46 protein-coding genes and 1 pseudogene (2 of these 47 only partly in view) are annotated in these 57,671 nt (G+C 66.6%); 27 read left to right on the forward strand and 20 right to left on the reverse strand.

What is annotated here, in order from left to right; all coding sequences use genetic code 11:
• A protein-coding gene (locus tag EGT50_RS14745) for an acetyl-CoA C-acetyltransferase (protein WP_127955420.1) crosses the window boundary here: on the forward strand, positions 1-770 show its 3' portion. It extends 385 nt beyond the left edge of the window; the window shows 770 of its 1,155 coding nt (coding positions 386-1,155); its start codon lies off the left edge, out of view; it ends in the stop codon at positions 768-770.
• Between the two features lie 4 nt (positions 771-774).
• Here EGT50_RS14745 and EGT50_RS14750 read toward each other — a convergent pair whose 3' ends face one another.
• Positions 775-1,689 carry a bile acid:sodium symporter family protein gene (locus EGT50_RS14750; RefSeq protein WP_127955421.1) on the reverse strand — a complete coding sequence of 305 codons (915 nt, stop codon included), beginning with the start codon at positions 1,687-1,689 and terminating at the stop codon, positions 775-777.
• 213 nt (positions 1,690-1,902) lie between these two features.
• Between EGT50_RS14750 and EGT50_RS14755 the strand changes: the two genes are divergently transcribed.
• From EGT50_RS14755 to EGT50_RS14785, 6 genes and pseudogenes are all read left to right on the forward strand, one after another.
• Complete coding sequence (locus EGT50_RS14755; protein ID WP_127955422.1) at positions 1,903-2,187, forward strand: DUF2277 domain-containing protein; 285 nt, start codon at positions 1,903-1,905, stop codon at positions 2,185-2,187.
• Positions 2,188-2,194: 7 nt separating this feature from the next.
• Positions 2,195-2,389: pseudogene (locus EGT50_RS14760) on the forward strand (DapH/DapD/GlmU-related protein); the annotation flags it as partial.
• 426 nt (positions 2,390-2,815) lie between these two features.
• Positions 2,816-3,883, forward strand: coding sequence for a hypothetical protein (locus tag EGT50_RS14765; RefSeq protein WP_127955423.1), 1,068 nt, complete (start codon positions 2,816-2,818; stop codon positions 3,881-3,883).
• Positions 3,884-3,935: 52 nt separating this feature from the next.
• Complete coding sequence (locus EGT50_RS17285; RefSeq protein ID WP_235870769.1) at positions 3,936-5,360, forward strand: hypothetical protein; 1,425 nt, start codon at positions 3,936-3,938, stop codon at positions 5,358-5,360.
• Positions 5,360-6,133, forward strand: coding sequence for a hypothetical protein (locus EGT50_RS14780; protein WP_127955425.1), 774 nt, complete (start codon positions 5,360-5,362; stop codon positions 6,131-6,133). Before EGT50_RS17285 ends, EGT50_RS14780 begins: the two co-directional genes overlap by 1 nt.
• A 75-nt stretch (positions 6,134-6,208) precedes the next feature.
• Complete coding sequence (locus EGT50_RS14785; RefSeq protein WP_206615839.1) at positions 6,209-7,213, forward strand: acyl-CoA dehydrogenase family protein; 1,005 nt, start codon at positions 6,209-6,211, stop codon at positions 7,211-7,213.
• Between the two features lie 658 nt (positions 7,214-7,871).
• Here EGT50_RS14785 and EGT50_RS14795 read toward each other — a convergent pair.
• From EGT50_RS14795 to echA20, 5 genes are all read right to left on the reverse strand, one after another.
• Positions 7,872-8,210, reverse strand: a complete 339-nt coding sequence (locus tag EGT50_RS14795; protein WP_127955426.1) for a hypothetical protein — start codon at positions 8,208-8,210, stop codon at positions 7,872-7,874.
• Between the two features lie 430 nt (positions 8,211-8,640).
• Entirely contained in the window at positions 8,641-9,705 is a 1,065-nt protein-coding gene (locus tag EGT50_RS14800; RefSeq protein ID WP_127955427.1) for an NAD(P)H-dependent flavin oxidoreductase, read from the reverse strand.
• Positions 9,702-10,475: a cholesterol ring-cleaving hydrolase subunit IpdB gene (ipdB, locus tag EGT50_RS14805; protein WP_127955428.1), complete on the reverse strand. Its 774-nt coding sequence runs from the start codon at positions 10,473-10,475 to the stop codon at positions 9,702-9,704. The genes EGT50_RS14800 and ipdB overlap by 4 nt, the downstream gene beginning before the upstream one ends.
• The gene (gene ipdA, locus EGT50_RS14810; protein WP_127955429.1) at positions 10,472-11,356 is read right to left on the reverse strand and encodes a cholesterol ring-cleaving hydrolase subunit IpdA; all 885 of its coding nucleotides are present in this window, start codon (positions 11,354-11,356) and stop codon (positions 10,472-10,474) included. Before ipdA ends, ipdB begins: the two co-directional genes overlap by 4 nt.
• 14 nt (positions 11,357-11,370) lie before the next feature.
• Positions 11,371-12,132 carry a (7aS)-7a-methyl-1,5-dioxo-2,3,5,6,7,7a-hexahydro-1H-indene-carboxyl-CoA hydrolase gene (gene echA20, locus EGT50_RS14815; protein WP_127955430.1) on the reverse strand — a complete coding sequence of 254 codons (762 nt, stop codon included), beginning with the start codon at positions 12,130-12,132 and terminating at the stop codon, positions 11,371-11,373.
• A 96-nt stretch (positions 12,133-12,228) separates the two neighbouring features.
• Here echA20 and EGT50_RS14820 point away from each other — a divergent pair, with 96 nt between their 5' ends.
• Together EGT50_RS14820 and EGT50_RS14825 are read left to right on the forward strand one after the other, a co-directional pair.
• The gene (locus EGT50_RS14820) at positions 12,229-13,014 is read left to right on the forward strand and encodes an SDR family oxidoreductase (RefSeq protein WP_127955431.1); all 786 of its coding nucleotides are present in this window, start codon (positions 12,229-12,231) and stop codon (positions 13,012-13,014) included.
• Complete coding sequence (locus EGT50_RS14825; RefSeq protein WP_127955432.1) at positions 13,011-13,925, forward strand: SDR family oxidoreductase; 915 nt, start codon at positions 13,011-13,013, stop codon at positions 13,923-13,925. Before EGT50_RS14820 ends, EGT50_RS14825 begins: the two co-directional genes overlap by 4 nt.
• Positions 13,926-14,051: 126 nt before the next feature.
• On the opposite strand, the gene EGT50_RS14830 is transcribed toward EGT50_RS14825, so the two are convergent.
• Together EGT50_RS14830 and EGT50_RS14835 are read right to left on the reverse strand one after the other, a co-directional pair.
• Positions 14,052-14,723 carry a GNAT family N-acetyltransferase gene (locus tag EGT50_RS14830; protein ID WP_127955433.1) on the reverse strand — a complete coding sequence of 224 codons (672 nt, stop codon included), beginning with the start codon at positions 14,721-14,723 and terminating at the stop codon, positions 14,052-14,054.
• Between the two features lie 165 nt (positions 14,724-14,888).
• Positions 14,889-16,052, reverse strand: coding sequence for a steroid 3-ketoacyl-CoA thiolase (locus tag EGT50_RS14835; RefSeq protein WP_127955434.1), 1,164 nt, complete (start codon positions 16,050-16,052; stop codon positions 14,889-14,891).
• Positions 16,053-16,249: 197 nt separating this feature from the next.
• Between EGT50_RS14835 and EGT50_RS14840 the strand changes: the two genes are divergently transcribed.
• Positions 16,250-17,500 carry a cytochrome P450 gene (locus EGT50_RS14840; protein ID WP_127955435.1) on the forward strand — a complete coding sequence of 417 codons (1,251 nt, stop codon included), beginning with the start codon at positions 16,250-16,252 and terminating at the stop codon, positions 17,498-17,500.
• Between the two features lie 176 nt (positions 17,501-17,676).
• Here the strand turns inward: EGT50_RS14840 and EGT50_RS14845 are convergent, their stop codons facing one another.
• The 5 genes from EGT50_RS14845 to EGT50_RS14865 are packed head-to-tail and all read right to left on the reverse strand — an operon-like array spanning position 17,677 to position 22,248.
• The gene (locus EGT50_RS14845) at positions 17,677-18,108 is read right to left on the reverse strand and encodes a nuclear transport factor 2 family protein (RefSeq protein ID WP_127955436.1); all 432 of its coding nucleotides are present in this window, start codon (positions 18,106-18,108) and stop codon (positions 17,677-17,679) included.
• An 8-nt stretch (positions 18,109-18,116) separates the two neighbouring features.
• Positions 18,117-18,980, reverse strand: coding sequence for a TIGR03619 family F420-dependent LLM class oxidoreductase (locus tag EGT50_RS14850; protein WP_127955437.1), 864 nt, complete (start codon positions 18,978-18,980; stop codon positions 18,117-18,119).
• Between the two features lie 15 nt (positions 18,981-18,995).
• On the reverse strand, positions 18,996-20,189 hold the full coding sequence (locus tag EGT50_RS14855; RefSeq protein WP_127955438.1) for a thiolase domain-containing protein: 1,194 nt from the start codon (positions 20,187-20,189) through the stop codon (positions 18,996-18,998).
• Entirely contained in the window at positions 20,189-21,256 is a 1,068-nt protein-coding gene (locus EGT50_RS14860) for a thiolase domain-containing protein (RefSeq protein ID WP_127955439.1), read from the reverse strand. Before EGT50_RS14860 ends, EGT50_RS14855 begins: the two co-directional genes overlap by 1 nt.
• 14 nt (positions 21,257-21,270) lie before the next feature.
• The gene (locus EGT50_RS14865; RefSeq protein ID WP_127955440.1) at positions 21,271-22,248 is read right to left on the reverse strand and encodes a Zn-ribbon domain-containing OB-fold protein; all 978 of its coding nucleotides are present in this window, start codon (positions 22,246-22,248) and stop codon (positions 21,271-21,273) included.
• A 73-nt stretch (positions 22,249-22,321) separates the two neighbouring features.
• Between EGT50_RS14865 and EGT50_RS14870 the strand changes: the two genes are divergently transcribed.
• The gene (locus EGT50_RS14870) at positions 22,322-23,362 is read left to right on the forward strand and encodes an LLM class F420-dependent oxidoreductase (protein ID WP_127955441.1); all 1,041 of its coding nucleotides are present in this window, start codon (positions 22,322-22,324) and stop codon (positions 23,360-23,362) included.
• Between the two features lie 107 nt (positions 23,363-23,469).
• Here the strand turns inward: EGT50_RS14870 and EGT50_RS14875 are convergent, their stop codons facing one another.
• Positions 23,470-24,294, reverse strand: coding sequence for a crotonase/enoyl-CoA hydratase family protein (locus EGT50_RS14875; RefSeq protein WP_127955442.1), 825 nt, complete (start codon positions 24,292-24,294; stop codon positions 23,470-23,472).
• Positions 24,295-24,374: 80 nt separating this feature from the next.
• On the opposite strand from EGT50_RS14875, the gene EGT50_RS14880 reads away from it, so the two are divergent.
• Together EGT50_RS14880 and EGT50_RS14885 are read left to right on the forward strand one after the other, a co-directional pair.
• On the forward strand, positions 24,375-26,024 hold the full coding sequence (locus EGT50_RS14880) for an acyl-CoA synthetase (protein WP_127955443.1): 1,650 nt from the start codon (positions 24,375-24,377) through the stop codon (positions 26,022-26,024).
• Positions 26,024-27,139 carry an NAD(P)H-dependent flavin oxidoreductase gene (locus EGT50_RS14885; protein WP_127955444.1) on the forward strand — a complete coding sequence of 372 codons (1,116 nt, stop codon included), beginning with the start codon at positions 26,024-26,026 and terminating at the stop codon, positions 27,137-27,139. The genes EGT50_RS14880 and EGT50_RS14885 overlap by 1 nt, the downstream gene beginning before the upstream one ends.
• Positions 27,140-27,199: 60 nt before the next feature.
• On the opposite strand, the gene EGT50_RS14890 is transcribed toward EGT50_RS14885, so the two are convergent.
• The 3 genes from EGT50_RS14890 to EGT50_RS14900 form a co-directional block, all read right to left on the reverse strand.
• Entirely contained in the window at positions 27,200-28,831 is a 1,632-nt protein-coding gene (locus EGT50_RS14890) for a long-chain-fatty-acid--CoA ligase (protein ID WP_127955445.1), read from the reverse strand.
• A 75-nt stretch (positions 28,832-28,906) separates the two neighbouring features.
• Positions 28,907-30,028 carry an acyl-CoA dehydrogenase family protein gene (locus EGT50_RS14895; RefSeq protein ID WP_127955446.1) on the reverse strand — a complete coding sequence of 374 codons (1,122 nt, stop codon included), beginning with the start codon at positions 30,026-30,028 and terminating at the stop codon, positions 28,907-28,909.
• Between the two features lie 15 nt (positions 30,029-30,043).
• Complete coding sequence (locus EGT50_RS14900) at positions 30,044-31,225, reverse strand: acyl-CoA dehydrogenase family protein (protein WP_127955447.1); 1,182 nt, start codon at positions 31,223-31,225, stop codon at positions 30,044-30,046.
• 278 nt (positions 31,226-31,503) lie between these two features.
• Between EGT50_RS14900 and EGT50_RS14905 the strand changes: the two genes are divergently transcribed.
• The 12 genes from EGT50_RS14905 (at position 31,504) to EGT50_RS14960 (ending at position 43,461) form a co-directional block, all read left to right on the forward strand.
• Positions 31,504-31,692: a ferredoxin gene (locus EGT50_RS14905; protein ID WP_127945867.1), complete on the forward strand. Its 189-nt coding sequence runs from the start codon at positions 31,504-31,506 to the stop codon at positions 31,690-31,692.
• A gap of 115 nt (positions 31,693-31,807) precedes the next feature.
• Positions 31,808-32,722: a 3-oxoacyl-ACP reductase gene (locus EGT50_RS14910; RefSeq protein ID WP_127955448.1), complete on the forward strand. Its 915-nt coding sequence runs from the start codon at positions 31,808-31,810 to the stop codon at positions 32,720-32,722.
• 643 nt (positions 32,723-33,365) lie between these two features.
• A complete protein-coding gene (locus EGT50_RS14915; RefSeq protein WP_127955449.1) occupies positions 33,366-34,130 on the forward strand; it encodes an MlaE family ABC transporter permease in 765 nt (254 codons plus the stop codon).
• Positions 34,131-34,144: 14 nt separating this feature from the next.
• Positions 34,145-34,996 carry an MlaE family ABC transporter permease gene (locus EGT50_RS14920; RefSeq protein ID WP_127955450.1) on the forward strand — a complete coding sequence of 284 codons (852 nt, stop codon included), beginning with the start codon at positions 34,145-34,147 and terminating at the stop codon, positions 34,994-34,996.
• Between the two features lie 12 nt (positions 34,997-35,008).
• Positions 35,009-36,190 (forward strand): MCE family protein, encoded by a 1,182-nt coding sequence (locus tag EGT50_RS14925; RefSeq protein WP_127955451.1) that lies wholly within the window; start codon positions 35,009-35,011, stop codon positions 36,188-36,190.
• Positions 36,190-37,215, forward strand: a complete 1,026-nt coding sequence (locus tag EGT50_RS14930; RefSeq protein WP_127955452.1) for an MCE family protein — start codon at positions 36,190-36,192, stop codon at positions 37,213-37,215. Before EGT50_RS14925 ends, EGT50_RS14930 begins: the two co-directional genes overlap by 1 nt.
• Positions 37,212-38,264 carry an MCE family protein gene (locus EGT50_RS14935; RefSeq protein WP_127955453.1) on the forward strand — a complete coding sequence of 351 codons (1,053 nt, stop codon included), beginning with the start codon at positions 37,212-37,214 and terminating at the stop codon, positions 38,262-38,264. Before EGT50_RS14930 ends, EGT50_RS14935 begins: the two co-directional genes overlap by 4 nt.
• Positions 38,261-39,556, forward strand: a complete 1,296-nt coding sequence (locus EGT50_RS14940; RefSeq protein WP_127955454.1) for an MCE family protein — start codon at positions 38,261-38,263, stop codon at positions 39,554-39,556. Before EGT50_RS14935 ends, EGT50_RS14940 begins: the two co-directional genes overlap by 4 nt.
• A complete protein-coding gene (locus tag EGT50_RS14945) occupies positions 39,553-40,752 on the forward strand; it encodes an MCE family protein (protein WP_127955455.1) in 1,200 nt (399 codons plus the stop codon). Before EGT50_RS14940 ends, EGT50_RS14945 begins: the two co-directional genes overlap by 4 nt.
• Positions 40,749-42,161, forward strand: a complete 1,413-nt coding sequence (locus tag EGT50_RS14950) for an MCE family protein (RefSeq protein ID WP_127955456.1) — start codon at positions 40,749-40,751, stop codon at positions 42,159-42,161. The genes EGT50_RS14945 and EGT50_RS14950 overlap by 4 nt, the downstream gene beginning before the upstream one ends.
• Positions 42,128-42,973: a hypothetical protein gene (locus tag EGT50_RS14955; RefSeq protein ID WP_235870770.1), complete on the forward strand. Its 846-nt coding sequence runs from the start codon at positions 42,128-42,130 to the stop codon at positions 42,971-42,973. The genes EGT50_RS14950 and EGT50_RS14955 overlap by 34 nt, the downstream gene beginning before the upstream one ends.
• Positions 42,970-43,461, forward strand: coding sequence for a h domain protein (locus tag EGT50_RS14960; RefSeq protein WP_127955457.1), 492 nt, complete (start codon positions 42,970-42,972; stop codon positions 43,459-43,461). Before EGT50_RS14955 ends, EGT50_RS14960 begins: the two co-directional genes overlap by 4 nt.
• A 106-nt stretch (positions 43,462-43,567) precedes the next feature.
• Here EGT50_RS14960 and EGT50_RS14965 read toward each other — a convergent pair whose 3' ends face one another.
• The 3 genes from EGT50_RS14965 to EGT50_RS14970 all read right to left on the reverse strand — a co-directional run bounded on the left by EGT50_RS14965 (position 43,568) and on the right by EGT50_RS14970 (position 46,517).
• Positions 43,568-45,061, reverse strand: coding sequence for an alpha,alpha-trehalose-phosphate synthase (UDP-forming) (locus EGT50_RS14965; protein WP_127955458.1), 1,494 nt, complete (start codon positions 45,059-45,061; stop codon positions 43,568-43,570).
• 135 nt (positions 45,062-45,196) lie between these two features.
• Entirely contained in the window at positions 45,197-45,370 is a 174-nt protein-coding gene (locus tag EGT50_RS17080; protein WP_164873425.1) for a hypothetical protein, read from the reverse strand.
• 208 nt (positions 45,371-45,578) lie between these two features.
• Complete coding sequence (locus EGT50_RS14970) at positions 45,579-46,517, reverse strand: methionyl-tRNA formyltransferase (RefSeq protein WP_127955459.1); 939 nt, start codon at positions 46,515-46,517, stop codon at positions 45,579-45,581.
• A gap of 109 nt (positions 46,518-46,626) precedes the next feature.
• On the opposite strand from EGT50_RS14970, the gene EGT50_RS14975 reads away from it, so the two are divergent.
• Entirely contained in the window at positions 46,627-47,427 is an 801-nt protein-coding gene (locus EGT50_RS14975) for an alpha/beta fold hydrolase (protein WP_127955460.1), read from the forward strand.
• A gap of 133 nt (positions 47,428-47,560) precedes the next feature.
• Positions 47,561-57,671, forward strand: partial view of a non-ribosomal peptide synthase/polyketide synthase gene (locus EGT50_RS14980; protein ID WP_127955461.1) — the 5' portion only. 6,836 nt of this gene lie beyond the right edge of the window; the window shows 10,111 of its 16,947 coding nt (coding positions 1-10,111); its start codon is at positions 47,561-47,563; the stop codon falls past the right edge of the window.

Here is a 57,671-nt window from a genome sequence, read left to right on the forward strand (position 1 = left end):
TCGTCGGAAAGGAGTTCGGCTTCAGCACTCCGACCGCAGAGTCGAAGGGCTGGACGGAGCGTTACGGCGGCGAGGAGGTGTCGCAGTTCCGCGGCGCCGAGATGATCGCCGACAAGTGGGACATCAGCCGTCAGGAGCTCGAGAAGTGGGCGCTGAGGAGCCACGAGCGCGCCAAGACTGCGATCGCGGAGGGCCGCTTCGACAACGAGATCGTGCCGGTCGGTGACGTCACCACCGACGAGGGCCCGCGTGAGACGAGCCTCGAGAAGATGGCCGGCTTGAACGTGTTGGTCGAGGGCGGTCGCATGACTGCCGCCGTCGCCAGCCAAATCTCCGATGGCGCCAGCGCCCTGCTGCTCGCGTCGGAAGAGGCCGTGAAGAAGTACGGCTTGAAGCCACGCGCCCGCATCCATCACGTCAGCGCCCGTGGTGACGACCCGATCTTCATGCTGAGTGCGCCGATCCCGGCCACCCGGCACGCGCTCGAGAAGACGGGTCTCACCCTCGATGACATCGACCTGGTCGAGATCAACGAGGCCTTCGCTCCCGTCGTGCTCGCGTGGATCAAGGAGCTGGGAGCCGACCCTGCCAAGGTCAACGTCAACGGCGGCGCGATCGCCCTCGGTCATCCGCTCGGTGCGACCGGCACCAAATTGATGGCGACGCTGCTCAACGAGCTCGAGCGCACCAACGGTCGCTACGGCCTGCAGACGATCTGCGAGGGCGGCGGCACCGCGAACGTCACGATCATCGAGCGCATCCAGGGCTGACGAGCTAGCCCGCTTCCGTTGCCCTCTCGGCCCTGTCACGGGCCGGGAGGGCATCGGTCGTTTCGGCCCGTCCCCGGGTGATCAGCCATCCGACGGCAGCGGCGGCAGGGAACATGACCACTCCGTAGACGGCGCCGGGGATCGCCATGTCGACACTGTCGAGGACACTGATCGCGATCGCGATCGCGAGGGTGCTGTTGTGGATGCCGATCTCCATCGAACACGCGATGGACTGGCGCTTGTCGGCGCCCAGGAGCTTCGGAATCCAGTAGCCCACAGTCAGGCTCGCGAGGCAGAACAGTGTCGTGATCATGCCGACGTCGGCGAGGTAGCTACCGACGTTCTCACGCTCGGCCACGATGGTGCCGGCGATGACGAGCACCAGCACGAGCGCTGACGCGATCCGCACGGGGCGATCCATGCGATGGGCGAAGACGGCGCGCTTGGCCCGCACCAGCATTCCGATGACGACCGGAATGAGCACGATCGCGAACACCTGCAGAACCTTGGTGAACTGCATGCCCATCGATGTCCCGGTATCGGGCTCGAAGTAGCCGAGCGCGAAGTTCGTGACGATCGGAAGCGTCACGACCGCGATCACCGAGTTGACGGCGGTGAGCGAGATGTTCAGCGCGACGTCACCACGGTAGAGGTGGCTGAACAGGTTCGCCGTGGTGCCACCGGGCGAGGCGGCGAGCACCATCATGCCCACCGCGAGCAGTGGCGGCAGGTCGAACAGCAGCACCAGCCCGAACGCGACCGCGGGCAGGATCAGCAACTGGCATGCCAGCGCGATCGTGACGACGCGGGGATGCCGTGCGACGCGGACGAAGTCGGCGACCGTCAGTGAGAGGCCGAGTCCGAACATGATGATCGCGAGCGCGGCCGGTAGGGCCACGGTGGCCAGGGGTGAGTCCATGATTTTCGCCGTTCCTCGTGTACTGGTGTGTCGCGCACAGTAGCGACGAATTAGTGGCGGGAAGGCTGGAATGCCCGAATATCAACGGTGCGAGACGGATTCGGACATGCTGCAAGTGAGCATCGTCGGGTACCCGGGTCGTCAGCCGGACAGCCGGTGAGGTTGCCTTCGGAACGCTTCCGGACGGCGTCTCACGGGACTACCGTTCGAGGCATGTGCCGAAACATCACGGAGCTGCGCGGGCTCGAACCGGCAGCCACCACCGAGGAGATCGAAGCCGCTGCCCGGCAGTACGTGCGCAAGGTCAGCGGAATCCAGAAACTCTCGGACTCCAACCGGGCCGCCTTCGAGAAGGCCGTCGAGGAGGTTGCAGCGACGACGGCCGAACTGCTCGCAGCCCTGCCACCGCGCCGGCAGCCACCGAAGACCGTCCCGCCGCTGCGACGGCCCGAGGTACGAGAGCGGATCGCCGCACGCGGTACGGCCACGGCTTCCTGACAAAGGGCGACAGCGGTGGGAGACGGCTGCGCCGATCACCATCGGCGACAATGTCTGGATGGGCGGCGGCGTCACGGTCTGTCCAGGGGTGACAGTGGGCGACAACACCACGATCGGGGCAGGCAGCGTCGTGACGAAGGATGTTCCGGGGCACGTCTTCGCTGCAGGGAATCCATGCCGGGTGGTCAAACCGGTGCCATGAGGCGGATGCTGCCACACAAACTTTCACCTGATCGTCGGTAGGTGCGACCATTGGTGACGGGCTCTTACATGACGCGGTAGGAGATATCTACAGACATTCCGGCGACCGCGGACCAACGTAAGTCGGCTGCTACGGCGCCGTCGAGGGGTGCCTCGAGAGTGTCGGCCCGGCCCGTGTAGAGTTCCCGAAGCAAGGGTCTGACCTGGGGGCCTCGGGTCGACGGGGAAGACATCATCGAGACGGGGGCAGCGTTGTTGCCGATGGGGATTGGCGTGCGTTCAACTGCCCGCGTGAGCGGCGCTTCGTTCGTTCGCCGTATCGACCCCTGCTTCATCCCGGACCACCGAACGTCCCCCTTCTTCGGCGCGCTGCTCCAGGTCGGACCGATCGAGATTACGTCCAGAACGGCGAGGGGGAATTCCATAGATGGGTAAGCACCACAAGGAGCGCGTGGGAAAGGCTGCGCGCGTCGCGATCGTTCCATCCGCTGCGGCCGCCGTGATCGTGGCCGCGTCCGGCGCGGCACAGGCAGCGCCGAACCAACTGCCCTCGCAGGGTGGTGTCACATCCGCTCCCGAGACGCAGGGCGGCGTGACGTCAGCTCCGTCCACACAAGGCGGCGTCACCTCGGCGCCCGAGCAGCCTGAGCCCCTGTACTGGGTTGAACTGCCGGCCCAGTACCAGAACATCGAATATCAGCCGCTCGAAAACTACGACTACGAGACCAACACCTACGACGCGCCCGACGACTACCAGGTCGAACCCATCCAAATCCAGGAACTGCACCTGCCGACGCAAGTAGAGCCCACCGCGCCGATCATCGCTCCGCGCGACACGCTGCGTCTGGGCACTCACCATGCGCCGCAGCCCAACTGGGTCACCGACGGCGACCTCGCCCGTACCAACAACACCTCCGCCGTCATCGAGGCCGAGGTGTCGAACTTCTGGCGTTCGATCGGCGTCGAGACCAGTCGTGCCGACCGGGTCGCCGCCGCAGGGCTCGGAGGGGCTGCAGCCGGTGCGGTTGCATTCGGCACTGGGTTCGCCGCGATGGGTGCAGCGGTCGGCGGAGGCCCTATCAATCCCGTCGGCGCTGCCGCCGGTGCGGCGCTCTTGGGCATCCCCGCGGCTGTGGCGTTTGGCGCCGTGGGCGCTGCGGTCGGTACCGCCGTCGGCGCCGGCGATCTCGGCGAGCCGAAGGACATGTCGATCCCGGACATCGACAAGCCGGGAATCCAGGCCTGGACGGAGGAGACCCTCGCGCAGTGGGAGGCCACCCCTGGCCTCAACTTGGCTGCGGCGGCGGTGCGCGGCGTCGCCGCTTTGGCGCCCGAAGTCGACCGCCAGGCACGCGATTTGGTTGCGTCAGTGCCCGGCGGTGATCAGTTCCTCGAGGGTGTGGACGAGCGTCTGGAGACGTTCTACAGCGACTCGTCCCTTGGTCTCGCATCAAATATGATCAGCGACGCCGTCGGTACCGGCATCCAGGCATGAGACAGGTGGGGCGGACCCGGGCGCGGGTCCGCCCCACTCCGCAGGAGGACACATGGCGACGGACAACCGGATGGGTCACTCGCTGTTTCCGGACGTGACCGAGCACTACGAACGGCTTCCTGTCACAGGGGAATCCGCGCCACAGCAACCTCCAGCCGAACCGCCGGTCGACCGAGCTCCGGTCCCGGACGTCGAGTCGGCACCGGCTCCGGTTGTCGAGCCATCTCTGGCTCCGGAGATCGATCCGACCCCGGTTCCCGATGTCGAACCGGCCCAGGACGTGTCGCCGGGTGACGGCCCGGTCGGCGCCGTCAACCCCCAACCCGCACCAACCTCGGACCTGCCCCCCGACTTCGACCAGATGCCGACGTGGCTGGTCGCTCCAGAGTCACCGGCCCCCGCGCGCAAGGAGCGTAGGGCGCGCAAGGAGCGTAAGGCGCGCAAGGAGCGTAGGGCGCGCAAGGCGCCCCCGGAGCGCACGGCGCCCATGGTGCCCACGGCGCCCCCGGCGCCTCCGGAGCGTACGACGCCCACGGCGCCCCCGGTGCCCCCGGTGCCCCCGGTGCCCCCGGAGCGTACGACGCCCACGGCGCCCCCAGTGCCGACGCCCACGGCGCCCCCAGTGCCCCCGGCGCCTCCGGAGCGCGCTGCGCCCACGGTGCCCCAGGAGCGCACGGCGCCCACGGTGCCCCAGGAGCGCACGGCGCCCACGGCGCCCCCGACGCCCCCGACGCCCCCGACGCCCACGACGCCCAAGGAGTCCCCGGAGCCCACGGCGCCCGCGGCGCCCCCAGTGCCCCTGGCGCCCCCGGAGCGCACGGCGCCCTTGGCACCCACGGTGCCCTCGGAGCGCACGGCGCCCCCGGCGCCCACTGTGCCCTCGGAGCGCACGGCGCCCCCGGCGCCCACAGAGCCCATGGTGTCCACGGCGCCCCCGGAGCGCGCGGCGGAGAAGAGCACGTCCGACCGCAGGAAGCCCCTGTTGATCGGAGCGCTCGTGGTCTCGGTTCTCGCGATAGCCACGACAGCAACCCTCGCGCTGGGCGGGGATACCGACGGCACGCCGAATCCGGAAGGCGGCACGTCTGCGGCGCAGGCGGCGCCGGCGGCAGCCTCGGACTCTGCCTGGTGTGAGGAATCGGCATCCGGCGGCCGCAGCGTCGGCCGCGGTCCCGGCAACACTTCCGACGGCCCCGGCGTCATCCGGGCCTTCGACCACGCTTACTACGTCGAACGGGACGGCGCCCGGGTCGCGTCGCTCATGGTCGCCCCCAGCGCTGTTCCGGACATCCAGAAGTGGATCGACGATGTCCCACTCGGCACAGAGCACTGTGTCACTATCACGTCCACCCCGGACCCGAACGTGTATGCCGTTGAACTCGGCCTGCGAGGGGCAACTGAGGGCGTCATCCTGCAGCGGATCACCGTCGCCCCTTCGCCCGAGGGATACAAGATCGCGAAGGTGGAGGACGCGTAGTGAGCAATGTGGTCTCGCTGCGTCGGGTGCCGAACATGCCGGAGCCCGAGCGCGTGTCCGCGTTGGTCGTTGCCGGATCCGGTGGCGCCGCGACGACCACGACGGCCTATGGGCTTGCGACCGCACTGCGACTCGGAACCGGGCTGGAGGTTTCGGCGGTCGACTCCACGAGCGATGGCGGAAACCTGCTGTCCCGAACGGGATTCGAGGCCGTCGACCCGGTACGGTCGATTCGGCAGTTCGAGTCCCGTATGGCACTGACGTCGGCGGGCGCCGTGGTGGTCGGCAGCAGTGACGGGCAGCCCAGCGATCCGGCGATCGTCGACGAACTCCTCGCGGCCCGTCACAGCGCGCGCGTCCACGACGTCGGCACGGCTCTTCGTTCGACACGGCTGGCCCCGTTGATCCGGTCCGGCGCCGCTCTGGTGATGGTGGCGCCCGCGCGCTCCGAACCGCTGAGCCGCATGCGCGACGCCCTCGCGTGGGTGATGTCGGCGTACGGCCCGCAGGTGCTCGGCGAGGCGATCGTCGTCGTCTCGCATCAGCTGCCCGACGCGCCGGTCGACCTCGGTCCCATCCGAGACGCCCTGTCGCCGCGCGTTGCGGGGTTCGTCGAGGTTCCGTTCGACCCAGCCCTCGCCGAGCCGGGGGTCCTCGATCACCGCAGGCTCGCGCCACCGACCATCGACGCCTGGGCGGACGCGTTGGAAGTGATCGGCGGGCTTCTCTCGAGCACGGACGACCGATCCGGAGCGGGCAGCGAACTCGCCTAGCCTCCGTCCTTCATAGTCTCGTGTGTCGGGATCTCGTGAGTCGACCTCAGCGGTTTGGCGGTTACCCTCGAGAGGGTGACCAACTGGACCGACATGGCGCACGAGATCGCCGACAACATCCTGTTCCCGGTCGCCGGTCGCGTCGACGCCGACGGACAGATCCCGGACAGTCATTTCGAGGTCCTCGCCGAACACGGCTTCTACGGTCTCGCCGCGGCCGACGAGACGGATTTGACGCCGTCCGTGCTGGTCGAGGTGATCGAGACGCTCTGCGGTGGGTGCCTCGCCACTGGCTTCACGTGGGTACAGCACTTCGGTCCGGCCGCAGTGATCGCCAATTCACCCAACTCCGATCTACGCGAGCGGTACCTCGCGGGTCTCCTGGACGGCACCATCCGGGCGGGAGGTTCGAACGCCGGCGCGATTCCGGTGCCGCCGCTGCTGTGGGCTCGCCGCGTCGACGACGGGTACGTGCTCGACGGGTTCGCGCCGTTCGTGACCGGGTGGGGCATGATCGATCTACTCATGGTGTTGGCGCGCGACGAGGTCGACAACTCCATCGTGCAGGCCTTCATTCCCACCGACTCTCTGCGCGGCCTCTCCGCCGAGCTTCTGCCATTGATCGCTGCGCGAGGTTCCAACACCGTGCGCCTGATGTTCGACGGTGTGGCCGTGCCCGCCGAAATGGTGGCGGGTGCCCTCACCCCGGAGGAGTTCGCGGAGGGTCAGCCGCTCGTAATACGGCTCGGCGGGTGCGCGGCCATGGGCGTCACGCGACGCGCAATCACAGAACTGAAGGCCCTCGGCGCCGAGGCCGAACCCTTCGAGAAGCAGGTGGCACAGGCGCGCCTGGACCTCGATGCGGCCGTCGAAGGACGAGCGGAAATTGCCGACGCACGAGCGTGCGCGTCTGCACTCGCAGTCCGGACGGCCACAGCCCTCGTCACCGCAAAGGGTGGTTCCTCGGCCATTGTCGGGAACACCGCGGAACGTTTGATGCGTGAGGCCACGTTCACTCTGGTCATAGCCGGCCGACCCACCATCAAGTCCGCGTTACTGAAGCGACTCAGCCGCGATTAGCGGGTGCGCACCTTCAGATCCCCGAACAGCGAGTACGACGCGATCCGAATAATCGGGGCACCCCGGGGCGGGATCTTGTGCACCGCCGTCAAGTTCGCGGTCACCGAAGACGAAGAGGTCGAACCTTCTCAACTCAACCTGCACGCCCTCAGGAACGGTGACGGTGCTGTCTCCGAACAGTGAGACAAGGGCGATCGTCGAGGCCTCGGGCACCGATCACCGCTGACCTGAGGCTGAGCTTGACATCCCCAAACATGTTCAGCACCAACGTTCTCAGTGAGTGACCAATGACGGGAACGCTTGGTGTCGCCAAGAGTTCCGATACGGCCACATTGTGGGAATCCCTCCGGACCGAGACCCGTTAGGGCTGAGTTGAATTGGCAACCCTTCTGAAGGCTATCGACCCATCGATGGGCGACGTTTGCAAGTCATTTCGAGCATGGCGCACGATCAGCCAGGGAGGGGCCGATGAGCGTGCAGACCGCAGGTGGACACCACCTCACACCGAACACGTTGCACGACATTGGTTTCCACGGCAACACCGCATTGACCCAGCGAGCGTGCTATGGGGCGGACCCAGAACCAACACGAACCCAGACAGCGGCCCGAACCACCTTGTGGCCCGACACCGTGATGGTGCCGGGCCAGCAAGGGGCGGTTAGGAACTGCCGAAGCTAGGGCACAACTCGCCGAGCCCCTGCAAAGAAAGGTTGTCGGGGTTGGTAGCGGCCACGCATATCATCGCAAGTGCTGTGATTATGAAGGGGAGCGCCACGGGGAGCGCCACGGGAAGCAGCACGGAGGTAACGACCGTATCGAGCGAGCTGCGGGCGCCGTCTGCGGCGACGTCGACGATCGTCGCTGCCGGCGCCGAAGGGGATATCACCTGGACGCTGGGCTCCGGCGCCGCTGTGTTCGCCTGGGCGATGCCAGATGCGCCAGCGGTGAGTCCGAGAGTGACAGCGACGACGACCATTGCCTTCCGAATGAAACCCATTGTGAGAATCCCTCCCTGAAGTTGGCCGGGCCGAGACCCGGTAGGGTTGAGGTGAATTGGCAACCCTATGGAGAGCTATCGACCCATCGACATATGGCGTTAACAAAGTCATTTCGGTCATGGCGCAATCAACCAGAGAGTTGCCGATGACCACCCAGGTGGCAGGCGGGTAGCCCAACGCAGCGAACGCTTTGCACCACCGTGGTTTCCACGGCACCACAAGTCGAAGACATCATGCGCGCCCTGTGCGCACCCATCAAAGCCGTACGCACGCAGCAGGATGGTGGGCGGTGCGTCACACGCGGCACCGACGCGAGGGCGTGAGGTGGCGATGATCCTCAACCCGACCAGCGGTGTGAATCTGGAATAGAAGAGACCCCTCGCGCGCGGGTGGCGCACGAGGGGTCCCTTCGATGCGGAGACGGGCCGGTCAGGCCCTGAGGTCTCCAAGCGCGTTGATCCGTGCCACGGCATCGGCCATGATCCGGTCGATGAGTTCCTTGCAGCTGGGCAGGTCGTCGATCATGCCGACCACCTGACCCGAGGCGAGGACGCCGGCCTCAGTGTTACCTTCCACCAGGCCGGCCTTGAGCAGCATGGGGGTGTTGGCGGCCATGATGATCTGTTGCCACGAGCGGTCGCTGGACCGCTTCATCGCGAGGCCGTCCTTGACCAGCGTGCTCCACTTCATGCCCGTCATCGACTTGAACTTCATGGCGTTCCGAGCAGCGGCGATGAGACCCTTTGCATAGCTGGACTTCTCGAGGGCGTTCACCAGGTCGGTATTGAGCACGCGGTGCGGCATGCCGTCGACCTTGACGGACACGGTCGTGTCCTGTAGGCCCCGCTGGAGGTACTCCTGCTTGACCGAGTCCGGCACGGCAGAGTCGCTGGTGAGCAGGAAACGAGTACCCATCGCGACCCCGGCGGCACCGTAGGACAGAGCCGCAGCCAGCCCCCGACCGTCGAAGAAGCCGCCACCGGCCACGACGGGGATGTCGACGGCATCGAGAACGGACGGCAGCAGCAAAGTCGTTGCGACACCACCGGTATGGCCGCCGCCCTCGCCACCCTGCACGACGACGGCGTCGGCGCCCCACGAGGCGACCTTGACGGCGTGCTTGGCTGCACCGATCGACGGGATCACGACGACCCCGTTGTCCTTGAGCTTGGCGATGAGGTCCTTCTTGGGCGCCAGCGCAAACGAGGCGACCTTGACCTTCTCACGGATCAGCAGGTCGATGCGCTCCTGCGCGTCCGACGCGTCGGCGCGCATGTTCACACCGAACGGCTTGTCCGTCAGCTGCTTGGTCTTGGCGATCGCAGCCTCGAGCTCCGGGTAGGTCATCGTTGCCGACGCCAGGATTCCCAGGCCACCCGCGTTCGCCGTCGCGGAGGTCAGGCGCGGTCCGGAGACCCAGCCCATGCCGGTCTGCACGATCGGGTGCTCGACACCGACCAGCTCGGTGAACGGGGTCTTCAACAGTTGGGTCATGACGCTACCTCGCGATCACGCAGGTTCTTCGGATCGAGAACCTCACGGATGATGCGCAGTTCCTCGGTGGTGGGCTCGCGGGTGGTGCCCGCCGAGTCGAGGCCGGCCACCTCGAACGACGTGTTCGATACGACGTCGTCTGCGGCGACGCCCGGGTGCAGGGTCAGCGCGCGCATTGTGCGGTCGGGGCCGCCGAAGTCGAACACCCCGAGGTTGGTGACGACGCGGTGCAGGTGCAGGAACCTGAACGCCGGGTTCTGCGGGTCGACCTTGTCGTAGCCGACACCTGAGACGACGTCGACCTTGTCGCAGAACACGCGCGTACTGTGCTTGCCGACCCAGTAGCTGGTGGCGTGGTTGATCGTGTTTCCGGGGGCGCCGCGGACACCGAACATCTGACGGGTCGGGTGTTGCAGCGGCCCGAATGCCGACAGGTTCTGGTTGCCGTACTTGTCGATCTGGTTGGCACCCATGACGACGTGGCGACGACCCGACGCGACGACGTCGAATACCTTGCGGAACGGCATCCAGCCCTCGATGGGTCCCTTCTTGCCCACGGGCGGGGTGTCCGCGAGGATCAGCGCCTCTCCGTCGGTGATGAGCAGGTCCGGCTCGGAGGTCAGGCGGGCCAGTCGGGCGCCGATGAGCGGCAACGTCGCCATCGGGCTGGCCATGATCTCGCCGGCACCGGAGAAGATCTCGGCGCACGCGATCGCGCAGTACTCGGCCCGAGTCACGGTGCGAGTGTCGGTGTCTTCCGTGGAGGTCATGCCTGCTGCTCCTCTGCGAACTTCTTGACGGCGGCCTGGTAGTCGTCCTCGGACCCGGACAGGAACCGGTCGACGAACGCCTGCCAGGCTTCGGGCGACTCAGCCGACTTCGCATAGTGGCGCTGGAACTTCTCGTCGCGGCCGTAGCTATCGCCGGCCAGCGTGAAGTGGGCGCCGTTCGGGGCCTCGACGACACCGTCGACCATCATGCGGTTGAGGATCAGTTGCTGCAGCGGAACCTCCTTGACGAGCTGTTCGGTGTCGACCACCTTCTCGACGGAGACATAGCGCTTCTCGGCGGCCAGGCAGTAGAGGTCGTCGAAGTACGGGTCGACGCCCAGGTAGCCGGCGTTGCCGTGGGCGTCACCGATGTTCAGGTGCACGAACGACGCGTCCAGGTTCAGTGCCGGCATCGCGATGAGCGTTTCGGCCTCGCCCGACTGGCTCGGGTACGGCGAGGTGACGGTCCTCAGCTCGTCGCCCCAGAAGTTGAGGACGTCCGAGCCGAGGCCCGCGCGGATCGGGAGGAACGGGAGGCGGGCGGCCGCGGCCTCGAGGCCGCACTTGACCATGCCCTCGTCCATCTCGCGGACCTCGATCTCGCCATTGGTGCGGGCCTTGGCGAACCATGGGTCGTAGAAGGGCGCCGAGTCGAGCGAGACGAAGCCGTAGTAGGCCTTCCTGACCTTGCCGGCCGAGCAGAGCAGGCCCAGGTCCGGTCCGCCGTAGGTGACAACGGTCAGGTCCTCGAGATCAGAACGCAGGATCGCGCGCACGAACGCCATCGGCTTGCGGCGCGAGCCCCAACCGCCGAGGCCGATCGTCATGCCGCTGCGCAGCTCGCCGACGACCTCGTCGAGCGACTTCCTCTTGTCACGCATAGTTTTCCAACTCCCTACTTGTTCGCGCGCGGCTTGCCGGTGGCAACGAACTCGTCGCGGTGCTCATCGGAGATGCCGGCCAGGTTCAGCTCGAAGGTGAAGCCCTGCTCCAGGCGGTAGCTCGTGTGCACGTCCTGGACGTCGATCCGGTTGATCGCCTCCTTGGCCCGCCGAATGATCCGAGTGTCCTTCTCGGCGATCGCACTGGCGATCTCGCGCGCGGCAGCATCGAGTTCCTCGCGCGGGACGACGTCGTAGACCGACCCGAAATGCTTGAGCGTCTGCGCGTCGACGTTCTTGGCGGTGTAGTAGAGCGTGCGCATCATGTGCTGTGGGACCAGTCGGGCAAGGTGGGTGGCCGCGCCGAGGGCGCCCCGATCGACTTCCGGGAGGCCGAAGACTGCGTCGTCGGAGGCGACGATGACGTCGGCGTTGCCGACCAGACCGATGCCGCCGCCGACGCAGAAGCCGTTGACGGCGACGACGACGGGAACTTCACAGTCGTAGACCGCGGCGAACGCAGCCGCGCAGCCGCGGTTGGCGTCGATGAGGGCGCCGTGGCCCTCGGTGGCTTGCATCTCCTTGATGTCGACGCCGGCATTGAAGCCGCGTCCTTCTGCGCGCAGGATCACGACGTGAGTGTTGTGGTCCTTTCCCGCCTCGAGGATTGCGTCGGCCAATTCGAACCAGCCCTGGGAAGGGATGGCGTTCACGGGCGGGTAATCGACGGTGACCGTGGTGATCCCGGCACCGTCCGAGGTCGAGGTGATGCCCATGGCATGTTCCTTACGTCTGTTGACCGAACCAAGCGATTGCTTGGTAAGTTATCACAGGCGGGTGCAGATGGCCCGTGTCGCTCAGGAAGGAACAACGTGGATCTCGGTCTCGAAGGCAAGGTCGTACTGGTGACCGGCGGAGTGCGCGGAGTCGGTGCGGGGATCAGTCGGGCGTTCCTGCGCGCCGGGGCGACTGTTGTGACGTGCGCACGCCGTCCCCGCGAAGACACTGCCGAGCCAGTCGAGGTCGACGGCCGCAGCATCGAGTTCGTCCAGTGCGACGTGCGTGACCCCGAGCAAGTGCAGGCGTTGATCGACGGGATCGTCGACAGGCACGGCCGACTCGACACCGTCGTGAACAACGCCGGCGGCGCTCCCTTCGCGATGGCGGCCGACGTGAGCCCGAAGTTCCACGCAAAGATCGTCGAGCTGAACCTGCTTGCACCCCTTCTGATCTCACAGATCGCTAATGAGGTCATGCAGAAGCAGGAGGACGGGGGATCGATCGTGATGATCTCCAGCGTCAGCGGCAGCCGTCCCTCCCCGGGCACTGCGGCCTATGGTGCCGCGAAGGCCGGGATCGACAGCCTCGCGGCCAGCTTGTCGGTCGAATGGGCCCCCAAGGTGCGGGTCAACTCGATCATTGTCGGGCTGGTGCAGACCGAGTTGAGCCACTTGCACTACGGCGACGAGGCCGGTATCGAGGCGGTGGGCGCTACCGTACCGCTGGGTCGGATGGCACGTCCCGAGGACATCGGCAACTGTGCGACGTTCCTGGCATCACCGTTGGCGGCCTACGTCAGCGGGTCGACACTTACCGTCCACGGTGGCGGCGAACGCCCGGCCTTCCTGGCCGCGGCAAATACGGAGGAGAACAAGTGAGCGGATTGCTTGACGGTCGAGTCGTGATCATCACCGGCGCCGGCCGCGGAATCGGTCGTGCCCACGCCCTGGCCTTCGCGGCCGAGGGCGCCAAAGTCGTCGTCAACGACATCGGTGTCGGCGGCGATGGTTCCGTCACCGGTGAGACCCCAGCCGAGCAGGTCGTCGCCGACATCCAGGCGGCAGGCGGCACGGCGGTAGTCAATGGCGACGACGTCGCGTCGTGGGATGGCGCCCAGAACCTGATCAAGACGGCTTTGGACAACTTCGGGAGACTCGACGTTCTCGTCAACAATGCAGGCTTTCTGCGTGACCGCATGCTGGTCGGCATGAGCGAGGAGGAGTGGGACGCGGTGATACGCGTGCACCTCAAGGGCCACTTCGCACCGCTGCGGCACGCTGCCGCCTACTGGCGTGCCGAAGCCAAGGCAGGACGCCCGGTCGATGCCCGCATCATCAACACGAGCTCCGGCGCGGGCCTGATGGGCTCGATCGGTCAGGGCAACTACGCCGCCGCCAAGGCAGGCATCGCGGAGATGACCATCCAGGCTGCCGCCGAGCTGAGGAACTACGGCGTGCGGGTCAACGCGATCGCGCCCGCGGCTCGCACCCGCATGACGCTCGGTGCCGGTGGTCCGATGGCCGACGCGATGGCAGCCCCGGAGAATGGCTTCGACGCGATGGCGCCGGAGAACATCTCCCCGCTGGTCGTCTGGCTCGGTTCGGCGGAGTCGAAGGATGTGACCGGACGCGTCTTCGAGGTCGAGGGCGGCAAGATCACCGTTGCCGAGGGCTGGCGCCACGGACCCACCCAGGACAAGGGTGATCGCTGGGATCCCAGCGAACTCGGACCGGTCGTCGCCGACCTGCTGGCGAAGGGCGAGAACCCGCCTCCGGTTTACGGCGCGTAGCCGCAACCGGCGACGCCGACACATAGGGTCGGCCAAACACGGAGTGACCGAAACACAGGGTCACCGAAACACGAGAATGCCTGCGCGCACCTGCTCTGCGCGCGGGCATTCTCGTGTTCCAGGCCTCTACGCGGGCGCGCGGACGATCAGCGTCGTGCCGGGGAAGTACGCGGCGAGCTCGGTGCGTGCCTGCTTGAGCGACGCCGTGCCGTAGCCCCGCTTGCGTACCTCCGGTGCCACCCAGATCGCGACGTCCACCTCGTTGCCGGTCAACTCGCCGAACACCATGCCGACGCTGTCCGGCTGCTCTCCCGTTGTGCACTCCGCGACGAACCAGGCAGCCGACTCATCGGCTATCCGTGCCAGGCCGCCCTTCCGCTCGTTCTCGATGCGCTCGGCGTTCCACGGGACGCCGGCGTCGTCGAGGCGCTCGGCGGAACGCTTACCGAATAGCCGGGAGTCAGAGTCCGAACTGGTGAAAAGGCGGAGGCGAACCCCCGACCCCGTGCTGTAGGGCCGCTGCTCCGGAAGCCACGCGAGGGTAGCGTCAAGGTCCTTGAGCTCGGCGCGGATGCGGTCGCGCTCCCTGACCGTGAGCCGGTCGAAGTGCAGGTTCAGCACCGCGTCGGCGCAGAAATCGGTGGTGTCGAGCAGTTTGCGCACGGCGGTCACGGCCGCATCTCGGTCTTTGCTCTCGACGATGGCGTCCAAGACCTCATGGCGCCGGTCCAACGCTTTGAGTAGCGCCAAAGCGATTTCGCGCCGGTCGATCGCACGGTCGTGGTTCTTCACTGTCATGTTTCGACGTTCCTCCTCGAGAACCGGTGTGCCCGGCGCCGGTGCATGCCGGGCGTCGCCCCCATTATTCCCGCCGGACGCCGAGCGGGGGAGTGCTGCGAGTGATTCGCAAACGATCACCTCGCGAACGGCCAAACCGCCGCCGGGCCCGAGGCAGAAACCGCGTCAGATTCGCTCGATGATGGTGCCTGTGGCCAGCGCACCGCCCGCGCACATCGTGATCAGCGCGGTCGAGCCATCACGACGCTCGAGCTCGTGCAGCGCAGTTGTGATGAGACGAGAACCGGTGCTGCCCACGGGATGTCCGAGCGCAAGTGCGCCGCCGTTGACATTGACCTTGTCCATGTCGGGGCCGTGGACTTGCGCCCACGACAGCGGGACGGACGCGAAGGCCTCGTTCACCTCGAACAGGTCGAGGTCGTCGATCTTCATGCCGGCCCTTTCCAGTACCCGCGACGTCGCCTGGACCGGGCCGTCGAGGTGGAACTCGGGCTCGGCGCCGACGAGCGCCTGGCTGACGATGCGGGCCCGCGGCTTCAGGCCGAGCGCGCGGGCGCGGTCCTCGTCCATCAACATGACCGCGGCGGCGCCGTCGGAGATTTGCGACGACGTACCGGCAGTGTGGATGCCGCCCTCGAGGACGGGCTTGAGCTTGGCGAGGGACTCGGCGGTCGTGTCGCGCAGACCCTGATCGCGGCTGACGACGTTCATCTCCGACGTGGGCTGCTTGTCCTCGCCGATGACCGGCGCGGTGACCGGCACGACTTCGCGGTCGAAGCGGCCTTCCTCCCACGCCTGCTTCGCGAACGCCTGAGACCGCACGCCGAGCACCTCGACGTCCTCGCGGGTGAGGCCGCGGCGCTTGGCGATCCGTTCGGCCGCCTCGAACTGGTTGGGCATGTCGATGTCCCACGAGGCGGGCCTGCGCGGGCCGGCCTCGGTTCCGACGTTGGCACCCAGCGGAACCTGGGTCATGGCCTCGACGCCGCACGCGATGCCGATGTCGATCGCACCGGTCGCGATGAGACCGGCGATCAGGTGGTTGGCCTGCTGCGCGGAACCGCACTGGCAGTCGATTGTCGTAGCACCGACCTGCCATGGCAGACCGGAGGCGAGCCACGCCGTGCGGGTGACATTGTTCGACTGCGCACCGGCCTGCGTGACGCACCCGCCGATTACCTGCTCGACGAGCGCCGGATCGATCCCGGCACGATCCACGATGCCCTTCTGTGCGGCACCGAGGATCTCGGCCGCATGCAGCCCGGACAGCCAGCCACCGCGCTTTCCGATCGGGGTGCGAACTGCCTCGACAATTACTGGTGTGCCCACGGCGGGTTCCTTTCGTTCTCTTTCTCGCTCTTTCTCGAAAAATAGAACAGGTTCACTCTACCGGGCAAGGATCGAGGCGGTCGACTATTCGGGTTGACTGCTAGCTAGTTCTTCCCCGGACCGACGCTCTGTGATTCAATGCGTGTAGAACGTGTTCCACATCGCTTCGCGTCTGGTCGCAAGGGTAGGAGACAGCAGTGGCGCAGCCCAATATTCCTTCAGGGTTCGATTTTACGGATCCCGACATCTATGCACACCGACTCCCTGTCGAGGAACTTGCGGAGGTTCGCAAGACCCAGCCGGTGTTCTGGGTCGATCAACCCGATGGCGTCGGCGGATTCAACGACGGTGGCTACTGGCTCGTCACCAGGCTCGAGGACGTCAAGGACATCTCGATGCGGAACGACGTCTTCTCGACGTGGCAGAACACCGTGATCCCGCGCTTCCAGGACGACATCGAACGCGAGAACATCGAACTGCAGCGTTTCGTGCTGCTGAACAAGGACGCACCCGAGCACACCAAGCTGCGCAAGCTGGTCTCGCGTGGGTTCACCCCGCGCGCCATCAACGGCCTCAGGAAGGAACTGACCGACCGCTCCGAGGCGATCGTCAAGGGCGCAGCCGAGGAGGGTGAGGGCAACTTCGTCACGCAGGTTGCGGCCGAGCTCCCGCTACAGACCATCGCAGAGATGATGGGGGTGCCACAGGAGGACCGCCAGAAGCTCTTCGACTGGTCCAACCAGATGACCGGCTACGACGATCCGGAACTCGACATCGATCCGCAGGCCGCGTCGATGGAGATCCTCGCCTACGCCTACCAGCTGGCCGAGGCGAAGAAGAAGAACCCGGCGAACGATATCGTCACCACGCTCATCGAGGCGGACGTCGACGGTGAGGAACTCAGCCCTGAAGAGTTCGGCTTCTTCGTGATCTTGCTCGCCGTCGCAGGCAACGAGACCACGCGCAACGCCACCACGCACGGTATGAAGGCCTTCATGGACAACCCCGAGCAGTGGGAGCTCTACAAGAAGGAGCGGCCCAAGACCGCTGCCGACGAGATCCTCCGCTGGGCCACCCCGGTCGCCGCATTCCAGCGCACCGCACTGGAGGACACCGAGGTCGGCGGCGTCGAGATCAAGAAGGGGCAGCGGCTGGTCCTGAGCTACCTCTCGGCCAACTTCGACGAGGAAGTCTTCGACGAGCCCCAAAAGTTCGACATCACCCGTGATCCCAACCCGCACGTGTCGTTCGGTGGTACCGGCGCCCACTACTGCCTGGGCGCCAACCTGGCCCGCATGCAGATCGATCTGATCTTCAACGCCATCGCGGACTACCTGCCGGACATCACCGAGGTTGCCGACCCGCGGCGTCTACGCTCCGGCTGGCTCAACGGCCTCAAGGAGTACCAGGTGGACTACAAGACCTCGGGCTGCCCGGTCAAGCACTAGGTCCAGCGAGCACGGACTCGGTAGCGCCAGCGAGGCCCCTCGTCTCTCGCTGGCGCTACCACTAGTTTGGGAGCCTCTCGTCTGGGAGCCTTCGGGCGCGCAACGAGAGAGTCACGGGTACAACGAAAGTGGGCGGTCACCGATCCGGTGACCGCCCACTTCAGGTTTGTGAGACCTCAGACCTGCTTTATCGTCTTCATCGCCCGCTCGAGTTCCCAGAAGGCCCGCAGCGACTGCAGCTTCCCGTCGGCGTTGACGCGATAGATGAACACTCCCTCCGCGTCCACCTGGCTGCCGGCGAGGACGGTGCGGATCGTACCGATGTTGACGTTCTCATCGCCGCATACCAGTGAGTCCGTTATGAAGAACTCGAGTGAGTCGGTGTTGGCGATCGTCATGTCATAGAACCGCGAGAGGGCCTCGCGGCCGTGGTGCCCCTTGCCCTCTGGATCGAAGCCCGATGGGCCGACCGGATCCTCGACCCAGCCGTCCTCGGCGAACAGATCCAGCCACTCCTGCTTACGCCTTCCGCTCGCGGCTGACTGCGACGCCCGGGCGGCGACGCGCGCGGGGTGTTCGGGGGCGGCGGACTCGGTTTCTGCGGTCATGTCAGCTCCTAGTGGATGTACAGATCGGCGAACTTGCGTAGCGAATCCTGTTTGGCCTCGAGTGGGGCGTCGAATCCGAGACCATCGAAGATCCACGGGACGACGATGCTGTCGGTGATACCCGCTTCGGCCATCTGGGCGTACCCGTCCTTGCCGAATCGGTCGATGCAGACCGCCTGGATCTCGAAAGGCTCTTCTAACCGGCCGTATTCGGTCCGAAGTTCCTTCAGCCGCGCCATCGTCGTGACGAGGTCGTCGAACTTCATCATCGCCGACGTCCAGCCGTCCCCGACTCGCGCCGCGCGGCGCAGCGCGACGTCGGTGTGGCCACCCACGTAGAACGGCACCGGCTTGCTCGGGGCGGGGCTTATCTGGAGCCGGTCGAAGTCGAAGAACTTGCCGTGGTACTCGACCATGCCGCCACCGAGGACCAGCTTGATGACCTCGATCATTTCGTCGACGCGGGCGCCGCGCTTGCTGTACGGCACGCCGCACCACTCGAACTCCTCCGGGGCCCACCCGATCCCGACACCGAACCCGAATCGGTTGCCCGTCAGGTTGGCCACCGAGCCCACCTGCCGCGCGAGTAGCAGAGGGTTGCGGGAGCCGAGTTTGAGCACGTTCGTGTAGAACCCGATCGTGCTGGTGACGGCGCCCATCGCGGCCGCCGCGATCAACGGGTCCACCCACGGCGTCTCCGCGTTCCACATGCGCGATCCATCGGGGGTGTACGGGTAGTCCGCGGCGGCCGTCTCCATGAAGAACAAGGAGTCGGGCAATGCGACGTTGCTGAAACCACACTCTTCCGCGGTCTGCGCCAGAGCCGTCAACTGCTCCAGCGGGCTCATCGCGATGCCGACCGTGAACTTCATGGCTGGTTCCTCTCCCTAGTTGGTCGGACGGTCGGTGCCGACCACCCACATCGAGAAGTACTGCGAGCCACCACCGTACGCGTGACCCAGGGCTTTGCGTGCACCATCGACCTGATGGTCGCCGGCGCGCTCCATGACCTGCATGGCGGCCTCGGCGTACCGGATCATGCCGGACGCACCGATCGGGTTGGACGAGAGCACACCACCCGAAGCGTTGACCGGGAGCTGTCCGCCGATCGCTGTCTCACCGGCCTCGGTGAGCTTCCAGCCCTGGCCCTCCGGCATGAAGCCGAGGTTCTCGAGCCACATCGGCTCGAACCACGAGAACGGCACGTAGATCTCGGCCGCGTCGATCTCCTTCAACGGGTTGGTGATCCCGGCGGCCTTCCACAGCGCGGCGGCGGCAATCTGGCCGGCCTGCGGGTTCACCTGGTCGCGACCGGCGTACGTCGTGGGCTCGGTACGCATTGCGGTGGCGTGGATCCATGCGACCTTGCGTCCCTCCGACAGGACGTCCTGTGCGGCTTCTTCGTTGCCCATCACGATCGCGCAGGCACCGTCCGACGACGGACATGTCTCGTCGTAGCGGATCGGGTCCCACAGCATCTGCGACGCCTGCACCGACTCGACGGTGATGTCGGGCTGCTTGAGGTGCGAGTAGGGATTGAGCGCACCGTTGTGACGGTCCTTCACCACAACCAGCGCGCCGATGTGCTCGGGCGCGCCGGAGCGGCGGATGTAGGAGCGTACGTGCGGAGCGAAGTAGCCGCCGGCACCAGCTCCGACCGGCATCGTGAACGGCACCGGGGTGGACAGGGCCCACATCGCGTTCGACTCGGACTGCTTCTCCCACGACACGGCGAGCACGCGCTTGTGAGCACCGGCCTGTACGAGGCTGGCCGCAACGTTGCCCGTGGAACCGCCCACGGATCCGGCGGTGTGCACGCGGAGCAGCGGCTTGCCGTTGGCGCCCAGCGCATCCGACATCGCGAGCTCCGGCATCATCGAGCCCTCGAACAGGTCGGGGGCCTTGCCGACCACGATGGCGTCGATGTCGTCCCAGCCGACGTGGGCGTCGGCCATCGCGCGGTCGACGGCCTCGCGGACGAGGCCCGCCATCGTGACGTCCTGGCGCTTGGCGACGTAGTGGGTCTGCCCGGTGCCGAGGACGGCGGCCAGCTGCTTACCTCGGGAAATGTCACTCGCCATCAGTTGTTGCGTCCTTCCATGACTGCGACCAGGTTCTGCTGCAGCACAGGGCCGCTGGTGGCATGAGCGAGGGTGCGCTGTGCTTCGCCATTCATGATCTTGCGAGCCGCGTAGCCGATGCGTTCGAGGCCGCCGGAGAACATCGGATTGCCGGTGAGCGGGCCACCCGACGGGTTGATCGTGGCGGCGTCGGTGAGGCCGATCGCCTCGCGCAGGATCAGCTCCTGGTGCGTGAACGGTGCGTGGAGTTCGGCGACATCGACGCTCTTCGCGTCGCCGCCGGTTGCTGCCCGGGCCGCCGCGGCGGTGGAGGGCGACGTGGTCAGGTCACGTGCACCGATGTTGGGTGAGTCGATACGGTGCTCGATGCCGGTGATCCACGCCGGGCGCTCGCATAGTTCGCGGGCGCGGTCGCCGCGTGCGAGGACGACTGCGGCGGCACCGTCGGTGATCGGGGCACAGTCGTGCGCCCGCAACGGATCCGCGACGAACTCGGAGGCCAGCAGCGTCTCGACGTCGACCTCACCGGAGACCTGCGCGTTGGGGTTGCTCATGGCGGCGGCTCTGCTGCGCTTGGCGACCTCGGCCATGTCCGCGGTCGTCCACTTGCCGGCCTCGAGGCCCAGCCGGGCCTGCAGGCCGGCGACCGAGATCGAGTCCGGCCACAGCGGGGCCACGAGGTAGGGGTCCATCTGCATGGCCAGGACCTGCCGGAGGTTGCCGGCGGAGGACTTGCCGAAGCCGTACACGAGGGCGGTGTCGACCTCGCCGGTCAGCAGCTTGATCCATGCCTCGTACAGCGCCCAGGCGGCGTCCATCTCGACGTGCGACTCGTTGATCGGCGGCACGGGGCCGACCGCGTCCACCGCGGAGATGAACGAGAAGGCTCGCCCGGCCAGGTAGTCGGAGGAACCGGAGCACCAGAATCCGATGTCGGACTTGGTGATTCCGAGGGTCGAGTACAACTCCTGGAAACAGGGGACCAGCATCTCGACACCGTTGGTGGTGCCGGTGGTCTCGCGCACATGGGGGGCCTGTGCGAAGCCGACGACTGCAATGTCTGTCATGGTTCTCGAGGCTCCTAGAGGTGGTGCTTGTAGGTGTCGTAGTCCGCGTCCGGCTCGCCGGTGGGACGGAAGTGCGAAATGTTCTTGAGCGAGTACTCCCACTCGTCCTTCGGCTTCCACACGGCCTCGATACGCATGCCCATCCGGACTTCGGAAGCATCGCAGTCGAGAATCAGGTGGAGGAACGGGATGTCGGCGCCGTCGAGCAGGACGTAGGCCGCCACGTACGGCGGCTTGATCTGCTGGCCCATGAAGGGGACGTTGACGATGCAGAAGGTCGTGACGATGCCCTTGTCGGAGACTTCGACCTGCTCCGTCGTCGGGATGCCTTCGGTCGGGCTCGCGCTGCGCGGCGGGACGTAGACCTTGGCGCCCGGTCCGGTGCGTCCGCCGATCACCTTGCCCGCGGCGAGGCCGCGGAGGTAGAAGCTCTCCTCGAACGACGCGGTGTGCGTGTAGTCCAGGTCGACCGGTGTGATGATCCCGGTTACCGGGTCGCCGCCGGAAGCTGTTGCGGTGGATGCTGAGTCACTCTCACCGGGCTCGAAGCAGGCGATGTCCCGGATGTGTCCGGTGCGCTCGTCGGCCCAGCGAACTCGCACCCGCATCCCGGTGCTCATCGCGTCCGGGGACCCGGCATCGACGGCGTGCAGGATCGACGTGTCGGCACCGTCGAGCTTGATCAGGGCCCACGCGAACGGATGCGTCAGGGGTTGGCCGTCGATCGGATCGGGCATCCACGTCCAGCTGACGACGGTTCCGGTGTCCGAGACGTCCACGAAGTCGGTCATCGGTTCGTGGGTCGAGGGATCGAATTCCGGTGGCGGCACGTGGATGCGGCCGTCGGATCCGCGGGCACCGATGACCTTACGGTCACGAAGAGCCGTAACGAACGCTCCGATGGTCGGCCCCACCGATCGGGTGTAGTCGAATTTCAGATTAAGTGGTGCTCTCAGTGGCTGCTCGGCCACTCCGCTCTTTCCAGGGGTCACAGAATCGAGTAGAACAGGTTCTTATTATCGTGGCAAGAGTCACGCCTGATCACCGCTGATACGGAGGCACGCAATGAAGCTTGGGTTGCAACTTGGGTACTGGGGCGCACAGCCTCCGGCCAACGCACAGGAGTTGGTGAACGAGGCGGACGCCTCCGGGTTCGACTCCGTGTTCTCGGCCGAGTCGTGGGGCAACGATGCCTTCACTCCGCTTGCGTGGTGGGGTTCGAACAGCGAGCGCATCCGGCTGGGTACCTCGGTGGCGCAGTTGTCGGCGCGGACGCCCACGAACTGCGCGATGCACGCCCTCACGCTCGACCACCTGTCCGGTGGGCGAGCGATCCTCGGCCTCGGCGTGTCCGGCCCGCAGGTCGTCGAGGGCTGGTACGGGCAGCCGTTCAAGAAGCCGTTGGCCCGCACTCGCGAGTACGTCTCGATCGTGCGTCAGGTCCTCGCGCGTGAAGCGGCGGTTCGCAACGACGGTCCGCACTATCCGCTGCCGTACACCGGGCCCAACTCGATGGGACTCGGCAAGCCGCTCAAGCCGATCACCCATCCGCTGCGAGCCGATCTACCGATCTGGCTGGGTTCTGAGGGACCCAAGAACGTTGCGCTGACCGCCGAGATCGCGGACGGCTGGCTGGCGATCTACTACACGCCGCGACTGGCACCGATGTACAACGAGTGGCTCGACGAGGGATTCGCACGTCCGGGCGCGCGACGCAGCCGCGAGGACTTCGAGGTGGCCGCGACATGCCAGGTCGTCATCACGGATGATCGCAAGGCGGAGATCGACAACCTCAAGCCGATCACCGCGCTGTACGTCGGCGGCATGGGTGCGGCCGAGATGAACTTCCATGCCCAGGTGTACACCCGGATGGGATACGGCGACGAGGTCAAGGAAATCCAGCGTCTGTTCCTGTCCGGACGCAAGGAAGAGGCCGCCGCCATCGTGCCCGACCAGATGGTCACGGACACGATGATCATCGGCAACATCGACGAGGTGCGTACGCAGGTCAAGCAGTGGGAGGACGCCGGCGTAACGATGCTGTTGGTGACGTGCCGCTCCGTCGAGCAAATGCGTCAGCTCGCGGCAGCCGTCGGCACGGCCTGATCTCCTCGGATACGCAAAAGGGGCGGCCCGTGGTGGGAATCCACCACGGGCCGCCCCTTTTGGTGTTGCGCGGGCGATGCTCGGCGGCTAACCGGGCCGCCCGGTGGCTACCGGCCGGTGAATTTGGGGGCGCGCTTCTCGGCGAAGGAGCGCGGGCCCTCCTTGGCGTCGTCACTCTTGAACACCGCGGCCCCGATCTCGGCCTCGAGCTTGAACGCGTCCTCTTCGTGCATGCCCTCGGTGTCGCGGATGGTCTTCAGGATCGCCTGTACCGCGATCGGGCCGTTGGCGGCGATCTGCTCAGCGATCTCGAGCGCCCTGTCCAGTGCTCGACCGTCGGGGACGACGTGGCTGATCAGCCCGATCTCCTTGGCCTCCGGCGCGGGCACCGTCCGGCCGGTGAGCAGGATCTCGGCGGCGAGGGTGTAGGGGAGCTGGCGGACGAGGCGGACCGCGGAGCCACCAAGGGGGAACAGGCCCAGTCGTGCCTCGGAGACGCCGAAGCGCGCGCTCTCGCCGGCGACGCGAATGTCGGTGCCCTGAAGAATCTCGGTGCCGCCCGCGATCGCCGGGCCCTCGACCGCGGCGATGAGCGGCTTGCTGAGGCGGCGGCCCTTGAGTAGTGCCGGGAGCTTGGTCAGGTCCATCCCGCCCTCGCCGAACCTGTCGCCGGGGGCGTTCCGGTTCATCTCCTTGAGGTCCATGCCCGCACAGAACGTGCCACCCGCACCAGTGAGAATCGCGACGCGGATGTCGGGATCCGAGTCGACCCGGTCCCAGGCCTCGGCCATGATCGCCATCATCTCGCCTGACAGCGCATTGCGCGCCTCGGGCCGGTTCATGGTCACGATGAGGACGTGGCCGCGCTTCTCGACCAGGCAGTGAGGCGATTTCGCCGAAACGTCAGATTTCTCGGTGGTTTCGGTGGACACTTAGGCGCTCCCTGGATGTATGTGAGTTGAGTCTCAGATTGGGTCTTGTCAGTGACAGTAACACGTTCTACTTTGTTGACGTGGCCATACATATCGCAGACCTCGTAGAGCACTCGATCGACCTCAACCCGGACCGCCTCGCGCTGGTTGATGCGGAGCGCGGGATCACTTTCGCGCAGCTGGAGGAGCGCGCCAACCGGCTGGCCAATTACCTGCGTGATCAGGGCGTCAAGCCGGGCGACAAGGTGGGCATCTACAGTCGCAACACCATCGAAGCCATCGAATCGATGGTCGCGGTGTTCAAGGCTCGCGCCATGATGGTCAACGTCAACTTCCGGTACGTCGAGAACGAGTTGCAGTACATCTTCGAGAACTCGGACATGGTTGCACTCATCCACGAGCGTCGCTACGCGGACAAGGTGGCCACCGTCCTGCCGAACACCCCGCTGGTCAAGACGGCGATCGTGGTCGAGGACGGAACGGATCTCGACTACTCGTCGTACGGCGGCGTCGAGTACGAGACCGCACTGTCGAAGGGTTCTCCGGAGCGGAACTTCGGTGACCGCAGCCCCGACGACATCTTCATCCTCTACACCGGCGGCACCACAGGCATGCCCAAGGGCGTCATGTGGCGGCACGAGGACTGGTGGCGGGTACTCGGCGGCGGCATCAACTTCGTCACCGGCGAATACGTCAAGGACGAATGGGAGGTGGCGAAGATCGGCGCCGAGAACCCGGCGATGATCCGCTTCCCGATTCCGCCGATGATCCACGGCGGGTCGCAGTCCGCGGTGTTCCACAGCCTCTTCGGCGGCGGCACCCTGGTGATGGTGCCCGAGTTCGACGGGCATGCGGTGTGGCAGGCCATCGACCGGCACAAGGTCAACCTCATCTTCATCACCGGTGACGCGATGGCCCGTCCGATGATCGACGCGCTCCTCGAGGGCAACCCGGAGACCGGTGAACCGTACGACCTCTCCTCGCTCTACGTCATCGCCAGCAGCGCGGCACTGTTCTCCCCGGCGCTGAAGGAGCAGTTCCTCGAGCTGCTGCCGAACCGGATGCTGACCGACTCGATCGGCTCGTCCGAGACCGGATTCGGCGGCCTTGCGACCATCACCAAGGGTTTCGAGCACTCCGGTGGTCCGCGGGTGAAGATCGATGCCGCGACCGTCGTCCTCGACGACGAGGGCAACCAGATCGAGCCCGGTTCGGGCAAGGTCGGCATGCTCGCGCGCAGCGGCCACATTCCCGTCGGTTACTACAAGGACGAGGAGAAGACCAAGGCGACGTTCAAGCTCATCAACGGGACCCGATACTCGATCCCCGGTGACTATGCCACGGTCGAGGAGGACGGCACCGTCACGATGCTCGGACGCGGATCGGTCTCGATCAACAGCGGCGGCGAGAAGATCTACCCCGAAGAGGTCGAAGGCGCCATCAAGACACACCCGGATGTCTTCGACGTGCTCGTGGTCGGCATGCCCGACGAGCGCTGGGGCAACCGTGTCGTCGCTGTCATCGCACCGCGCCCCGGAACTCGTCCGAGCCTGGCCGACATCGTCAAGTCGGCCCGCAACGAGATCGCCGGGTACAAGGTGCCGCGCAGCATGTGGCTGGTCGACGAGATCAAGCGTTCGCCTGCCGGCAAGCCCAACTACAAGTGGGCCACCGCGCAGACCCAGTCTCGTGAAGCGGACGACCACCTGACCAACGGCAAGGACGCGTGATGCGCACGGATCTCGCCGAGAAGTTCGGCGTCCAGTACCCGATCTTCGGGTTCACGCCGTCCGAGCACGTCGCTGCCGCGATCTCGCGTGCCGGTGGCCTCGGCGTCCTGGGATGCGTCCGGTTCAACGACCCGGACGAACTCGACGCCACCCTGACGTGGATGGACGAGAACACCGACGGCAAGCCGTACGGTGTCGACATCGTGATGCCGGCCAAGGTGCCCACCGAGGGTGCCGTGGTCGATCTCGACAAGCTCATCCCCGCCGAGCACAAAGCGTTCGTCAACCGCACTCTCGACGAGCTCGGTGTGCCGCCGCTCTCCGACGACGTCGAGCACGCCACGGGTGTGCTCGGCTGGCTGCACTCGGTCGCACGCTCGCATGTCGACGTCGCGCTCAAGCACCGGATCTCGTTGATCGCCAACGCTCTCGGCTCTCCGCCGAAGGACGTCATCGATCTGGCCCACGAGAAGGGTGTTCCGGTCGCAGCGCTCGCCGGTGCCGTCGACCACGCTCGGAGCCATGTCGCGAACGGTGTGGACATCGTCATCGCCCAGGGCTACGAGGCCGGCGGGCACACCGGTGAGATCGCGTCGATGGTGCTCGTCCCCGAGATCGTCGACGCCGTCGGCGGGGACGCCGCGGTGCTTGCGGCCGGCGGAATCGGCAGCGGCCGACAGGTCGCGGCAGCGTTGGCACTCGGCGCATCCGGCGTGTGGATGGGTTCCTACTGGCTCACCACGAGCGAGTACAGGCTGGGCGCAGTAGCCGAAGGACCGACCTCGGTCCAGCGTGCGCTCCTCGCCGCGTCATCCTCCGATACGGTCCGTTCCCGGATCTTCTCCGGCAAGCCCGCCCGGCTGTTGAAGACCAAGTGGACCGAGGCGTGGGCCAAGCCCGATGCGCCCGAACCGCTTCCGATGCCGTTGCAGAACATTCTCGTCAGCGAGGCACATCAGCGAATCTCCGCCGGCGGCGATTCCGAGGTCGTGGCGATGCCGGTCGGACAGATCGTCGGGCGGATGAACGAGATCCGGCCGGTCGCCGAGGTCATGGCCGAGTTGATCGAGGGATTCGAGTCCACGCTCTCGCGGCTCGACGGTCTGAAGAACTGACGCGCAAGTAGAGCTACAGCGCCCCGGGACGAGGTTGTTCCGGGGCGCTGTTGTCGGTTGCTATGCGCGTGCGTTCCGTGGTTCCAGCGTGCGCGCGAGTTCCGGAGTGAGAAGAGTGAACTCGTCCTGGCCGTGGTCGCGTAGCCAGACCGGGTCGTCGCAGTGCCAGCGCTCCGCGCTCAACGTTCGGGTGAGGACCTTGAACGTCGCGGTCCGGGGGAACTGTGCGCACACCCGCACCAGGGTCGGCCGCTGCTTGGGGCCGAGGTCGGGCTGGTCGTCGAGGAACCGGGCGAAGGTTACCGGGTCGAACTCGACGACGCTGTCGGTCGGGATGACGGCCGCCATCACTCGGTCGCCCACCTCGCTGTCCGGCACCCCGTACACGGATACGTGGGCGAATCCGGGGTAGCGGAGCAGGACGCGTTCGATCGGTGCTGTGCCCAGGTTCTCGCCGTCGACCCGCAGCCAGCCCGAACTGCGGCCTGCGAAATACACGAAACCGTCGGCGTCGCGATACCCGAGGTCGCCGCTCCAGTACTTGCCGTCGCGGAGCCGCTCGGCGTCGGCCTCGGGATTCTTGTAGTAGCCTGCGAAGGCGCCGGCGCCGCTCACGTTCACCAACTCTCCGGTCGCCTTGTCCGCGTTCACGATCCGCCCGAACTCGTCGAACTCAGCAGGAGGACAGGGCATTCCGGTGTCAGTGTCCAGGATCTCGACACCGTCCGGTAGTTGGCCCAGCGCGCCCAGAGGTGCATCGGGGTGGGCAGGAATGGAGACACCACCCTCGGTGGAGCCGAAGCCGTCGAGCACTAGTGTGCCGAATCGACGGGCGAACTCCCGGGCCACCGGCGCCGAACCCTCGTTGCCGTACATGATCTTCAGCGAGTTGTCGGCATCATCGGGCTGCTCGGGCGTGGCGAGGATGTACGACAGCGGCTTTCCGACGTAGTTGGCGTAGGTGACGCCGTACCGGCGGACGTCCGGTAGGAAGCCGGATGCGGAGAATCTGCGCCGGAGTGCGATTCCACACTGTCCGTGTACTGCTACGGACCACGCCGCCATCATGGCGTTGGAGTGGAACATCGGCATTGCCATGTACACGACGTCGTCGGTCGAGAGGCCGAATCGTTCGGCCAGCATGATGCCGGGGACGGTGAACTTCGCGTGGGTGCAGCGCACCGCCTTCGGGTCTCCGCTGGTGCCCGAGGTGAAGATGAGCATCAGCAGGTCGTCGGGCCGGGCCGTGGAGGGGACGACGGGGCTGTCGGCGAATGGCTCCAGCAGTTCAGGCCATTCGGGTGAATCCACGTTGATTATCCGTGTGCCGTCGAGATCGAGTCCGTCGAGCAGGTGCGCCTGGGCGTTCTCGGTGAACACGATCTGACAGTCGGACAGCGCGATGTCCCGGGCCAGGGCGTCACCTCGGCGAGTGGTGTTGAGGCCGACGAGGACAGTGCCGGAGAACGCCGCCGCGCCCACTAGCGACGAGAACTCCGGGATGTTGTCGAACAGCACCCCGAAGTGCCGAGGGCGGGCCGGGTCGAGCAGAGCGTTCAGCAGGGCCGCGCGGTCGTACATTCCGTGGACGTGTTCCGCCCACGGAATGTACGAGTCCTCGAATCGGATTCCGTGTGTGTCGACATCGCAGAGCGGCTCGAGGAGATCCGCGATGGTGGGATTAGCTTTCATGTCCACATCATGACGGGTATTTCGCCGATTACTCTACGAATTCCACATTCTTGGGACCGCTTGTGCCCGAGACGCTTACGCGGGAGTCACAGCCAGAACCGAACCCAGGCGGCGCAGATGGTCGGTTGCCGACCCGAGCAGGAACTCCTGGCGCTTCGCGGCGAGGAAGTAGCGATGGGTGGGGTGGTCTTCGTCCAGACCAACACCGCCGTGGACGTGGACCACGGTGTGTGCGACCCGGTGGCCGGCGTCGGCAGCCCAGAACTTCGCGGTGTCGACCTCGCCTTCGACGGGCAGTCCCTCGGCAAGACGGAAGGCCGCCTGCCACAGTGTCAGTCGTACGCCCTTCACGTCGATGTACCCGTCGGCAAGGCGCTGGGCGACGGCCTGGAAGCTGCCGATCGGACGGTCGAACTGGACGCGCTCGCGGGCGTACTCGGCGGTCATCTTCAGGGCTTGGTCGAGAACACCGAACTGGAAGGCGCTCGAGCCGACCGCGCCACGGTCGAGGATCCAGTCGACGATCTCACGCCCGCTCTGGACGGAGCCGAGGATGCGATCCTCGCCCAGGCGGACGTCGGTGAACTCGACGATGCCGACGCACCCGAAATCGGTTGTCTGCTGGCGGGTGACCGAGACGCCGGCGTCGTCGGCCTGGACCAGGAACACCGCGGTGCCGTTGTCGGTGGCGGCCGGGACCAGGAACAGGTCCGCGATCGGCGCACCGTCGACGACGATCTTGGTACCCCGTAGCGTCCACCCGTCTGCGGTCGTCTCGGCCCGGGTAACGGGTGCCGCGGGGTTGTCGTTGAGGTCCTCGGCGAGTGCGACGGCGAGGACCTTCGAGCCGGTAGCTGCCGGAGCAGCCCACTCCGAACGCTGTGCGTCCGAGCCGAACTCGGCGATCGCACCCGCGGCCATGACGATCGACGACAGGTAGGGCACCGGAGCGACGCCGCGACCCAGTTCGATCAGGATGCTGCACTGCTCGAGAACTCCGAACCCGTCGCCGCCGACCGACTCGGGCAGGGCAGCGCTCAGCACGCCGGAACTCGCGAGCGCATCCCATAGTTTGCGATCGAAGCGGTCCTCGGCCGAGTCGAGTTCACGCAGGTGCTCGTTCGTGACAATTTCCGAGACGATGCCGTTGGTGAGGCCGGCCAAGTCGTTCTGGGCCTCGGTGAGGGAGAAGTCCATTGTCGTGGTCCTTACTTATCGCTTGGAGGCGGGCTGGCCGAGGGCAGTCATCGCGATGATGTCGCGCTGGATCTCGTTGGTGCCGCCACCGAAGGTGAGGATCAACGCGGAGCGGTGCATCCGCTCTAGTCGTCCGCGCAGAAGGACACCGGCCGAGTTCTGGCGGACAGTGGCCGACGGACCCAGGATCTCCATCAGCAGTCGGTAGGCCTCGGTGGCGAACTCGGTGCCGAACACCTTGTTGGCCGATGCGGCTTCGGGTCCGGGAGCGTGGTCCTGGGCCGATGCGATCTCCCAGTTCATGAGCTTCAGGTATTCGGTCTTGGCGTGGACCCGAGCCAGGTTGATCTGCACCCACTCCTGGTCGATCACCCGTCGACCGTCCGCCAGCTTCGTGTTCTGTGCCCACTCGCGGACTTCCTGCAGAGCCGTCATGATCGGACCCGCCGACGTGAGGGCGACACGTTCGTGGTTGAGCTGGTTCGTCACTAGCTTCCAGCCGCCGTTCTCCTCGCCGACGCGGGAGCTCTGCGGCACGCGCACGTCCTGGTAGTAGGTGGCGCTGGTGTCCGGGCCCGCCATGGTGTGGACCGGCGTGTACGAGAAGCCTTCGGCAGTGGTCGGCACGATGATCATGCTGATGCCACGGTGCTTCTTGGCAGTCGGGTCGGTCCGGCACGCGAGCCACACGTAGTCGGCGTACTGGATGAGGCTGGTCCACATCTTCTGACCGTTGATGACGTAGTCGTCACCGTCCTTGACCGCGGACGTGCGCAGCGACGCGAGGTCGGTGCCGGCTCCCGGCTCGGAGTAGCCGATCGAGAAGTGCAGCTCGCCGGCCGAGATCTTGGGGAGGAAGAACGCCTTCTGCTCGGGGGTGCCGAAGTGCATGATCGTGGGCGCGACCGAGTTGATGGTCAGGAAGGGGACCGGCGCGCCGGCAATGGCGGCCTCGTCGGTGAAGATCAGCTGATCCATGGCGGACCGCTCCTGGCCGCCGTATTCCTTGGGCCAGCCGAGGGTGAGCCAGCCGTCCTCGCCCATCTGCTGGACGACCTCGCGGTAGACGTTGCCCTCGCCGTACTCCCCGGTCGTCGCGGCGAGCGCCTCACGACGTTCGGGGGTCATCAATTTGGCAAAGTAGCTTCGCAGCTCCTCGCGCAGCTGCTGCTGCTGCGGGGTGTAGGTGATATCCACGTGGCTTCTCCATTCCAGGGCAATCGTCGGCGCTGATTCGCCCGATTCGGCACTGTCTGCTGAAATGATCGCGGACACTGCTGATCTTGTACGAGGCTGTGACAGCGGCCTTTCCGTCACCGTGCCGACCGTGCGGTTGGCAGGGTGAGGATGGTCGCCCGAATCATTGCACAGCGGTGGAACGGGTTCTAGTCTAATGGCGGAATGTAGTTGCATCACAGCCCGGTGCACCGTGCATCCTTCTACCCTCCCAAACTAGCGTGAAATGAGGAATGGCCATGGAGGTCAGGGTCGACAGGGACCGCTGCGAAGCCAACGGTGTCTGCGTCGGAATAGCTCCCGACATCTTCGAACTGGATGACGACGAGGAGTTGATCATCACGGCGCCCGTGCCTCCCGCGGATCGCGAAGCGGACGTTCGCTCGGCCATCGCGCAGTGCCCACGCGCTGCGCTCACCGAGCACTAGAACGCCTTGCGGCCAATGTAGAACACGTTCTACATTGGCCGCGTCGTCGACAGCCGCGGCGACAGCCACCGACCGGCGCGAGGCCGGTCGACGTCACGGGTACGGGAGTGCGTCCATGAGTGCAGACAGCAGCCGCGAGGTCAGCTTGGAGGGCAAGGTCGCGATCGTGACCGGGTCGGGATCGGGTCTCGGTCGGGCCGAGGCGATCGGTCTGGCGCAGTCCGGTGCGGCCGTGGTCGTCAACGATCTCGTGGTCAGTGATGCTGTCGAGTCGACGCTCGAGGATCTCCGTGCCCTCGGGGGCAAGGTCGAATTCGTAGCCGGCGATGTCGGCGAGCGGTCCACCGCGGACGCGCTCATGGCCGCCGCGCAAGGACTCGGCGGCGTGGACATCGTCGTCAACAATGCGGGCATCGTTCGCGACCGCATGCTGTTCAGCATGTCCGACGAGGAGTGGGATCTCGTCCTCAAGGTTCACCTGCGCGGTCACTTCCTGCTTTCCCGCAATGCAGCAGCGTTCTGGCGCGACAAGTCGAAGGCGGAGGGCGCCCCCGTCTACGGTCGGCTGATCAATACATCGTCCGAGGCGGGTCTTCTGGGTCCGGCGGGGCAGCCGAACTACGGTGCCGCCAAGGCCGGCATCACGGCTCTCACCTTGTCGGCCGCCCGTGGTCTGTCCCGCTACGGCGTGCGCTCCAATGCCATCTGCCCACGGGCCCGGACGTCGATGACAGAGTCCGTGTTCGGCGATGCACCCGAGGGCGAGGTCGATCCGCTGTCGCCGGAGCACGTCGCCGCTCTGGTGTCCTACCTGGCCTCGCCGGCCGCCGAGAAGATCAACGGCCAGGTCTTCGTCGTCTACGGCCCGATGGTCGCGCTGATGGCGGCCCCCGTGGTCGAGCAGCGGTTCGATGCAGACGCGGCCCAGTGGACGCCCGCAGCTCTCGCGGACGAGATGGCGGCCTACTTCGATGGCCGCGACCCGGAGCGCACCTTTTCGGCGTCGGAGGCGCTGGGGAGCCTCGGCTGACTTTTGCCGTTCGAATCGGGCGGCGTATCCTGCTGGTGGCCCCGCAATCTTCCTGTGATGGGGGATCCCGAGGATCTCGATCCATACAGGACGAATCCCGACACGGGCGGGGCCGGTGGGTGGCGTGTTCGGATCACTCTAGGTAGGGCGGGGCCGGGACGTGCCGGAATGAGACGCACTTTGGGTCTAGAACACGTTCTAATTGTGTAGACGTTCCGACCGGAGATCCGGGGTGCCCGCGATCGCATCCATCGACCCGTCGTGCCCCGTCCAACGGCCTCGGTTCCCAACCCCCGGGTTCTGTTTTCCTTGCGCGCGACTACCGTGCCCACAGCTTGTCTGGTGTAGATAATGCCTGCTCAAAGCCGATTGTTGAATGTCCGGGCGTCAGGCGCTGTCCTCGCAGGGATCGTTCTGGGATTGCCCTACTGCGCGCGCGGAACTGTTGGTTGCGGCGGATGCGGATGAGATCTGCCCGCCATTCAGAAGCTTTGACAACCGAACGTTTTGACACCTGAACACGTTCTAGTTAGTATGACTTGGATCACACAGAGTTTGTCCCGTTTCGGGTGCTTTTAGGGTGTTTTGTGTGGCTTTCGCCACGTATTGTGATCAACCGTGACGAGGATGGTGAGGAGGTAACGTGGTCGACCTCCTCGAGGTCCCATTGCGGGCCGCCGGCGGCTTCTTCGCGATGTCGGCAGATACCCTCAGGGCCGTGGCCTCGCGCCCGTTCCAGCGGCGCGAGTTCATCGATCAGGCGTGGTTCGTCGCTCGGGTCTCGATGGTTCCGACTGTGCTCGTGGCCATTCCGTTCACTGTCCTGGTGAGCTTTACGATCAACATTCTCCTGCGAGAGATCGGGGCGGCAGACCTGAGCGGCGCGGGTGCCGCACTCGGAGCCGTCACACAGGTTGGACCGATCGTCACGGTTCTCATCGTCGCCGGTGCCGGGGCGACCGCCATCTGCGCCGATCTCGCCGCGCGCACCATTCGCGAGGAGATCGACGCGATGCGGGTGCTCGGCATCAATCCGATCCACCGACTGGTCGTGCCGCGCGTCCTGGCGTCCACCGTCGTTGCGCTGCTGCTCAATGGCCTGGTCTGCACGATCGGCATCCTCGGTGGCTTCTTGTTCTCCGTGTACGTGCAGGATGTGAACCCCGGCGCGTTCGTCAACGGCATCACACTGCTCACCGGATTCGGCGAGTTGATGATCTCGATGGTCAAGGCGGGTCTGTTCGGAATGATCGCGGGCCTGATGGCCGCGTACCTCGGACTCAACGTCAAAGGCGGTGCCAAAGCCGTCGGTGACGCCGTCAACCAGACTGTCGTCTTCTCCTTCATGGCGCTCTTCGTGGTCAATGTGCTCGTCACGGCCGTCGGCATCAAGCTGACGGCTGGGTGAGCGGGGGTGAACTAATGGCTTTGGTCGCGTCAGGGCGATTCCTTCGTACCCGACGACGAGTCGCGCGCGTATCACGCGCGATCGATCGACTCGGCGAGCAGGCGCTGTTTTACTGGCGTGCTCTGATCTGGGCGCCCCGTGCGCTCGTCCACTATCGGAAGGAAGTGCTGCGGCTCGTCGCCGAGATCAGCATGGGCACGGGCGCGCTCGCGGTCATCGGCGGCACCGTCGTCATCGTGGGCTTTCTGACGCTGTTCACCGGTGGCACCATCGCGGTCCAGGGCTTCAGCTCACTCGGCAACATCGGCGTCGAGGCGCTCACCGGCTTCTTCGCGGCGTTCATCAACGTGCGCATCGCGGCACCGGTGATCGCCGGCATCGGCCTGGCCGCCACCATCGGTGCCGGTTCGACCGCGCAGCTCGGTGCCATGAGGGTTTCCGAAGAAGTGGACGCGCTCGAGTCCATGGCGATCCCGTCGATTCCGTACCTGGTCTCGACCCGCGTGATGGCCGGCATGATCGCGATCGTCCCGCTGTACTCGCTCGCGGTGATCGCGTCCTTCGTGGCCAGCCGGTTCGCGACGGTGTTCCTGTACAACCAGTCTCCCGGTGTCTACGACCACTACTTCACGACGTTCCTGATCCCGACGGACATCCTGTGGTCGTTCGCGCAGGCGATCGTCATGGCGTTGGCTGTCATGCTGATTCACACCTACTACGGGTTCAATGCGAGTGGCGGTCCCGTGGGTGTGGGCGTGGCCGTCGGTAAGGCCGTTCGTGCGTCGCTCATCGCGGTCGTGACCGTGACCCTGCTGATCTCGCTGGCGATCTACGGCCAGTCCGGCAACTTCAACCTGTCGGGTTAGAGCGGAGGGACCATGCCCGAAGCAAGGTGGAAGACGAAACTCGCCGCGACCGTGATGGTGTTCGGTCTGGTGGCGATCGTTGTGCTGGCGTTGACGATGTTCGTCGGTGGTTTCACGAGGAGCGAGCCGGTGACGGTGACCGCGCCTCGTTCGGGTCTGGTCATGGATCCCGACGCCAAAGTCAAGATGCGCGGCGTCGAAGTCGGCCGTGTGGCCTCCATCGACGAGATCGGCGGTCAGGCGGAGCTCCGATTGGACATCGATCCGTCCCAGATGCATCTCATCCCGTCGAACTCGACCGTCGAGATCAAGTCCACCACCGTGTTCGGTGCCAAGTACGTCAATTTCGTTGCGCCCGAGCATCCGTCGCGGACGTCGTTGCAGCCGGGTGCCGTGATCAGCGCGAACAGCGTGACGGTCGAGTTCAACACGCTGTTCCAGCACCTGTCGGAGTTGCTTCAGCAGATCGAACCGGAGAAGCTCAACGCGACACTCGGAGCCATCTCGTCGGCGCTCAACGGTCGCGGCGACGATCTGGGCCAGCTTCTCTCCGAGTCCGACGCCTACCTCAAGACGATCAATCCGGTACTGCCTCAACTTCAGGCGGACCTGGATTCGACGGCGATCGTGGCCAACCTCTACGCGGACGTCACACCCGACCTGATGGCCTTTCTCGACAATGCGACTGTGACCAGCGGCACCCTCGCCGACGAGCGGGACAACCTGCGAATGACGCTGGAGAACGTGGCCGCGTTGGCGAGGACCGGGAACCTGGTGCTCACCGACAACGAGGCAGACCTGACCCGATCGCTCGCGCTGCTCGAACCGACGACGGCCCTACTGGCCGGGTACTCGCCGAGCATCTCCTGCACCATCGTCGGGCTCAACAATGCTCGCCCCGCCGCCGAGGCGATCGAGGGCGGCAACCAGCCTGGCTTCGCGATGAGCGCGAGCTTCATACCCGGATTCGAGCCCTACACCTACCCGGACAACCTCCCGGTGGTCAACGCCACCGGCGGACCGAACTGTTGGGGTCTGCCGGACTTCGATCCAAGGCGTGACGGCGACGCGCCGTTCGTGGTCGCGGATACCGCGATCGTGCCGTACGTGCCGTCGACCGAGGCTTCGCTGAACGTGCCCAAGCTGTTCCAGTGGCTGTATGGGGGCATTGCCCCACAGGAGGGGCAGAATTGATGCGTGCGACGACGGTGAAGCTGCTCGCCTTCGCTACGGTGATGGTGCTGGTCTTCGCCGGCCTGGCTATCGTTTTCAGCCAGGCACGGTTCACCAGCACCGTCGGCTATCGCGCTGAGTTCACCAACGCCTCCGGTCTGAAGACCGGCGACAAGGTGCGGATCGCCGGGGTCCCCGTTGGCTCGGTCAACGATGTCAAGGTGGGCTCCGACAACCTCGCGCACGTGAGCTTCAACGTGGATACCCAGTACCCGTTGCTGCAGAGCGTCCGGGCCACGGTCCGCTACGAGAACCTCGTCGGCGACCGGTATCTCGAGCTCATGGAGGGAGCCGGATCCGCCGAGACGCTCGCCAAGGGCGGCACGATCCCCGAGTCCCAGACCGCGCCGGCATTGGACCTCGATCTGCTGCTCGGCGGATTCAAACCACTGCTCCGCGGTCTGAGCGCGGATCAGGTCAACGATTTGACCGGCTCTCTGCTGCACGTTCTGCAGGGCCAGGGGGGCACCTTGGTGTCGTTGCTGGGCAGCACCAGCTCGTTCACCTCCGCGCTCGCGGACCGGGACGAGCTGATAGGGGACGTCGTCAACAACCTGAACGCCACCTTGAAGACGATCAATGACAGGGGCGATCAGTTCTCGTCCACGATCGATCAGCTTCAGCAGTTGGTCAGCGGCTTGGCTCAGGACCGGGATCCGATCGGCGCAGCGATTCCCCGGATTGCCACGTCCACCAATGATCTGGCGGTGCTCCTGCAAGGCACGCGCCCGGACCTGCAATCGACGATCACCGAGGCGGGCAACCTCGCCACGAATCTGCAGAACGGCCAGGACGAAATCAACTGGGTGCTCGAACGGTTGCCCGACGCGTACACGAAGCTGATCCGGACGGGCACCTACGGCGGCTTCTTCCAGTTCTACACGTGCGAGGTGGCATTCAAGTTCTCCGGACCGGAGGGGCAGGAGCTGCGAGTGGATCTGCCGACTACTCCGGAACAGACGACCGGAAGGTGTGAGATGCAGTGAGCACGCGCGAACGAAATCTCCTGCGGACCGGCATCATCGGCGTGGCGGTCTCGGCGGCGCTGGTCCTGGCCGGCCTGCAGTACGACCGGCTGCCATTCCTGTTCGGCGGTGTGCGCTACGAGGCGCTCTTCGAGGACGCGGGTGGTCTGCTTCCCGGTGACTTCGTGACCGTCGCCGGTGTCAACGTCGGCAAGGTCGAGGACGTCGAACTCGACGGGAGCGTCGTGCGGGTGTCCTTCTCGATGAACGAGGGTATTCGACTCGGTGACGACACCGGCGCCGACATCAAGACCAACACGATCCTCGGAAGAAAGTCGTTGCAGGTGACTCCCGAGGGGTCCGACGTCATGCGGGTGGGCAGCACAATCCCTCTGACACGCACCAATTCCCCATACTCGCTCAACGACGCGTTAGGGGATCTGACCGCGACGGTCTCCGACTTGGACACGAACCAGCTGAACGACTCTCTCAACGCGATATCGGACTCGCTGACCGACACACCGCCCGAACTCAGGGCGGCACTCGACGGTGTCACCCGTTTGTCGCAGAGCATCAACTCGCGCGATGAGTCCCTGGAAGAACTCTTGGCAAGGGCCGAAGGCGTGACGGAGATCCTCGCGGACCGCAGCGATCAGATCAACGCACTGATCCTCGACGGCAACTTGTTGCTCGGCGAACTCGATCGCCGGCGTAACGCGATCAGTGAGCTGATCACCAACGTCTCCGCCGTCTCCCAGCAGCTCACCGGTCTGGTGCACGACAACGAGCAGCAGATCAAGCCGACCCTCGACAAGCTGAACGCCGTCGTTGCCAACCTGCAGAACAATAAGGACAACATCGGCCGGGCCATTGACGGGCTGGGCCCCTATGCGCGTTCACTCGGCGAGGCCGTCGGCAGCGGCCCGTTCTTCATGGCCTACGTTGCGAACTTCAGTGTCGGAGCCCTTACCCAGACGTTCGTCGATCAGTTGGTGTGGCCCGAACACGTCCCGCAGGACCTGGAGCAGTTCCCGCCGCTGACGACCCAACTCCAGGATCCGAACCGATGAGCGACGACAAGAAGCAGACGAATCCGAGGAAGCGGTGGCTGATCGTCGGCGGTGCCGCGGTTGTCGCCGTCGCCGTCCTCGTTGCCGGCGTCCTCTATCTGTTCCCGGGTCTAGGGAAGACCACGATCACCGCCCACTTTCTCTCCACCACAGGCCTGTACGCCGGTGACGACGTCCGGGTGCTCGGGGTGAAAGTCGGGACTATCGAGAGCATCGACCCGAACGGCACCGGTGCCACGGTCGTCATGAATGTCGACCGTTCCGTGGACATTCCGGCCGACGCCAAGGCTGTGATCATCGCGCCCAGTCTCGTTGCGGCGCGGTTCATCCAGCTGACCCCTGTCTACACGGGTGGTCCGGAAATGGCCGACGGCAGCGAGATCCCACTCGAACGTACTGCGGTTCCGGTGGAGTGGGACGAGATCAAGGCCGAGCTGACCAGGTTGTCGAACGCACTCGGGCCGCAGGGCGCCGCGGACCAGGGTTCGCTCGGCAACTTCATCGACACCGTGGGCGACAACCTCGACGGCAACGGCGATGCACTGCGCGATACCCTGGTCGAGCTCTCCGACACGATCGAGACGCTGTCGGACGGTCGGACAGACTTGTTCGGGACCGTTCGGAACCTGCAGCAGTTCGTGTCCGCGCTGGCCGCCAGCGATGAGCAGATCGTGCAGTTCGGAGGCCGACTCCAATCGGTGTCGTCACTACTCGCGGAGACCAGCGACGAACTCGGGAGAGCCCTGCAGGACCTCGATGTCGCAATCGGCGAGGTGAACCGGTTCGTGAACGAGAACCGGGAATCGTTGACCGAGCAGGTCGGCCGGCTGGCGGACGTGACGTCCGTTCTCGCCGAAAAGCGATCGCAGCTCGAGCTGGTGCTGCACATCGCGCCGAACGCACTGGCGAACTTCAACAACCTCTACAGTCCCAAGCAGGGATCCCTGAACGGGGTGCTCGCGGCCAGCAATGCGCGGAACCCCATCACCATGGTGTGTGGCCTGATCGCGGGGCTCGAGACCAACGACTCGGATCGGTCGGCCGAACTGTGCGCGCAGTACCTGGGCCCGGTCCTCAACTCGGTCGCTACGAACTACCCGGGCCTGCTGACCAATCCCGCGATCTCCCAGGCCGCCCGGCCCGACCAGATCGCCTTCAGCCCGCCGAGCCTGGCGAGTGAGGTGCCCACGCGTTCGGCGCCCACGACCATCGCCGGCCCGCTGGCCGCCCTGCCGACGGTCTCTGTGCCGAACGGTCTCGGGGCGCTACTCAATCCCGGAGGTGGGCGATGATCGAGCGTGGCAAACGCACCCGCGTCGCGACGGCGTCCGCCATCGCCGTGACGTTGACGCTGGCCGTGTCGGGGTGCGCGTGGAACGGGCTGAATTCGGTGGCGTTGCCCGGCACCGAAGGCCGCGGGGAAGGGGCGTACAGCGTTCAGATCGAGATGCCGAATGTGACTACGCTGTCGCAGAACTCGCCGGTCCGGGTCAACGATGTCGCGGTCGGTGCGGTCACCGGCATCGAGGTGCAGGACTGGCACGCACTCGTCACCGTGTCGCTGAACCCCGATGTGCATCTGCCCGCGAACGCGACCGCGAAGATCGGGCAGACAAGCCTGCTCGGATCCCAGCATCTCGAACTGGCGCCGCCGCTCGGTGTGGCACCGGAGGGCACCCTGAGGGACGGGGATGTGATCCCGCTCGAGCGGGCGGGCGCGTATCCGACTACCGAGCAGACGCTGTCGTCGCTGTCGGTGGTGATCAACGGTGGAGGCCTCGCCCAGATCAACGACGTCACACGCGAACTCAACGCGGCCCTGAACGGACGCGAGGACTCGATCCGCGACCTGCTGCCGCAACTCGACCAACTCGTCGGCAGCCTCGACGGTCAGCGCGCCGAGATCGTCTCCGCGATGGAGGGTATCGATCGACTCGCCGGAACCGTCAACGCCCAGACCGATATCCTGACCCGGGCCCTGGACGATGTTCCGCCGGCGCTCGAGGTGCTGGTGGGGCAGCGACAGAACCTGACCAACGCGCTCATCGCCCTCGGCGACCTCAGCGACACCGCGACTCGAGTGATCAACGAGAGTGGCGACGACCTGAAATCGAACCTCGCCTCGCTGTCACCGGTTCTGGCGGAGCTGGCCGGTACCGGTGACTCGCTGACGGAGGTGCTGTCGCTGCTGCTCACCTTCCCGTTCTCGATGAAGACCATCGATCAGGTCTTTCAGGGCGACTACGCGAACCTGAACATGATGATCGACCTGACCAATCAGCGACTGGACGATAACTTCCTGGCAGATACCGGTCTGGGCGTAACGCTCGGTGGCCTCGAGGGCGCGCTGGGCTCGATCGCGGGTGTGGCAGGGCAGGCGAACGATCCGCTCGGCATTCCCGAGCCGAGCGGGCCCGACCTGATCCAGCCTGAGCCGACACCTGTATCGGCAGAAAGTGATTCGCCCGGAGGAGCGCCGACGCCATGAACCTCTCGAAGTTCGTCCGTGTCCAGCTGGTGATCTTCTCGATCCTCACGGTGGTCGGTCTGGTGGTGATGACCACCCAGTACGTGCAGGTGCCGGCAATGCTGGGGATCGGTCAGTACCGGGTGACAGTGCAGTTGCCGTCGACCGGGGGACTGTACTCGAACGCCAACGTCGCGTTCCGTGGCACCAATGTCGGCAAGGTCGAGGACGTGGTGCTCACCGAGGACGGTGTGGATGCGAAACTGTCCATCAGCAGCGGCTACCGCATTCCGGCGGATTTGGATGCGGCGGTCAAGAGCGTGTCTGCGGTCGGTGAGCAGTACGTGGATCTGATCCCGCGCACCGACTCCGAACCGTTCCTTGCGAACGGTGACGTGATCCCGGTCGAGGACACCTCGGTTCCGCAGGATGTCGGCGAAATGCTCGATCAGGCGGACGTTCTGGTCCAGAGCATCTCGAATACCAAGTTACGCATGGTCGTAGACGAGTCCTTCCGGGCGTTCAATGGCGCCGGTCCGGACCTGCAGCGGTTGATCGACTCGGCGCGCCTGTTCGTCCAGGAGGCGAACAACAACGTCGACGCGACGAAGACTCTGATCGAACAGGCGGAAGGGCTTCTCGATACGCAGCTGGACACGAGCGACGCGATCCGTTCGTGGACGCGGGATCTCGTGACGTTCTCGGATCAGCTGCGTGCCAGCGACCCTCAGATCCGTGGTGTGCTGGAGGCAGCCCCGGACGCGGGCGCGCAGGCCACTGAGCTGTTCCAGGGTCTCCAGCCGACGTTGCCGTTGTTGCTGGCCAACCTTGTGAGTGTCGGCGAGGTCACCACGATCTACCACAAGAGCATCGAGCAGGTGCTGGTGATCTACCCGCCACTGGTGGCGGCTTTGGTGACATCTGCGCTCAAGGGGCCGATCGACGACGGTGCGATCGTGAACTTCGCCCTCGAATTGAACGATCCGCCGCCGTGCACCACCGGCTTCCTCCCCGCCGATCAGTGGCGAGCAGCCAACGAGCGGACGGTTCCCCCCACCCCAACGGACCTGTTCTGCAAGGCGGCCCAGGACGATCCGACGACGGTCCGCGGCGCGCGTAACTACCCGTGCATGGAGGTCCCGGGTAGGCGGGCGCCGTCTCCCGAGGAGTGCCGTAGCGATACGGGATTCGTTCCGGAGGGCAACAACCCGCCCAGTGGGCCACCACAGGATCCGTCTGTACCCTCTTACACGACCGCCCCGGCGGCCTATGACGGGGCGTCCGTGCCGGCCACGGCCCGCCCCTACGACCCGACGACGGGTAAGTACACCGGACCGGACGGTCTGCTGTACTCGCAGCCCGGGTTGGCGGATGGAACACCGAGAGAGGACACGACGTGGCAGACGATGATGACACGTCAGCAGGACTGACACTGGACGCACAAGAGCGCCCGCGGCGTCGGCGAGCTAGCCGCGGTGCCGGGCCCGCGAACGGGACCATCCCCTCGAAGCCTGTCGGTGAAACACGAGTTCCCGAGATCGGCGAGGGCGCCGAGGCCACGGTGTCGTCGCAGAAGGGGTCGTCGCAGAAGGAGTCGTCGGCAAACGAGTCGTCGGAAGAGAAGCCGTCGGAGAAGGACTCGTCGGACAGGGACCACGAGACGGCGACCACGACCGGCGAAACCGCGGCGGTCGAAAGGCCCGAGGCCGAGACGGATTCCGGTGACCACCCGGCCACGACCACCGGCAGGGGTGCGCGGAGTGGTCGACTGTTCGCCGCCATCGCGGCCGGGGCGGCGCTCGTCGTCGCGCTCCTCGGTGCGGGCGGTTGGCTGTTCTTCCAGCAGAACGCTGCCGACGAGCGCGACGCGCACCGAGACGCGGTCGTGAAGGTCGCTCGTGAGACGGTGCTCAATCTGACGACGATCAAGCCGGAGACGGCCGAGGAGGACGTGGACAAGATCCTCGCCGGTGCGAGCGGCGCGTTCGAGGCCGAGTTCGACGGTCGGGTGGACCCCTTCGTCAGCGTGGTGAAGGAGGCGGGTGTGACAACGGTCGGGACGATCCTGGAGGCGGGGATCGAGAGCGAAGACGGCAACACCGCAAAGGTTCTCGTAGCCGCGCGTGCGGACGTCAGCACTCCCGACGGCACCCAGGGCGGGCCCCGCGACTTCCGGATGAGGGTCACGGTCACCGACGACGGAGGGGTCATGACGGCATCGCAGGTGGAGTTCGTGCCATGATCGACAAGACACTGACCAAGGTGCTGGCGGCAGTCGCCGGAGCGGTGGTTCTCGCGCTCGTCGTCGGCGTCGGGATCTTGTCCAAGGGGTATCTGGACGATCGCGCTACCGAGCAGGCCCGTATCGATGCTGTCCAGGCGGCGACCAACCAGGCGACCGCGATGCTCTCCTACAACTACAACGACGTGGACGAGCAGTTGGCGGCCGCGGCAGACGGACTCACCGGGGACTTCAAGGACGAGTACGACAAGCTGGTGCAGGAAACCATTGCGCCGGGGGCGAAGGAGGGGAAGATCACCGTCGAGGCCACCGTGCAGGCGGGCTCGATCGTCTCCGCAACCCCGGAGGATGCGGTGGTGCTGCTGTTCGTCAATCAGATCACGACGAGCGATGAGTCGCCCGATGCGGCCACCACGGGCAGCCGCGTGCGGATGTACATGCACAAGGAAGGCGACCGTTGGCTCACAGGGCGGCTGACACCGGTGTAGCTGATCAGCGAACCGACCGACCCGAGAAGGGCTCCCGCGCGAAGCGGGAGCCCTTCGTCGTCAGGTGACAGAGTCGTATGGTTGGCAGGGTTGTTCGGCGACAGAGCTATTCGCTGATCTCGCCGTCGGACGGCAGCAGTGCAGACCCGGCGACGCCATGCTGCCCGAGTGCGTCGAGGAACGAGCGGGCCCAGCGGTCGACGTCGTGCGCGAGGACCTGGCGGCGCAAGGCACGCATGTGGCGGCGGCCGTCCTCACGCTTTTGATTGAGCGCCTCCTCCATCTTGTCCTTGACGTCGTCGAGGTCATGCGGATTGCACAGGAATGCCTGACGGAGTTCTGCTGCGGCGCCGGTGAATTCGCTCAACAGGAGCGCGCCACCTAGGTCGCTGCGGCAGGCCACGTACTCCTTGGCGACCAGGTTCATTCCGTCGCGCAGGGGTGTCACCAGCATGAGGTCGGCGGCAACGAAGAACGCGATCAGCTCGTCGCGCCCGATGGGACGGTGGATGTAGTGCACGACCGGCCGGCCGACCTGGGCGTACTCGCCGTTGATGCGGCTGACGGTCTGTTCGATCGCGCCGCGCATCTGCACATAGCTCTCCACACGCTCGCGGCTCGGGGTCGCGAGCTGGACCATGACCGTGTCGGTGGGGTCGATGCGCCCCTCCTCGAGAAGTTCGTACAGAGCGTCGAGCCGGACATCGATGCCCTTGGTGTAGTCGAGGCGGTCGACGCCCAACATGATGTACTTGGGGCTACCGAGTTCCTTGCGAATTTGCTTGGCACGGTGGCGAATCGACCTGCGTCGCGATAAGTCGTCGAGCTGGCCCGAGTCGATCGAGATGGGAAACGCGCCGACGCGGACGGTGCGGAACCCGACCTGCACCACGCCCAGCTTGGACCGGACTCCGACAGCTCCGCGGGAGGTCTGCTGCCCCGCGAGGCGACGGGCCAGGTACATGAAATTCTGTGCGCCACCTGGGAGATGGAAACCGATGAGGTCGGCCCCGAGTAGCCCCTCGACGATCTCACGTCGCCACGGCATCTGCATGAAGAGCTCGACCGGGGGGAACGGGATGTGCAGGAAGAAGCCGATGGTCAGGTCGGGGCGCAGCATCCGCAGCATTTTCGGTACCAGCTGCAGTTGATAGTCCTGGATCCACACCGTGGCGCCCTCGGCGGACGCTGAGGATGTGGCCTCCGCGAAGCGACGGTTCACCTCGACGTACGCGTTCCACCACTCGCGCCGGTACTCCGGCTTGACGATGACGTCGTGGTACAGCGGCCAGAGGGTGGCGTTGGAGAAGCCCTCGTAGTAGTCGGCGACTTCCTGCGCGCTCAACCGCACGGGGTAGAGATCGAGACCGTCTTCGACGATCGGGTCGAGGTCGACGTCGGCGACACCGGGCCAGCCCACCCAGGCGCCCTGGTTACTGCGCAGGATCGGCTCCAGCGCGGTGACGAGTCCGCCAGGGCTGCGCTTCCAGCGGGTCGTACCGTCGGGCAGCTTCTCTAGATCGACCGGGAGCCGGTTCGCGACGACGACGAACTTGGATCCGGTGCTACCTGCGTTGTCGGCCTCCGCAGATGCTTCCACAGATACGGAACCCTCGGAACTCGTAGTCGATCCCGAGGGCGCAGTCACCGGATTTCCCGCTCCTTCTGTTTTGTCTGTGTTGTGTTTGCTCGTGCTGTGTCGTGTTCGGGAAGCTGCCGTTCTTGGAAGTCGGGGTCAGTCGCTCTTCGGGTTCGGGCCGATCCCGAGCATCGAGAGCAGCATCCGGCATTCGTCGGCATCGGCGGCGTAAGCAGCGACGACGCGCTGGGCCTGCCGGGCGGTCTCGTCGGCTACGGGCTCGAGGTCCTCATCCGCGATGTCGTTCTCGGTGGTCGTCTTCGCGGCCATCTTGTTCCTTCCGGGCTTGCTGGGACTTCTCCGCAGGCGGTTCTGACTGCGACTCTATGAGAACGGCACCGGTCGGCGCTACTTGCCGTCCCGTAAGGGTGTTTTCACTCCAGTGATATGTGTTCACTCGAGGGATTCGGGGAACCGTTCTGGCTCCTCGGTGCTGTATTGGCCGCCGGGGCGGGGGCTCGGCGACCTCAGCTGGGCTTCAGCGCCCCAAATACCCGCCTCCATGTGGGAAGAACTCTCGGCCCGGCACCTCGGTGCCGTCGTCGAGGCGAACGCGCTCGATGACGAGACCCTTGTTCTGCCCCGTGCGGGCGTCGGGTCCGGCCACGATCACCATGCCGTCGCCCTCGTGGATGAACACGCGGCCCGGGGTGCCGCCGTAGTTGCCCTTCGACACCGACGACCGCAACACCCGAATCCGCCGGCCCTTGAACGTGGTGAACGCGTTGGGGTAGGGATCCGATTGGGCGCGCACCAGACGCTCGATGGCGTCGGCCGGCCAGGTCCAGTCGATGCGACTGTCCTCCTCGGAGCGCTTGTGGAAGAACGTGGCCTTCGAGCGGTCCTGCGGCGTCCAGTCGGTTCGGCCGGACTCGATGAGCGCGAGCGCGTCGAGCGTGATGGGGCCGATCATGTCCACCGTGCGGTGGAACAGGTCGGTCACGGTGTCCTTCGGGCCGACTGGGGTACGGCGCTGCAGGACGATATCGCCTGCATCGAGTTCCTCGTCCATCAGGTGTGCGGTCAGGCCCACCTCTTCCTCGCCGTTGATGAGCGCCCAGATCAGCGGGGAGAAACCGGTGTACTTCGGTAGCAGCGAGTCGTGGATGTTGAGAGTGCCGTAGCGCGGCGCGTCGAACACGTCACGCGGCAGCCACGTCCGCCAGTTGTTGGCGACGATGATGTCCGGCTGGGCTGTCTTGAGCGCGGCCTTGAAATCTTCGTCGGGTCGGTTCGCGATGTGAACAGGGACCCCGTGCTCGGCGGCGAGGTCGGCGACCGAGTCCGCCCACATCTTCTCGTAGGCGTGCTCACTCTTCGGGTGGGTGATGGCCAGGACCACCTCATGATCGGAGTCGAGGACGGCCTGCAGGGTACGGTGGCCCCAGGTTTGGTAGCCCAGCGTGGCGACTCTCAACGCGATCCTCCTGGTCGGGTTGTGCCGGTACAGCCGCCACTCGCGACGACGATGAATTAGGTTACCCAACCCTATTCGATGGAGTGAACGCAGCACGAGGAAGGCCGACATGCCCATTGCGACCGTCAACGGGATTCCCCTGAACTACCAGGTCAAGGGCGAGGGAGACCTCGTCGTCCTGATCATGGGGACGGGCAGCCCGGGCCGTGTATGGGATCTGCACCAAGTCCCGTCGCTGGTCGCTGCCGGCTACCGGGTGTGCACGTTCGACAACCGCGGCATCGCCCCGTCGGGGGAGAGCGCCGACGGCATCGCCATCGAGGACATGGTGGCCGACACCGCCGGCCTGATCGAGCTGCTCGGCGGTTCCGCGCACGTCGTGGGCACGTCGATGGGCGCCCGGATCGCGCAGGAGCTGGCGCTCGCGCGACCCGAACTCGTTCACAGGGCCGTCTTCCTCGCCAGTCACGCGCGAATGGACCGTTTCCAGCAAACCCTCAACGAGGGTGAACGCGACCTGATGGACTCCGGCATCACGTTGCCGTCGAAGTACCGCGCGGCCGTGACCGCGGTCATGAATCTCTCGCCCGCGACGCTCGCCGACCAGCACGCGGCCCGCGACTGGCTCGACGTCTTCGAGTTCTCCGGTGGAGAAACCTCGCCTGGCTTGCGCGCACAGTTGGCGATGGACCGCGACTTCGACCGGCGCGGCGCCTACCGGGGCATCACCCGCCCTTGCCTGGCTGTCGGCTTCGCGGACGACCGGATGATCCCCGCCTACCTCGCGAAGGAGGTTGCGGACGCCATTCCGGGCGCTCTCTACCAGGAGATCTCCGACGTCGGGCACTACGGCTACCTCGAGCGCCCCGAGGCTGTGAACAAGGTGATCCTGGACTTCCTCGCCGGCTGATTTCGGGCGGCGGATCTCGCCGGACGAGCGGGGTGAGCGGGCAGATGGTCGCGACGACGTGGGTTAGCCTATCCTAAAGTTCGTTTTCTGCGGCCGTCTCGTACGGTGCACCACGACGGACGATCGGATTTGTATGTCTGCGGACCACCACTCGGCTGCCCCCTTGCTCGACGGGGCGGTGGCCAATCTGCCCGTCACCGCAGCACAGTCCGAGATCCTCGTCGCGCAGCAACTCGACCCGCTGAGCACCGTCTACAACCTCTCCCTCGTCGCCGAGGTCACGGGTGCGATCGACTTGGACGGGCTGGCCTTGGCGATCCGTCGTACCGTCGCCGACGCTGAGGCTCTGCACGTCCGGTTCCGGGTGGGCGATGATCACACCCTGCACCAAGTGCCCGCACCGGCCGATGCGTGGCCGCTCGATGTGGTCGATGTGCGTGGCGCCGCCGACCCCGAGGCCGCAGCGCAGGCCTGGATGGACCGCGACATGGCGACGGTCGTCGACGTCACTGGCGACGACGCGCTGTTCGCGCACGCGCTGTTCCGCCTCGCCGACGACCACGTCGTCTGGTACCAGCGCTACCACCACAGCATCGTCGACGGCCTCGGCATTTCGCTGATCGTCGCGGACGTGGTGGCGCGCTACAGCGATTCGAACCTCGGGGATCCGGAACTCGAGTCGAAGGCGGGGCAGTGGTCGCTGCGGGACCTCGTCGACGCCGACGTCGAGTACCGCAGTTCGGCCCGGTTCACCGCCGACCGCGACTACTGGCTCACCGAGATCCTCGAGGCGCCCGAGCCGCCGCAGTTATGTGCCGGAGGTACCGACGGGGCAGGGATTTCGGGGCCACCCGAGTCCACGACGGTTCTCATCGACGCCGCCATCGCCGATGCGCTGTACGCATTCGCGGCGGAGGCGGGAATCCGACGCACCCGCCTGCCGATGGCGCTGCTCGTTGCGTATCTGCACCGCATCACCGGCCTGCGGGACCTCACTCTGTCGATACCGATGGCGGCCCGTGTCGGGCGCGCGATGCGCCGTACACCGGGAATGGCGTCAACGATCCTGCCGGTGACGTTCCACGTGGACCCGGAGTCGACGGTCGGGGAGCTCGCCCGCGCGATCGACGCACGGTTGGTCACGGCGTTGCGGCACGGCCGTTACCGCGGTGGGGATCTCGACCGCGAGGTGCGGGCGATAGACCCGGACCGTCGCGTCTTCGGGCCGGGCATCAACTCGATGATGTTCGAGCATCCGGTCGAGCTCGACGGCAACCCGACGCGCATCCGTAGCTCGGTCACCGGGCCGGTACGAGACCTTGACTTCTCCATCCAGGGCGGCGAGGACGGCGAGCCGATCCGCATCGACCTGCGTGCACCTGCCGGAAATCGCGACGAGCTGATGCGGCACCGGGATCGACTGACACACTTCATCTCTCAGTTCCTGAAAGATCCCGTGGTCACCGTGGGTGCGCTCGAACCGATGACCGACGACGAGCGCCGGCGGGTGCTCGTGGGCTGGAACGACACCGACGAACCGCAGCCGTCGCACACTGTGCCGCAACTCTTCGCCGATGCCGTCCGCCGGGACGCCGACGCCGAGGCACTCGTGGCGGGCGACCGCCGGCTCACCTACCGCGAGCTCTCCGAGCGTGTCGCGCAGTTGGCGCACCACCTGCGCGAGCGGGGGCTGGCGCCGGAGGAGGTCGTGGCGGTGGCACTGCCGCGGTCGGCGGAGATGGTCGTCGGCCTGCTCGCGGTGTTGTGCGCGGGCGGCGCGTTCGTGCCGCTCGATCCGTCGTGGCCACAGGAGCGCCGGGACCGGGTCCGCGCCGACGCGCGCGCCCGCCTGGTGCTCACCGGACCGGGCGGCGTCGACGGGGGGGCGGATTCCGTCCTGGTCGATCTCGACGACTGGGCGCACGCAGACCTGCCCACCGACCTACCGGATCCCGAACTCGACGGCCGTCGCCTCGCGTACGTGATCTTCACATCCGGCTCGACGGGACGACCCAAGGGCGCGATGATCCGCCATGAGGCGATCGGCGCGCGCCTCGTGTGGCAGCGCGAACGGGTCCTCGGCTTCGGTCCCGACGATGCGTCGTTGTTCAAGGCGCCGCTGTCGTTCGACATTTCGATCAACGAGATCCTGCTGCCGCTCGTATCGGGCGGGCGCCTGGTCGTCACCGAACCGGGCGGCGAGCGTGATCCGCAGTACCTGCTCGATCTCATTGCGCGCGAACGGGTCACGTTCGTGTACCTGGTGTCGTCGATGCTGGACGTTCTGCTCGACCTCGCCCGCGGCACCGACCTGCTGTCCGGGCTGCGGCACGTGTGGTGCGGCGGGGAGGTACTGACCCCGGACCTGTTCGACCGGTTCCGGCGCCAGCTGTCGACGACGCTCTACCACGGGTACGGGCCCGCCGAGGCAACCATCGGCGTCTCACACGTGATCTACCGCGACGATGCCGCTCGCATCGCGACGTCGATCGGCCGTCCCAACCCCAATACCCAGCTGTACGTGCTCGACTCCCAGTTGCGCCCGGTACCCGAGGGGATCGGCGGGGAGTTGTACGCGGGTGGCTATCTCCTCGGACGCGGGTACGTCGGCGCGTCCGGTCTCACGGCCGCGCGTTTCGTCGCGAACCCGTTCGCGGACGACGGCTCGCGGCTCTATCGCACGGGCGATCTGGCGCGGTGGGCCCCGGACGGCAGCCTGGACTTCCTAGGTCGTGCGGACAATCAGGTCAAGATCCGCGGAATGCGCCTCGAACTGGAGGACGTCGAAGCCGCACTGGCCTCCAACCCGGACGTGCGGCACGGTGCCGTCCTGGTCCGCAAGACACCGGTCGGGGCTAACTACCTGGCAGCGTATGTCGTTGCGAACGGTGATCGGGAGGTCACCGCTGACGACCTACGGGCCTGGGCGGCGGACAGACTGCCCGAGTACATGGTGCCGTCGGCGTTCGTGATGCTCGACGCGTTTCCGCTGACCCCGAACGGGAAGTTGGACCGCCGGGCGCTGCCCGAACCCGATCTGACCGCGGCCGCCGAGCACGTCGCACCGCGCACCGACCTCGAGGCGACGCTGTGCGCGTTGATCGCCGGCGTACTCGGGCTGGAGCGGGTGGGCGTGACGGACGACTTCTTCGCGCTCGGCGGTGACAGCATCGTCGCGATACAGCTCGTGAGCCAGGCTCGGCGTGAAGGTCTTTCGGTCAGCGCCCGTGACGTGTTCCAGCTACGGACCGCGGGCGCGCTCGCGGCCGCGTTGTACGGACGGGTAACCGACCGCGCCGACGCCGACGACGTCGCGGCGGGCGCAGTCGCGGCGACGCCGGTCGTCGCCCGGGTGTGCGGTGCCGGCGCAAGCGTGCGCACTTTCCACCAGTGGGTGCTGGTGCAGATACCGGCCGGGCTCGGCGAGGAGACCGCGACCGCGGCCCTGCAGGCGGTCGTCGACCGGCACGACGCACTGCGGGCACGCTGGGATCGGCAGACCGGAACGCTCGTGGTGCCCGACGAGAGTGTGCCGGCGACGGTGCACGTTTCCGAACTCCCCGACGGCTCCGATGCCGCCGACGCCGTCATCGCCGCAGAGCGTGCGGCCGCCGTCGACCTGCTCGACCCCGAGTCCGGAATCATGTTGCAGGCAGTGCTGTTCCACCGCGCGGATGCGCCCGGGCAACTATTGCTCGTGGGTCATCACCTCGTCGTCGACGGGGTGTCCTGGCGGATCCTCGTCGAGGACTTCGCCCGCGCCGCCACCGCCCTCGCCGGTGGGACCCAGGCCCCGGCCGCCGTGGAGCTGCCCCCGGTCGGGACGTCGCTGCGCCGGTGGTCCCAGTTGCTGGACGAGCGGGTCCGCGGCGGGGCGTTCGAAGACGAACTCGACTACTGGCGGTCGGTGACTGCCACCGGTTCGCTCGAGATCGGCTCACGCGCCGTCGATCCCGCACTCGACACGTGGGCCGAAGCGGACGCCACGACCGTGCAGACGATGCCGGAGGTCACCGCACCGCTGCTCGCCGAGGTGCCCGTCGCCTACCACACCGGTGTCGGTGACGTCCTCGTCGCTGCTTTGGCGCTGGCGCTGCGGCGCTGGCGCGGTAGCGACCGCGCCGACGTCCTGGTCGACCTCGAGGGACACGGCCGCGAGGAACACCTGGTGCGCCTTCCGGGCACCGCACTGGACGTCTCGCGGACGGTCGGATGGTTCACCACCGTCTACCCGGTCCGCCTGCAGATGGAGACCGACAACGTCCCGTCCGCGCTTCGGTCCGTCAAGGAACAGCTTCGTCGCATCCCGAACAACGGATTCGGTTACGGCGCGCTGCGATTCCTGAGCGGAGTGGGTGGCGATCTTGCAGCCGGCACCACGCCGCCGGTGCTGTTCAACTACCTCGGCCGGGTCACGTCCGGTGCGGGCGTCGACTGGCTTCCCGCCGCGACCGGCGGCGGCAGTGATCCCGCGATGCCGATCGGACACGCCCTCACCGTCGACGTGATCGCCACTGACGGCCCCGACGGACCGACGTTGCACACCACGCTCACTCGGGCCGGGGGTGTGCTGTCTCAGGCCGAGGTCGACGAGTTCGCCGCCCACTGGGCTGCTGCGCTGCGCGAGGTCGCCGCGTCCGCAACGGACGGTGGCCACACCCCGTCGGACTTCCCGTTGGTGCCGATGGCACAGGCGGACGTCGACCAGCTCGCCGAGTCGACACCGACGTTGTCCGACGTCCTGCCGACCACCCCACTGCAGGACGGCATCTACTTCCACAGCGTCTACGAGCGTGGCATTCACGAGCGTGACGGGTCCGTGGACACGGAACCCGACCCGTACGTCGTCCAGCAGGTGGTGGAGTTGACCGGCGAGGTCGACGCGATCGCAATGCACCGAGCGCTGCAAGGCGTCGTCGACCGGCACGACGTGCTCCGGGCGGGGCTGCGCCCGCTGTCCGACGGCCGTGTGGTGCAGGTGATCTCGGCGCGAGCCGACGTCCCCATCGCGGTGCTGGACCTTTCCGGCGACCCCGACTGGTTGGACGCGGTCGACCGCCTCCTCGCCGCTGATCGGGTGCGCGGCTTCGACTTCGAACATCCGCCTCTCGTCCGCTACACCCTGGTGCGGATCGATCAGGCGAGGTTCCTGCTGTTGCAGTCGATCCACCACGTCGTCGCGGACGGCTGGTCGGTGCCGGTGATGCTTCGCGAGCTCATGGCGCTCTACAGTCCGGCGGGTCCGCCGCCCGCCCTTCCCGCCCCGGCGCCGTACCGCGCCTACCTCGAGTGGCTGGCGTCCCGCGACCGCGACAGGTCGCTCGAGGCGTGGCGCGTCGCGCTTGCCGGAGCGGACGAGCCACCCGCCCTGCCTGGGACCCCGACCGCTGGTGCGACCGAGGTTCGGAGCGTGGAGGTTGCGCTGTCGGCGGTCGCGACGGAGGCGCTCGAGCGGCTCGGCCGTGAGCGCGGACTGACGACCAGCACGCTCATCCACGGTGCGTGGGGCATGCTGCTGGCCCGCTTGACCGGACGTCGCGACGTGCTGTTCGGGTCGACGGTATCCGGCCGAGGCGGCGATCTGCCCGGCATCGAGGCGATGGTCGGCTTGTTCATCAACACGGTTCCCGCTCGGCTGCGACTGTCCACCGAGGAGACCCCGGCGGAGATCCTCTCGCGCTGGCAGTCCGAGCAGTCGGGACTGCTCGACCACCAGTACGTGGGCCTCGGTGAACTGCGTCGCCTGACCGGGCTGCAGGAACTGTTCGAGACGCTCGTCGTGGTCGAGAACTATCCGATCGGCAACACGTCGATCGCCGATCCGTCGGGCGCTGTGCAGATCGCCGGAATCCGGTTCGACGAGCACCCGCCGTACCCGTTGACACTCATCGCGGTTCCCGGCGACCGGTTGCGGTTGGAGGTGAAGTACGACGCCGCACGCGTCGGCGACGCGACCGCGGCGCAGATGGCCGATGGTCTGCTGGCCGTGCTGTCTCTGCTCCCGGAGACCATCGACGGCCCGGTCGCCGCGGTGGAGTTGGCCGACCGGCCCGCGCCCACCCCGCGGACCGAGTTCCCGGACGCGACCGTCCCCGCACTGCTCGAGGCACGGGCCGAGCGGAACCCCGACGCGATCGCGGTGGAGTTCGAGGGCCGCTCGCTGACGTACGCGCAGCTCCACGAGCGGGCAAACCGACTGGCGCACCTGCTGATCGAGCGTGGGGTCCGCCCTGAGTCGAGGGTGGCCGTTGCGTTGCCGCGCTCCCTCGAACTGGTGGTGGCACTGCTCGCAGTTGGCAAAGCCGGCGGCGCCTACGTCCCCCTCGACACCGGGTACCCCGCCGAACGACTGGGGTACATGCTCGAGGACTCTGCTCCGGTGTGCTTGCTGACGTCGGCGGATGCCGTCGCGGATCTGCCGCGTGGTGGAGCGGAGACGATCGCCGTCGACGAGGTCGACCTCGACGCGTACCCGACTGATCGACCCCGAGTCGCACTGTGCCCGCAGCATGCGGCCTACGTGATCTACACGTCCGGCTCCACCGGACGGCCCAAGGGTGTCGTGGTCCCGCACACGGGCGTGGTGAACCGGCTCCTGTGGATGCAGTCCTTCCGACCGATCCTCGCCACCGATCGTGTGCTGCAGAAGACACCGTCGAGTTTCGACGTCTCGGTGCCGGAGTTCTTCGGCCCCCTCCTCGCCGGGGCGACGCTGGTTCTGGCACGGCCCGACGGACACCGTGATCCGCAGTACCTGGCGGAGTTGATCGCCGAGGCACGGATCACCCGCGCGCACTTCGTGCCGTCGATGCTGGAGTTGTTCCTCGCCGAGCCGAAGGCACGGGCGTGCGGTGGGATGCGCGTGGTCGCCTCCAGTGGTGAAGCTCTGCCGCTCGCGGTGGCTCGCCGGTTCTCCGAGGTGCTCCCCGGGGCCGTGCTCGACAACCTGTACGGACCCACCGAGGCCTCGGTGGAGGTCAGCTTCGCCGCGGCGGTGCAGGCCCTGTCAGCCGAAGCGACCGTGGTGCCGATCGGTGTACCGGTCTCGAATACCGCTCTGTACGTCCTGGATCCGTATCTACTACCTGTCGCCGACGGGGGAGTGGGCGAGCTGTACCTGGCCGGGCCGCAGCTGGCGCGTGGCTACCTCGGCCGCCCCGCTGCCACGGGCGACCGGTTCGTCGCCGATCCGTTCGGCGCGCCCGGCGACCGCATGTACCGCACCGGCGACGTCGTGCGCCGAAACGGGGACGGCGCGATCGAGTTCCTGGGACGCGCCGACGACCAGGTCAAGCTGCGGGGCTTCCGCGTCGAGTTGGGGGAGATCGAGGCGCAGTTGGCGTCGCACCCCGACGTGACCCGGGCTGCCGCGGTGATCCGCGAGGACGTCCCCGGCCACCAGCAACTCGTCGGGTACCTCGTTGCCGATCCCGCTCTCGACACCGAGACCGTTCGCCGCCACCTCGCACGGACGTTGCCCGGGTTCATGGTGCCCGCCGCGTTCGTGGTCGTCGACGCTCTCCCGCTGAGCCCGAGCGGCAAGCTGGACCGGCGCGCCCTCCCGGCACCGAACGTCGCGACACCCACGCCTACAACGGATTCGGCCTTGTCTCCTCTTGTGTCGGCGTCCCCTCGTGTGTCGACCCTCGTGGGACTGGTCGCCGAGGTGCTCGGTCTCGACGCCGTCGGGGAGGACGACGACTTCTTCGCCCTCGGGGGCGACAGCATTCTCGCGATCCGGCTCGTGAACCTGGCTCGCCGCGAGAACATCTCGATCACCCCCCGGCAGATCTTCGAACAACGCACCGCACGAGCCCTTGCCCGACTGATCGGCGACGACGCGCCTGTCGTGCAGCAAGACGCTGTGCGCGAACGGGTCGACCCCACCGGCGACCTGCCTCCGTTGCCCGTCGTCCACCGGCTCTCGGAGTGGAGCGGTGGCACCAATCGGTTCAACCAGGCCGTGCTGCTGCACAGTCCCGTCGGTGCGACCACCCAGAACCTCACGGCCGCATTGCAGTCCGTTCTCGACCATCACGACGGACTCCGTCAGCAGTTGACCCGGCATGCGGCGGGAGTGTGGTCGCTGCACATCGCCGCCTCGGGCTCAGTCGTACCGTCGCTGCACCGGGTCGACGTCGCCGGCTACGACGACACGCAGTTGCGAGCGGTGATCGAGTCCGAGTCGAACGCTGCGGCGGACCGCCTCGACCCAGAGTCGGGCGCGATGCTCGAGGCCGTGTGGTTCGACGCGGGCGACGCCGAACCCGGGCGACTGCTGCTGGTTGCGCACCACCTCGTCGTCGACGGCGTCTCGTGGCGGGTACTGCTCGAGGACCTGCCGATGTCGTGGGTGGCGGCGCAGTCCGGCCAGCCCGCCGCGCTGGACCCGGTGGGCACTTCCGTGAAGGAGTACGCGGAACTGGTCGCCGCTCAGGCGCAGCGGCCCGCCCGCCTGCGCGAGCTGGCGCACTGGACCGCGGTCACCGCTCCGGGAGCCGAACTGGTGCCGTCCGCGCAGGGGGACGCCACGATCGCGACCGGATCCCGCCGGAGTGTGCGGCTGTCGGTCGCCGACACCGAAGCCGTGCTCATGGCCGTGCCCGCTCTCGCGCACGCCGACGTCACCGACGTTCTGGTGGCCGCGCTGCGCATCGCGGTAGACCGCTGGTTCGCCGGGCAGGGCCGCGAGGCCGACCTGCTGATCGACCTCGAACGGCACGGCCGTGAGGAACTGGTGCCTGGCATCGACCTGTCCCGCACCGTCGGCTGGTTCACCAACATCACCCCGGTCCGCTTGCGTGGGACCTTGTCCGTGGGCGCGTCTGTGACTTCCGGGGGGACTTCCGGGGGCTCGCCGATCGAGGTCCTCAAGGACGTCAAGGAGAGCCTCCGGGCGGCACCGGATGGTGGCATCGGTTTCGGCATGCTCCGCTACGTCAACGGCCGAACCGCCGGGTTGCTGCGGTCCGGCGCTCAGGCGCAGGTGCTGTTCAACTACCTCGGCCGGACACCCGCCGGCCTTGTCGGTCCGTGGACGACCGCTCCCGAAACCGACTCGTTGGCAACCGATCCCGACATCGACATGGGCGGACCGTACCGTCTGCTGGTGAACGCACTGTGCGAGGACACCCCCGATGGCCCGGTGCTCGGTGCGGTGTTCGGGTGGTCCGAGCCGGACCTGTCCGCATCGGATGCCGAGACGATCAGCGACGGCTGGGCGGTCGCGTTGCAGGAACTCGCGGCGATCGCGTCCGATCACTCCGGGCCGGGACTGCTCACCCCGTCCGACGTTCCACTCGCCGCGCTCACCCAGTCCGAGATCGACACGGTCACCGCGGCAGCCCCGGCTGGGGTGGAGACCATCTGGCCGCTGTCACCGCTGCAGGAGGGCCTGTACTTCCAGGCCGCAATCGCTGACGGCGCCGACATCTACACGGCCCAGTTCTCGCTGGACTTCGATCGGCACCTGGATCTGGAGCGGCTCGCCACCGCCATCCGCACGCTGCAGCGCCGCAACCCGACGCTGCGCGCCGGGTTCGTCAGCGCCGGGCTGACTGCCCCGGTGCAGTTCGTCAGCGCCGGACTGGACGTTCCGATCATCGAGGTCGACCTGCGCGACCTGGATGATGAGGCACGCGAGGTCCGCGCCACGCAGCTGATGCTCGAGGACCGGCTCACCCCGTTCGATCTGACTGCACCGCCGCTGTGGCGCGCGATGGTCCTGCGACTGTCCGACGCGCGCGACCGCCTGGTGATCAACCGTCAGTTCCTGCTGTGGGACGGCTGGTCCAACGGCCTCGTCGTCAGCCAGCTCCTCGCGCTGTACGAGGAGGGTGGCGACGACACCGGATTCTTCACTCCCGAAAACGGATTCGACGACTACCTGTCCTGGCTCGCCAGGCGGGACGGAGACGTTGCGAACGGTGCATGGGCACGGGCGCTGTCCGGGATCGAGGAGCCGACATTGCTCGCTCGGCGCACCGGCGAGCCCGCGGGACTTCCCGACCGCCGCGACGCGGTGCTCTCCCGCGAACTCGGCGAGCGGCTACACACACAAGCCGCCCGTACCGGCGTGACGCTCAACGCCATCCTCAGCGCGGCACTCGGGCTCGTGCTCGCCGGCGCGACCGGCCGCACCGACGTCGTGTTCGGTGCAACCGTCGCGGGCCGGCCTCCTGAGGTGCCGGGCATAGACTCCGTGGCCGGCATGTTCCTGAACACCGTGCCAGTGCGGATGTCGT

Origin of the sequence: Rhodococcus xishaensis, from assembly GCF_004011825.1 — a bacterium.
In the GTDB taxonomy this organism is placed as follows: domain Bacteria; phylum Actinomycetota; class Actinomycetes; order Mycobacteriales; family Mycobacteriaceae; genus Prescottella; species Prescottella xishaensis.

Bases quoted from the DNA above. Each gene is read 5' to 3' on its own strand.
- EGT50_RS14750 (WP_127955421.1), bottom strand. From the start codon at position 1,689: ATGGACTCACCCCTGGCCACCGTGGCCCTACCGGCCGCGCTCGCGATC.
- EGT50_RS14755 (WP_127955422.1), top strand. From the start codon at position 1,903: ATGTGCCGAAACATCACGGAGCTGCGCGGGCTCGAACCGGCAGCCACC.
- EGT50_RS14765 (WP_127955423.1), top strand. From the start codon at position 2,816: ATGGGTAAGCACCACAAGGAGCGCGTGGGAAAGGCTGCGCGCGTCGCG.
- EGT50_RS17285 (WP_235870769.1), top strand. From the start codon at position 3,936: ATGGCGACGGACAACCGGATGGGTCACTCGCTGTTTCCGGACGTGACC.
- EGT50_RS14795 (WP_127955426.1), bottom strand. From the start codon at position 8,210: ATGGGTTTCATTCGGAAGGCAATGGTCGTCGTCGCTGTCACTCTCGGA.
- EGT50_RS14800 (WP_127955427.1), bottom strand. From the start codon at position 9,705: ATGACCCAACTGTTGAAGACCCCGTTCACCGAGCTGGTCGGTGTCGAG.
- ipdB (WP_127955428.1), bottom strand. From the start codon at position 10,475: ATGACCTCCACGGAAGACACCGACACTCGCACCGTGACTCGGGCCGAG.
- ipdA (WP_127955429.1), bottom strand. From the start codon at position 11,356: ATGCGTGACAAGAGGAAGTCGCTCGACGAGGTCGTCGGCGAGCTGCGC.
- echA20 (WP_127955430.1), bottom strand. From the start codon at position 12,132: ATGGGCATCACCTCGACCTCGGACGGTGCCGGGATCACCACGGTCACC.
- EGT50_RS14830 (WP_127955433.1), bottom strand. From the start codon at position 14,723: ATGACAGTGAAGAACCACGACCGTGCGATCGACCGGCGCGAAATCGCT.
- EGT50_RS14845 (WP_127955436.1), bottom strand. From the start codon at position 18,108: ATGACCGCAGAAACCGAGTCCGCCGCCCCCGAACACCCCGCGCGCGTC.
- EGT50_RS14850 (WP_127955437.1), bottom strand. From the start codon at position 18,980: ATGAAGTTCACGGTCGGCATCGCGATGAGCCCGCTGGAGCAGTTGACG.
- EGT50_RS14855 (WP_127955438.1), bottom strand. From the start codon at position 20,189: ATGGCGAGTGACATTTCCCGAGGTAAGCAGCTGGCCGCCGTCCTCGGC.
- EGT50_RS14860 (WP_127955439.1), bottom strand. From the start codon at position 21,256: ATGACAGACATTGCAGTCGTCGGCTTCGCACAGGCCCCCCATGTGCGC.
- EGT50_RS14870 (WP_127955441.1), top strand. From the start codon at position 22,322: ATGAAGCTTGGGTTGCAACTTGGGTACTGGGGCGCACAGCCTCCGGCC.
- EGT50_RS14885 (WP_127955444.1), top strand. From the start codon at position 26,024: ATGCGCACGGATCTCGCCGAGAAGTTCGGCGTCCAGTACCCGATCTTC.
- EGT50_RS14890 (WP_127955445.1), bottom strand. From the start codon at position 28,831: ATGAAAGCTAATCCCACCATCGCGGATCTCCTCGAGCCGCTCTGCGAT.
- EGT50_RS14895 (WP_127955446.1), bottom strand. From the start codon at position 30,028: ATGGACTTCTCCCTCACCGAGGCCCAGAACGACTTGGCCGGCCTCACC.
- EGT50_RS14905 (WP_127945867.1), top strand. From the start codon at position 31,504: ATGGAGGTCAGGGTCGACAGGGACCGCTGCGAAGCCAACGGTGTCTGC.
- EGT50_RS14910 (WP_127955448.1), top strand. From the start codon at position 31,808: ATGAGTGCAGACAGCAGCCGCGAGGTCAGCTTGGAGGGCAAGGTCGCG.
- EGT50_RS14920 (WP_127955450.1), top strand. From the start codon at position 34,145: ATGGCTTTGGTCGCGTCAGGGCGATTCCTTCGTACCCGACGACGAGTC.
- EGT50_RS14925 (WP_127955451.1), top strand. From the start codon at position 35,009: ATGCCCGAAGCAAGGTGGAAGACGAAACTCGCCGCGACCGTGATGGTG.
- EGT50_RS14930 (WP_127955452.1), top strand. From the start codon at position 36,190: ATGCGTGCGACGACGGTGAAGCTGCTCGCCTTCGCTACGGTGATGGTG.
- EGT50_RS14940 (WP_127955454.1), top strand. From the start codon at position 38,261: ATGAGCGACGACAAGAAGCAGACGAATCCGAGGAAGCGGTGGCTGATC.
- EGT50_RS14945 (WP_127955455.1), top strand. From the start codon at position 39,553: ATGATCGAGCGTGGCAAACGCACCCGCGTCGCGACGGCGTCCGCCATC.
- EGT50_RS14950 (WP_127955456.1), top strand. From the start codon at position 40,749: ATGAACCTCTCGAAGTTCGTCCGTGTCCAGCTGGTGATCTTCTCGATC.
- EGT50_RS14960 (WP_127955457.1), top strand. From the start codon at position 42,970: ATGATCGACAAGACACTGACCAAGGTGCTGGCGGCAGTCGCCGGAGCG.
- EGT50_RS17080 (WP_164873425.1), bottom strand. From the start codon at position 45,370: ATGGCCGCGAAGACGACCACCGAGAACGACATCGCGGATGAGGACCTC.
- EGT50_RS14975 (WP_127955460.1), top strand. From the start codon at position 46,627: ATGCCCATTGCGACCGTCAACGGGATTCCCCTGAACTACCAGGTCAAG.